Here is a 56,881-nt window from a genome sequence, read left to right as displayed (position 1 = left end):
GAGCAGAATGGCGAGCCCGATCTGAGCGCCCACGCCGCCGGCGGGAATGCCGAGCAGAATGAGGAACTGGCTCATGTACGAGATCGAACCGCCCAGCGAACCGGCGGCGATGCCCCAGCAGCCGATGATCAGGGCCACACCGGCCAGGTAGGCGCCGAACGGGCCGAGGCCCTTCGAGACGTAGGTGTAGAGCGAGCCGGCCGAAGCGTGACGCTTGGCGAATGTGGCGACGCAGTAGCCGACGCAGAGAATGACGATCGTCGCGAGGATGAACGAATACAGCGTGCCGTTGCCGGCGCCGATGTAGATTGCTGCGGCGGTGAACGCGATCACCGCGGTCGGGGCGATGTTGGCGATGGCCTGAGCGGCAAGCTCAGGCCCGGTCATGACGCCGCGGCGCAGACCGGAGTCGGTGGGTGCCGACTCGGACTTTCTCGAAGTGCGAGTGGTTGTAGACATGTGACGAACTCTCCAATGAGTAGGAAGGGATGCGGGCGGGCACGACGATGAGCGCCGCGCGGCACGGGTTACGGGATGAGCAGGGTGCGCAGTGCGCCGCCGAACTCGAGGTCTTCGAACGCTTCAGCCGCCTCGGACAGCGGGCGACGTCCCGACACGAGCGGATCGAGCTTCAACTGGCCGTCCATGTAACGGTCGACGAGTGCGGGGATGTCGATCGACGGACGCACACTGCCATAGTTGGAACCGAGGATGCGCTGGTCGGCTTCGGCGAGCACCAGCGGCTCGAATGACGCCTTGGCTCCGGTCGGCGGCAGGCCGACGATGACGGCCGCCCCGCCGAGGCCGAGCATCTGAATGGCCTGCTCGGTGGTGGACGTGCGGCCGATCGCGTCGAACGCGTAGTCGACGCCGTCGGGGATCAGCTCGAAGAGTGCGGCAACGGCATCAACCTGCGAGGCGTCGATGCTGTCGGTAGCGCCGAACTGGGCGGCGAGCGTTGTCTTGTCGGCGTTCACGTCGATGGCGATGATGCGCTCGGCACCGGCCAGGCGGGCGCCCTGCACGACGTTGAGGCCCACGCCGCCGCAGCCGATCACGACGACGGTCGAACCGGGTTCGACGGCGGCGGTGTTGAGCACGGCACCGACGCCCGTTGCCACGGCGCAGCCGACGAGGGCCACAACGTCGAGCGGCGCGTCATCGCGCACCTTGACGGCGCCGGATGCCGGAACGACGACCTCTTCGGCAAACGACGAGACGCCGAGGTAGTGCTGCACCGTCTCGCCGTTTTGCGACAGGCGGGAGGTGCCGTCGAAGAGCACGCCGTGCGGCGCGACAACGGTCGCGACCTTCTGGCAGCGGGCTTCATGGCCGGAGCGGCAGTAGCGGCACTCGCCGCACGGCGGCACCCAGGAGAGCACGACGTGGTCGCCGACCGCGAGCGAGGTGACGCCGTCGCCGAGTTCGACGACGACGCCGGACCCTTCGTGGCCCATCACCATGGGCGCCGGGGCGTCCCATTCGCCGCGCTTGACGTGCAGGTCGGAGTGGCAGACGCCGGCTGCGGCGATCTTGACGCGCACTTCGCCGGCTTTCGGGGCGGCGAGTTCAACATCGGTGTACTCGAGCGGCTGGCCTGGCGCACGGAAGACAACGGCCTTCATGGAATCCTCCTGGGATCGAAAATCGGGATACGCCGATGGTAAGTGCCCACCGCGCGGCATTCACTGAGAAAAAGTGTGGGTGCGCCCGCGTTCTTCAACATTTCGTACACTAGGGGGATGGCTCGCGATGTTCTGTCCGTTGCCCGGGTGCTCGCCGGCACACTCGTCGGCGACTCGGTCAGCCCTGCAACGCCCGTCGATTCCGTGGTCTCGGCCCAGAACTTCATGGTGATCGCCCACCCGAACTTCGCCAGTCTCGTGGTGGCCACGCCCACCGAACTGCAGGCGCTGCTGCACCCCGCACACCCGCGGGCCGAGATTGTGCGGCGGGCCGTGATCGTGACCGAGGCGCACTCGCCCGAGACCAGCGCGCTCGTGCGCGGTGCCGGAGCGACGGCCATCCTGTGTGCCGGCACGACGGCATCCGCACTGCTGCCCCGCCTTGAGGCTCTGCTGGCCAACGACCAGGCCGCCGAAGACCGGCTGGTCACGAGCGGCACGAAGGTGCTCACCCAAGTCGCCCGTCGAGGCGGCGTGAAGGCCGTGATCGCCGAGCTCGCGCATCGCATCGATGGCTGGGCGGTGTTGCTCGACAGTCAGGGGCAGGCCATCACGACTGCCGGCGCCGGCGCCTTGCACGTGCAGGATGCGACGGCCGTGGCCTTTCGACGGCCGGTGCGGGTGCGGCATCCCGGCTTGCAGGTGCACCCCGTCGGCTCGAACGAAGACCTCACTGCGTATCTCGTGGTGGCATCACATGAGGGGTCGATGAGTCGCAGTCGCGACTTGGCGTCGCAGGCGGCCGCGCTGCTCGACCTCATTCTGCGCACGCACGACCACACCACCACCGAGCGGTTGGGCCGCGAAGTGATGATCACGAGCCTGCTCACCGGCTCACCGGGCGAGGCCGAAGCACTGCTGCGCCGGTGGGGCGTGCACGAGAGCTCGCTCACCGCGTTCATACTCAGCGCACGCACGAAGTCGGTCGATCTGGAACGTCTCGTGGCCCGCTGGCTTGACGAGTTGGGCTGCATGCACGTGATGACAGGGGTGAACGGCGGCGTACTCGGCTTCATCCGTGACGATCGAGTGGACGAGATCGCGGCCCGCGTCGAGAGTTATGCGAGCGATGTGCAGGTGTCTCTACGCTGCGGAATCGGCTCCAGCACCAGCCTTGACGCGCTGGCGCGCAGCGCGTCGGAGGCCCGCCAGGCCCACCAGGTTGCGGTGACTGATGCCCGCTCGATTGCCCGCTACCGCGCCTTGCCGACCGTGCGTTATGTGCTCGACCGGCTCGATCAGGATTCCACCGCGCAGATCGCCGATGTGCTCGACGGATTGCGCGATTCCGCGGGCGAGCACGGCGAGCTCACCCGGACATTGCACACCTACCTCGCCGAGCACGGCTCGTGGGGCGTGACCGCAACCCAGCTTGGCGTGCACCGCCAGACGCTGAACAGTCGCATCCAGCGCATCGAGGCGCTCACGGGCCTGTCGATGTCGGACCCCGACGACCGCACGGCCGCCTGGTTGGCGCTGCGGGCGCTGGAGCGCTGACCGCAGGCCCGCCGGCTCCTCACTCCCGGCTCCCCTCCCCTCCTTCTTTCTCTTCCTCTTCCGCTTCCTCCGCAACAACCGATCGTTGGCCTCAACAGGATGCCTCGAAATGGATCAGCATTGCGTCACGCGCGCATCGCATAACTCCTGCAATTTCGACCGAAAGCCACTCAGAGGGACCGATTTCGACCCGAATATAAGAAATTGCAGGAGTTAGCGACGCGTCGAGACAGTCACGGTGAATTTGGTGTTGCGACCGACCTGGTGGGTGGGGCCGACGAGGCGGTTCAGCGCGGGGCGGTACCCGAGGTGGGTGTTCCAGACGGTCCACAGTTCGCCACCGGGTTTCAGCACGCGCGCCGCATCCTCGAACAGTTTCAGGGCGATTCCGGCGTGCACCGACGAGCCGATGTGAAACGGCGGATTGAGTACGATCAGCTCGGCCGAGGCATCCGGCTGGCGTGCCAACGCGTCGTCGCGCACGACGGTGACGCGCCCTGCCACGCCGTTGGCCACGGCGGTGGCCCGGGCGGATGCGATGGCTGCGGCCGACTGGTCGCTGGCGGTCACGTGCAGGGCCGGGCGGGCACGCGCGAGCGCACTGGCCAGCACACCGGTGCCGCAGCCGAGATCGATGGCCGTCTGCACCTCCGGCTTCATCCGATCGATGAACTCGAGCAGGTAGCGGGTGCCGATGTCGATGGTGGTACCGGCGAATGCAGCGCCGTGCGCGCAGACGGTCAGGCCCAGGTCGGCGTGCACCGCGCGGTGCGGCCATTCTGAGGCGACGGCGTTCCCGCCCACCTGGTCCGCTGTCAGAGGCGTCGACGCGGTCAGTACCCGCGACTTCTGCGCGGCCAGCGACGCCGTGACGTCACCGAAGTGGCGGCGCAGCACCTCGTTCATTGCCGGGGTCATGTGCTTGATGCGCCCGCCCGCAAACACCGTGACGTCGGCGGCCGCGAAGCGGGCGATGGCGGCGGCGATCTCGTCAAGAGCCGACAGGCTGCGCGGCAGCTGCAGCAGCACGACGCGGGCGCTCGTGAGCAACTCCTCGCCCAGATCGAGTGAACGATACCCGCCGGCGAGGCCGACCTCCGCGGCATTCGCGGCAAGCGCGAGTTCGCCAGAGAGGGCATCTTGATGCACTCGGATGCCGCGCGCCCCGGCCAGAGCGGCAGCACCGAGCGTCAAGGCACCGTAATGGTCTTCAATCACCACGACCTCAGCGGGCCCGGCCGCGGCGAGCGCAGTGGCCGCCTCGGCGAGAATCAGCCGGTCGCTCGCGTCGACGGCGAACAGATTCGCGGCCTCGACGTCGGGCCGGCGGCGCAGGCGGTCAAACGAGAATTCTGAAGTCACCCGCTCAACGCTACCGCGCCCAGAGGTCAGATATCCTGGCCGTCTCCCCACATCTGTCGTGGCGGACCATCAGCTTCAGAGGAGCCACGCATGAGCACCACATTGATCGCCACATTCCAGGCCAAGCCCGGCCACCGCGACGAGGTCCGTGCGCTTATCGACGCCTTCGCCGAGGTCGTGCGCGAGGAACCCGGAAACGTGCTGTTCGAGCCGAGCACCCGCGTCGACGACGACCACTCGTTCGTCGTGTACGAGCAGTACCTCGATCAGGCCGCATTCGACGCGCACGTGGCGTCGCCCGCCGGCGGACCGTTCAACGAGGCATTGCTGCCGCACATCGAGGGCGACGGCTCGGTACTCGAGTTTCTGACCCTCACCTCGGCGCCCCTGCACGAAGGCGAGTAGCGCCGGACGCTGCTCACATCGCCACGTCTCCGACGACGTGCACTGCGATGCCCATGCCCGCAAACATCGCGGCCTTCGCGACGAGTGCTTTGTCGGCAATCTCGGTGGTGGGAGCGTAAACGAGTTGAACGTGGTTCGCCTTGTGGCGAGCCATGAATTGGTCACGCGAGATGCCATGCAACACGACGTGCGCGATCGGCCACTCCGGGTTCGTGGCCTCCTTGCGGCGCTTCGTCTCCTCTGCGGGGAGTTCGACGACGGATGCCCGAAAAATGTCAGCCTGCAGGATCCCGTCGGCGATGAAGACGCGCGACAACACGACCTCCCCCGGCTTGGAGACCCCGTTGATTGTCGCGCCGCCGGCCGGGAAGAAGACGTGCCCCTGCCGCCATCCCTCGGCCTTGTCCCATCCGCCAAGGTGCGATCCGGGAACGGAGCCAGAGATCTCGTAGGCCCAGACGAACTGGCCGTTGTAATCCTCACCCCAGCGCACGTCATGCAGAGTGTTGTCGGGGATGAGGCCCATCGCGGTCCACACCCGGTCGGTGACGAGAGCGTCGACAGCGACCCCCTCGTCGGCCTCGTTGAAGTGCGGGAAGGCGCGCCCCTCGTGCAGCACGCGCGCGCCGTTGCGCGAGGTCACCGGCGGGCGTTCGGTCGAGTTCAGCAGTCCTTCGGCGAGATCGGAGGCCGGAACGAGGTCTTTCAAGCCCTGCTGGTACTGGATGCCAGCCGCGTCAAGCCCGAAATCATCGGCGATGCGGAGTGCGGCGATGTACATCTTCAGCTGCCACTGCACCTGATCGCGGGTGAGCTCGGTGGCCGCATCCTCGCCGTAGTTGAAGACCATCCCGCGGTCGGTGAGCCACATGTACGCATCGTCAGCTTCGGCATCCGTCACGGTGAGCATTTCGGCGTAGAGCGCCGACTGCGACAGCCGCTCCTTGTAAATGCCGGTCTTGTTCAGTAATTCGTCGTCGAAGATCGCGTTGTACATTCCCATGCAGCCCTCATCGAACACGCCAATGATGGCCTTGTCAGCGAGCAACTCGGCGGCGAGCGCCTCACCCAGCTCGCGCTCGGGGCTTGCCGGTAGTTCCGGCAATGCGCGCACGTGCGAGTCATCGTGGGTGATCGCACCGGTCTCGGTCCACTCTTTAATGCCCGCTTTGAACCAGTCGTCGCTGAAGTCGACGGACCAGATTGACGCATACGGCTTGTCCATCTTCGTCAGGCCCGCATTGAGCCCGAGCAGGCCGACGAGCCCGGGCCAGTCACCGGCAAAGTTCGCGACCGTGAGGATCGGGCCCTGGTGGGTGCGAAGGCCCGCGAGCACGTGATGCGAGTACTGCCACACGGCCTCGGCCACGATGAGGGGCGCATCAACGGGGATGTTCTTGAACACCTCAAGCCCCATTCGCTGGCTGGAAATGAAGCCGTGGCCCGTGGCCGGATCGACACCATTGGCGCGGATGACCGTCCAACCAAAGCCGTTCAGCACGCCCGTGACACCCGCCTCGAGTTCGACCTGTGTCGGCCAGCCCGCCGTGTTCGCCGACTCTCGCAGGTCGCCGGAGGCGATCAGGTAGGCGGTCTGGGGTGCCTTCGTCGGCCGTACGGCCGCGGTGGGCAGGGTGTACGTGGTCATGGTGTCTCCTGAGTTGGGGTCTGAGCGTGCCGGAACGTGCGAGATTCCCCGGCGAGAATGCGGATGTCGCGGGCGAGGCTCGCCCCGCACAGCTGGAGTTCGTCGATGTCAATCGATCCTCCATCGAGGTGGAGAGTGAGGTCGCCCGCGTCAATCTCGACGCGGCCCCAGCCGGAGCCCGTGGTAAACAAGCTACGAAACGGGCCGCTCACCGCGGGAGCAAACGAGAGCGCCCGAGTTGGCGCATCCCACTGCACGCCAGTCACGCCGAGAAGCAACCCCCACGATGCAAGCGAGCGAGCATAGTGATTTCCACACTCGATCTCATTCCATGGGCTGCGGTGCTCGCCGTCGTATCGCGAGCGCAACGCTCGCTCGATAGTCAGCGCATCATCGACGCGACCGGCAAAGAGAAGGGATGCGGCAAGCTGATGCTCAACGCCGGTCCAGACCTCGTCCGAGTAGACAAACGGGATCGCTGGCCGGCCGCCGGTCGGCCACGAGGCCAGCAGCAGTCCACCCTCATCATTCAGAGCATAGACACGCTGGGTGCTTTCCTGCCGGGACAGGTCAGCGCGGTGGTTGTGCGTGACGATCGAGGCGAGCGCCGAGTCGACGTTGTTCTTCGGGAGCAGGTAGCCGAGGCCGCCGACGAAGGCGTGGAACTGACCGAGGAGCTGGTCGGAGAGCACGCCGTCACCGTACTGGTACCGGTGCTCGTCGGGGTCGTCGATAACCTGTCGGTAATATTCTCCGTTCCAGAGGATCTCGTCCATACCCGCGGCGACGCGATCCGCTCGCCCATTCCAGTCCGCCGCGCGCTCCGTCTCGCCGACATGCGTGGCCATCCGTGCACCCGCTCGAAGTGCGGCAAGGAAGAGGCCGTTCGCGAGCGGCTCAGTGCCATGAAATTCGATGTCGTAGGTATTGTGAAGTTCGCCGTCGAGCAGCCCGTCACCGTCGCGGTCCCACTCGCGGATCGCATAGTCGAGTGAGGCGGATGCCGCGGGCCAGAGTTCCGCGAGGAATCCCTCGTCACCCGAGAAGCGCCATTCACGGTGCAGACGCAGCAGCGTGCCCAGCTGACCATCGACGGCAGGCCCCATGAACCAGCTCGGGCCGCCGAATACTCGGTTGCCACGGAACTTCTGAGCGCCGGTCTCATCGGTCTCCAACAGGAACTCCGCACGTCGGGCACTTCGCTCCAGGCTCGGGAACAGCCACGCCAGCGTCTGAGCGTATGACCAGACATGCGTGCAGGTGCCCTCGCAGGATCCACCGTGGTCGAACGAGCCTTCCCAGGCCGCGAAAACGGGGCCAGCGCCCAGTTCCGGTGTGGGCGACTCGACAACGAATCCCGTCGTCGAACGCACCGCGGCAACGTTCGCGCCGATCGCCTCGGACAACACCGGGTCGATGCTACCTCCGTACAGCGCTTCGACGAATGCGTCCGTGTCTTTCTCGAGCGCCGGAAGGTGCGTGTGCAGGTGCGTCGCAGCTGCCCAGGCATCCGGCCAGAGAGTGGCGTAGTGGTTCTGCACGACGTCGTCGGCGTTCGGGTCGGCCAAGACGATATGACCCTTCCACCCTCGGCGTCGATTGGGAAAGCTCCAGGCGAGGACGAACTCAAAGTCCTGACTTTCCCCGGGTGCCACGGTGTGCACGATACCCAGGGAGCCGGTACGGATCCGCGGCAGCTTCGCCATCATCTCTGCCTCACTCAGCGGCGCGGCGTCAGGATCAGCATCGAGCTCAGCAAAGAGTCCGCGGGGTCGGTCCTCCAAAGTCAACCGTGGCTCCGGGTCGAGCAGTCCGTCGGCGGCAAGATCGTTCCAGAACAGGCGCGCGCCGTCCGGCCAGTAGCTGGTCACCCACTGCGGTTTGGCCGTAGTGGCGGTATCGGTCGTCGTCAGGCTGAGCGTCCCATAGCCGTGATCGTCTGGGGGGAGGTCGATGCCGAAGTCGAGGCCGCGCACAGCTCCCTCCTCCCGCCAGCCCACGGTCTGCATCGCGCGCATTCCCCACGGCCCCTCGCCCCGCCCGGCGGTGTGGGTCACGCTGCCCGCGATCGTGACGACGACCGGAACCACACCGGGGTTAGTGACCCGATACCGCAACACTGCCGCCGGAATGCCCGACGCATCCGGGTCAAGCGGTACGAACGGAGTGAAGCCATGAAGCGTGACTTCGACCGGCAAAGCAGCATCGGCGAAATCAATGTCGACGACCGGGTACTCGCCGTGAAGCATCGCTGAGTCCAGCCGCGGGAGTCCAGCTAACTGGTCAAAGGCGTAGCCGGCATCGGCATCGTGCCGCCCGGTGAGCCTCGCTTCCAGCACGCGCGTCACCGCTGTCCCTCCAGCGGGAGCCGCGTGGATGGCGAAAAAAGAGTAGGGGTTTCGGCGACCCTTGTCAGGCAGGTTCTCGAATTCCCAATCGCGGAGCTCCCCTCGTGCGCCAAGCGACACATTTCCGGTGCCGATCCCGCCCAGCGGGAAGGCCGCTGCGTGGGAAGTGTGGGGGATGCCGCGGGCGCGGCGCTGCTCGCTCATGCGTCGCCCCGGCGTTGGCTCGCGGCTCGCTCGTGGACGCCCACTTTCGACCCAGTCTGGTGCCACGCGTGGCGATCCATATGCGAATCGTCGGCTTCTTGAAGAGCGGCGGGGTTCGGCGCGACGGTCTGGCTCACTGGATTCCAATCGGTTATGACGGGTGCGAGAACTGTGGCAGCGGCGGCGGCGAAGAACCCGACGTCGAAACTCGCCCCGATCATTACGTGGATCCCGCGACCGTTCCGCTCACTGTACGCGAAATCGATTTCATATGGCAAGTAATGAAACCCACGTGCGCGCGTATTCGACGGGAGGCGCTTAGGAGCGAATGGCGGAGGCCGGCTGGATCTCGTTGCGCAGCACCACCGTGCGTGCTGGCTGCGTGTCGCCGCCGATGCGCTCGAGCAGCATCCGTGCCGCCGTGACACCCATGTGCCGCGCCGGCAGGCGCACCACGGTGACTGCGGTGGGCGACAGCGTGGTGAAAGGAAGGGAACCAATGACCGCCACTCCGAACCGTGGGGGCGTCAACCCCTTCTCGGTCAGTACCTGGATCGCGCCGACCCCGATGAGGTTGTTGCCGGCTACGACGGCATCCGGCGGCTCGGGAAGCGCCAACAGCTCTTCCATCGCCTCGCGTCCCCCCTCGACGCGGAAGGTGGCGAAACGGGCCAACTCGGCGGCGTTGAGCGCGGGAAAAACTGCGGCCAGGGCGGAGCGCCACCCAGCCGCGCGCTCGGCTGCGGTATCAATTGATTCGGGTCCCCCGATGTAAGCGATGCGCTTATACCCAGCCCGGATCAGGTCTTTCGTTGCCGACGTTCCGGCGGAGCGGTTCTCCATGACCACACCATCGATGTCGTATGAAACGCCTCGGTCGACGGCAACTACCGGGCGCCCCGTGGACAGAATGCTATCCAGGCTGGTCTGATCGGATGCCGGCGCGATGATCACCCCGGACATGTTCTCAGCGATCGCAATCTGCAGATAGGTCGACTCCTTGTCGACCTGCGAGTCGGAGTTGCACAGCACCACCGAGTATCCGGCTTCGGATGCGACGTCCTCTACCCCGCGTGCCATCTCCGTGAAGTATGGGTTCTCAATGTCCGGGATCACGAGGGCGATAACCTCGGAGCTCTGCCGCCGCAATGACCGCGCCGTACGGTTCGGGGTGAACTTCAGCTGCTTCGCTGCGTCGCGAACAGCCACCACCTTTGCCGCGGAGACGCTCGCGCCGTTGAACACACGCGAGACAGTCGCGGGAGACACTCCGGCGAGCTCTGCGACGTCATAAATCGTGGCCATGTCCACCTTTACTACCTGGTCCGGCCAAGCCGAACGTGAACAACAGTAGCGTGCGCAGAGCAATCTGTGGCGATCAGGACTGAAATCGATTACATTGATCAGACTGTCTCCGCGCGGTGGAATCGCCGCCGGCTGCGCTTACACAAGGATGTGAACAGGAAAATGACTCCCCCACCCTCTGACCTGGCATCGATCTCCGCACTGCGGACCGTGCAAACACGATCGATCTCTCCGGAGAATTTTGATGGCTCCGCGGGAGGTGGCGGCCGAGCAACCGAAGGCACGGGCGCCTCCTGTGCACGCGACCTTGGCCCCGGCTGGAAAATTTCTCCAAGCATGGATATCAAAGCCGGGGAGACCCTCGATCTTGCCTCCATCTCCGGTGCAGGCAAGATCACTCACATTTGGATCACTACCCACACTGACAACTGGCGCACCCTCCTGCTGAGAGCTTATTGGGATGGCGCCACAGAGCCAGCAGTCGAGGTGCCCTACGGGGACTTCTTCTGCAACGGCTGGGGCGTTTTCGCACAGGTCAACTCTCAAGCGATCGCCGCAAACCCGCTGGGTGGCTTTAACTCATATTGGCCGATGCCGTTTCGAGACGGAGCCCGTCTGACGATCGAGAACACCTCTGTCGTAGATGTCCGCGTGTACTACCAAATCACGTACGAAATCGGCGGAGACTACTCCAACGAGGCCTATTTCCATGCCCAATGGCGCCGATCGAACCCGCTCGAAGACCTCGTCCCACACACGATCTTGGAGGGGATCGAGGGGCACGGGCAGTATGTCGGCACCTACATCGCGTGGGGCGTGAACTCGAACGGTTGGTGGGGCGAAGGCGAGATTAAGTTCTACCTCGACGACGACACCGACTTCCCGACGATCTGCGGCACCGGAACCGAGGACTACTTCGGGGGAGCCTGGAACTTCGATATTCCCGGCCAGGGCTACACGGAGTTCTCAACACCCTATCTGGGTATGCCCCAGGTGATCCGCCCCGATGGGCTGTACGACTCACAGCAGCGTTTCGGAATGTATCGCTGGCATTTGCTCGACCCAATCCACTTCACTACTGGCATCCCCAAGGTTGACATCCAGGCGCTCGGCTGGCGCAGCGGGTGGCGATACCTGCCATTGCGCGACGACATCGCCTCGACCGCAATGTTCTATCTCGACCGGCCGACCGCGCGGCGCCCTCAGTCACCGTCGGCCGACGACATGGAGGTACACCTAGGAACCGCCCCGGTGCCCGACATCGGATCCACTCCGCCGCGGGCTCCGCGGGACTGAGAATGTGATGCACGACGACAGCGCCGCGGGGCATGCCTCCGCGGCGCTGTCGCTGTTCCTGTCCCGCCACAGCGGAAGGCTACTTAAGCCCCGCCATCTTGATGTTGCCGATGATCTGACGCTGAAAGATCAAGAAGATAATCACGACGGGCGCCGCTGCCAACACGGATCCGGCCATTAGGAGGCCGAGCTCTGTGCTGCGCTCGGAGCGGAAGGTCGCCAGGTACTGCTGGAGAACAAACCGCTCGGGGCTGGTGATTGTCAGGATGGGCCAGACGTACGAGTTCCAATAGGCCAAAAATGCCGTGATTCCCATCACGATGAACGGCGGTTTGGACAGGGGGACGAACAGCCGCCAGAAGATCGTGAAGCGGTTGCAGCCATCGAGCATCGCCGCCTCCTCCAGAGATAGCGGGATATTCAGGTAGAACTGCCGGATGAAGAAAACCATGCCGGCGCTGGCTGCCCCGGGGATCACCAGGACCGCAAGAGTGTCAAGCATCTGAAGTCTCGTGACGACGATGAAGCTGGTCAACAAGATCGTCATGCCCGGAATGAAGAGCGTCGTGATGACGATCACCCAGAGCGCACCTTTGAACCGGAATTCCAACCGCGCAAAAGCGTAAGCCGCGAGCGAGTTGATCGCGAGGGCGAGCAGGGTGAACAGAATCGCCCCGAGCAGTGTCCACACGAAGGTGCGAACGAAGGCCGGGTCCGCGAGGATCTGCGCGTAGTTCTGCCACAGCCAGACCTCAGGGAAGAACTGAAACGGTGTCGAGATAACTTCGGTCTTCGACTTGAACCCGGCGATGATCATCCAGGCGAGCGGGAACAGGGCCGCGAGCACGAAGACGACACCGACGATCAGCTTGCCCGCGGCATACAGCCACCACGCCGTGTCGTGCTTGGAGTGCTGCGCGGTCGGAAGAGCCTGTGTAGTGGCCATCAGTCGACCAGCCTTTCGGAGTTCACGAATTTGAAGATGGCGGCCGATACCGTGCCCAGCACGACGAAGAGCAGCAGCGCCGCTGCGATCGAATACCCGACATTCATGTCGTTGCGGAAGTGATTGAAGATGAACAGGTTCGGCAGTGTCGTGGAATCCAGCGGGCCACCGCCTGTCATGACCAGCGGCAGCTCGAACTGCTGGATGGCGGCAACGAACCCGGTGATCATCAGGTAGAGCAAGATGTTCTTCATCTGGGGCAACGTGATGTAGAACGTCTTCTGCCACCAGTTGGCTCCCTCCATGGAAGCAGCCTCGTAGAACTCAGTGGGAATGTCGACCATTGCCGCCACCATGATGAGCGATGTGAGTCCCATCCCGAGCCAGATTGCCGGGACCGCGATTGCAATCAGCGACCACGCCGGTTCACCGAGCCAGGCGATCGGCTCGGTCCCGAAGACGCCGAGTGCCGCGTTGAGCAGGCCTCCGGAATAGTCGTAGATCAGCACAAAGATGATCGAGGTGATAACGGCAGAGATGATGGTCGGAATATAGATGCTGACCTTCAAAACGCTTGCAAATCGACGTGCGACGCTGACCACGAGGCTGGCGAAGAAGAAGGCCAGAAGCAGCATCGGAGGCACCGTCAGAAGGACGAATTGGAAGCCACGCCCGAGTGCCCGCCAAAACAGGCGGTCGCTCAGCACATCGGAGAAGTTTTTCCAGCCGACGAACACCGGTTCTTTGTAAAAACTCCAGTCTTGGAAGGACAGGAAGATTGCGTAGATCGCGGGCCAAATGACGAAGGTGCCGAGCAGGATCAATACGGGCAACAAGAACCAGTACGCAACACTGTTATCGCGGAATCGATGGCGATCGCGACGCTGACGCTGCTCTTTTTTGGTCGCGCTTTCACGCAGGGCCTTCGGTTCACTCACTACGTCGATGGTCAACAATGTGTCCCGTTCCTTTCCGGTCTGAACCGAAGGTTCGGGGGCTGGGTGACCAGCCCCCGAACGGTGCGAGTGTTGCTAGTTCTTCGGTGCCTTGGCAGGAAGACCATCGCGATCAATGACAGTCTGGATTGCCTGGTCCGCGGTGCTTATCGCATCGTCGACGGATGATGCGCCCTTCATCACGGATTCCATCGCCGTACCGACCGCGAGCGAGACATCCCACGGGAAGGTGGGCTCAGGAATGGCCGTGGGTGCGATGTCATTGGTGATGACTGACGACCAGGGTGCGTCGGCTGCCGCCTGGTCACCCGCAACTGCATCCTGTACCGACATGCGCACGGGCACCTTGGTGAACTGCGTGTTCACGAAGAATGGCACCAGGTTCGCAGGGTCACCCGCGATGGCCCAGGCGAGGAACTCGCCTGCGGCTTGAGCATTTTTGGACTTCGCGTCGACGACCCACTTGAAGTTGCCCAGCGTGGTGGCGCCGCGACCAGAAGAGTCCGCCGCATTCGGGAACGCGCCGATGCCGGTCTTGGGCAGCAACTCCTTGAAGTCAGACCCGATCTCAGACATCATCCAAGAACCAGAGACCTTGAACGCAACCTTCTCCTGGCCGAAGTCAGTGCCTTCAACGTAGGCGCCCAACGCCTGCTTGGCCATATATCCCTCATCCCACAGCTTCTTATACGAAAGCATGAGGTTCTTGTAGCCGTCATTATTAATGTCCGGTTTGGTCCAAGCGCCGTTGAGGGCCGTGTGGCCGGAGAAGTTGTACTGCTGCCCGTGGGTCGACCATGCGAAAGTGACTGCATCAGAGGCCGGCGAGATGCAGTACTGGCCATCGGCCAATGTGGGCTTGATCTTTGCGCACGCAGCGAGCAACTCGTCCCACGTCTGCGGGCCATTCGTGGAGTCAACACCCGCGCCATCCAGCAGGTCCTTGTTCCAGAACAGCACGGTCTGAGGCTCAAGCAGAAGTGGATAGGCGTAGAACTTGTCTCCGATAGCCGAGACCGCACGCGCGGAATCGATGATCTCGCCCAGTGCGTCGTCGGGGACGATTCCGTTGAGCTCATGGAGTTGGCCAGCGTTGACCGCATCCTGGATCGGACCCGAGTGCGTGTAGACATCAGGGGCCTTTCCGGCGGCCTGCGCGGACTTCATCTTCTGGTCCCAGGCATCCGCAGGAACCTCAGTGCCGACCACTTTGATCTTGTCCTGTGATGCGTTGAACTTCTTGACGATGTCCGCGTACCACTCGTTCTCGGTCGGTGTGAAAGTGCGGTGCCAGAACTGAACTGTGGAGGCACCGCCAGCGGCACCATCACCACCCGCGGATTCTCCGGGCGTGCCGGACCCGCAGGCCGCAAGCATCGTGCCGACGGTCAGTGCGCTCAGAGCGGCGATGACTGTACGACGAATACGTGTCGTGCTCTTTCTCATGGGTTCCTCCTCAGGAACGCGACTCGTCGTCGAGTCGCTGCTGTGTACCCGGCTGATGCCGGAGGACACCGGTCGTGCCTGTGGATCCTCGGTGACCGGGTAAGCGCCAGGTTATGCGAAATCGATTTCATGCGCAAGCATTTCAGCGGACTTCAGGATGCGACACGCTCAAGGTCGGCCGAGAACCAGAACACGTTGTAGGGCCCCCAGAGCGACAACGTGAAGAAGATGGTGCGCCCATCGTCGGAGACGTAACGGGGATTCAGGTAGGGCGAGTACAGCCCTGGGTAGTCATCCCCAGAGACCAACTCGATCGGCTCACCCCACGGCCCCCAGGGCGTGACACCCTCTCGAACATAGGCGCTGCCGGCATCCGAATAGCTCATGATCCAGCGGTCCAAGTAGGTCGACCAGATCACCGAAAGTTCGCCGATCGTGCCTTCGACGACAGCCTCGGCATCGGCGATATTGGTGCTCCACTTCGGGGTCTCACCATCAGTCCCTGCGAAGTAGGAGTAAGACACCTGACGCTCCACGGCCTTTTCAGTGGCAGGCACGCGCATGAGCTGCACACCGCCAAACCGGCCAGACGGGATCGACCAGAAGTAGATGTAGTCGGTGCCGCCCTCGGTGACAGGCAGCGTCGCGACTTGAACGAAATTCGAGTCACCCGGCCACTCCACACCCTCAACCGGCGTCCACGTCTGACCGTCGTCGCGCGACACAATCAACGCAGAACGATTCGCATCCCAGGCACCAGGTTCCCCCCAAAACCGCACCGACATGTACGAGACGTAGAGTGTGTCACCAATCGCAAATCCATAGCTGGGGATCTTCGTGACTTCACCGCCGGCCCCGTTAGCGTCGTGATCGCCTTCGCTGAGCGCAGCGGCAAGCCCGACCTCATCTTCCACCCAGCCGTCAAAGATAATGCCGTCGCTCGGGTCATCGTCTGTCGTCCATGCGGCGACATTCGAGCGCCAGAAACCACCCTGCCCTCCAATGGAGTCGGGGTCTCGCTCGCCGAAGGTATCGCCGAACAGAAAGTAGGTTCGGTCGCCGACGTTGATCATCGAACCCAGATCGGTCCCTGCGACCGCAACGGACGCGGTGTCATTGATCGCGCCCGGGCCTGTTAGCTGTGCGATTTCGGTCAGATTCGACACCCGGTCAAGCACGAACGGCTTATCCGGATTCGAGTCCACGTTCACACTCGACACTCCCGAACAGGCCGAGAGCGCGAGAGCCAAAAGCGCGGATATTCCGACGGAGACACGACGTGCGCGTTGGGAATGTTCATCGGGCATGATCCTCCTTGATCCATGCCCACCTTAGCGAAATCGATTTCAAAATCTAGAGTGAATGCTCTCGGTCTCAGCCAGGTGCCGCTGCCCTCCCCCTGACGAGTGCAGTGACAGATTTCTCCGGCTTCGCTTACTCGTCGCCGTGGTCGAGCGGCCGCCAGATAACCATCTGAGTCGAGCGGCGCATCCGTGTGCCCGCCTTCATCGAGATAACGTCACCGGCCGAGCCCGCCGCGAACACGCGGCGGCCCGGTCGGCTCAGCATTTCGTCGGCCAGCGCAGACTCGAGCTCGCGCAAACGAGACTCGAGCCCGCGCACCCGATCTTCCAACGCCAATATGCGACGGATGCCTTCCAGGCTCACGCCCTCGGCACCGAGTTCCGCGATCTCCCGGAGCTTGGCCACGTCCCGCATCGAATAACGACGCGACTTGCCGGGCGTGCGGCCCGGACTGACCAAGCCCATGCGGTCGTACTGGCGCAGTGTCTGCGGGTGCATGCCCGCAAGTTCTGCGGCGGTTGAGATCACGAAGACCCGGCTGTTCTCGTCCATTGTTATCCGCGCGCCTTCACCAGAAGCTCGTCGCGCGGGTTCTCGTCGGGCAGAGCAGCCTTGAGTGCCTCGAGGGCCGCCTCGGCCTCTTTCGACAGGTGTGACGGCACAGCAACCTGCACCTCGGCGAGCAAGTCACCGGTGCCCTTGGCCGTTTCGACACCACGACCTTTGACCCGCAGGATGCGCCCACTCGGCGTTCCGGGAGCCACCCGCAGCTTCACCGGCGAGCCGCCCAACGTGGGCACCTCGATCGTCGCCCCGAGGGCGGCTTCGACAAACGTGATCGGAACCGTCACCCGCAGGTTGAGTCCGTCGCGCTCAAAAACCGGGTGCTTCCGCACCGAGACGGTGAGCACGATGTCACCGGGCTCACCCCCATCCGGGCTCGGCTGACCCTTGCCGCGCAGCTTGATCTTCTGGCCGTCAGACACGCCGGCCGGGATCTTCACCTTGATCGAGCGGCCGTCCTGCGTTTGCAGGGTGATCTGGTCGCCGTGCACCGCGGTGACGAAGTCGAGGGTCGTCGATGCCGTGACATCGCGGCCACGGGACGGCCCGCCGGCTCCCCGATATCCGCCGGTTGACTGACCGAACCGGCCGCCCGCACCACCCGCACCTCGGCCGAACAGCCCGCCGAGAATGTCGTCGTACCCGCCCTGCTGGAACTGGTAGTTCTGCTGGCCGCCACCGCCGCCGAACATGCCGCCGAAGACATCGTCAAATCCGCCCTGCTGGCCCCCCGTGCCCGGGGCGGTGAAGCGAGCTCCACCGCCCATGGCACGGACTGCGTCATATTCCTTGCGCTGCTCGGGGTCAGAGAGTACCGAGTGGGCCTCGCTGATCTCCTTGAACTTCGCTTCGGATGCCGCATCGCCCTGATTGGAATCGGGATGATGCTGACGCGCCAGCTTGCGATAGGCCTTCTTCAGCTCGGCCGGCGTGACATCTTTCGAGACACCGAGAACCTTGTAGAAGTCCTTGTCGAACCAGTCCTGGCTAGCCATCGCTCGGTACCTGAACCACGACCTTCGCCGCACGCAGCAGTGTCGAACCCAGGTTGTAGCCGGTCTCGACGACGTCAGCGATGGTTTCGCTCTCGACCTCGGCCGTCGGAATCTGGAAGACCGCCTCGTGCATGCTCGGGTCGAACGGCTCACCGACCGCACCGAATGGAACCAGGCCGATGCGCTCGACGGTTGACCGCAGTTTGGCTGCGATCGTCGCGAACGGCGAGTCGGCAACCAGGTCGCCGTGCTTCTCGGCCCGGTCGAGGTCGTCGAGCACCGGCAGCAGTGACACGGCGACCGCGCCGGTGACGCGCTCGCGCTCCACCTCACGGTTCGCCTCGGTGCGCTTGCGATAGTTGGCGTACTCGGCTGTGACGCGCTTGAGGTCGGCGAGGTGCTCATCCGACGGGTCGGATGCCTCAAGGTCAGCCGCATCCAGGATGTCCTGAACGGTCAACTCGTCCTCTTCGATACCCTCGGCGTCAGCGTCGGCCGCGGCTGAGGCGGCGCCGGCAAGCGCCTCCTCAGCTGCGGTGGACGACTCATCGGCCGGATTGGCGCCCGAGTTCTTGTCCTTGGCCATTACTTCTTCTCGTCTTCGTCTTCAACAACCTCGGCGTCAACCACGTCCTCGTCACTCGACGCGTCAGCCGGCTGCTCGCCCTCAGGTGCCGTCGCGGCCTCGGCCTGGCTGGCTGCGTAGATTGCTTCGCCGAGCTTGCCCTGGCTCTCGTTGAGCTTGTCGAATGCGGTCTTCACCGCGTCGTCGTCGTCGCCGACCAGAGCCGACTTGAGAGCGTCGACGTCAGCCTGAACCTCGCTCTTGACCTCGGCGGGCAGCTTGTCGTCGTTTTCCTTGATGAGCTTGTCGATCGAGTAGGCGAGCTGCTCGGCGCTGTTACGAACCTCGGCGGCCTCACGGCGCTTCTTGTCTTCAGCAGCGTGCTCTTCACCCTCACGCACCATGCGCTCGATGTCTTCCTTGCCCAGCGACGAGCCGCCGGTGATCGTCATCGACTGCTCCTTGCCGGTGCCCTTGTCCTTGGCGGACACGTGCACGATGCCGTTGGCATCGATGTCGAAGGTGACCTCGACCTGCGGGATGCCACGCGGAGCCGGCGCGATGCCGGTCAGCTCGAACGTGCCCAGGTTCTTGTTGTCGCGGGTGAACTCGCGCTCGCCCTGGAAGACCTGGATTGCAACGGACGGCTGGTTGTCGTCGGCCGTGGTGAAGGTCTCACTGCGCTTGGTCGGAATGGCCGTGTTGCGCTCGATCAGCTTGGTCATGATGCCGCCCTTGGTCTCGATACCGAGGCTCAGGGGGGTGACGTCGATGAGCAGAACGTCCTTGCGCTCACCCTTCAGCACGCCGGCCTGCAGTGCGGCACCGACGGCGACGACCTCGTCCGGGTTGACGCCCTTGTTGGGCTCCTGGCCGCCGGTCTCCTGCTTCACGAGCTCAGAGACGGCCGGCATCCGGGTGGAACCACCGACGAGCACGACGTGAGCGATGTCGCCCACCTTGACGCCGGCCTCACGGATAACGTCCTGGAACGGCTTCTTCGTGCGGTCGAGCAGGTCGCTGGTCATCTGCTCGAACTGGGCGCGGGTCAGCGTCTCGTCGAGGTTGGCCGGGCCGTTCTCGGTCAGCGAGAGGTAGGGCAGCTGGATGCTCGTCGACATGCTGCTCGAGAGCTCTTTCTTGGCCTGCTCGGCGGCTTCCTTGAGGCGCTGCTTGGCGATCTTGTCCTTCGAGACGTCGACGCCGGTGGTTTCCTTGAACTTCTTGATCAGGTGATCCACGATGCGCTGGTCCCAGTCGTCTCCACCGAGGCGGTTGTCGCCCGAGGTGGCGCGCACCTGGATGGTCGAGAAGTCGTCATCCTTACCCACTTCGAGCAGCGAGACGTCGAAGGTTCCGCCACCGAGGTCGAAGACCAGGATGAGCTCGTCTTCCTTGCCCTTGTCGAGGCCGTAGGCGAGAGCCGCAGCGGTGGGCTCGTTGATGATGCGCAGCACGTTGAGGCCCGCGATCTCACCGGCTTCCTTGGTGGCCTGACGCTCGGCGTCGTTGAAGTAGGCGGGAACCGTGACGACGGCATCCGTCACCGTGTCGCCGAGGTACTGCTCGGCGTCGCGCTTGAGCTTGGCCAGGATGCGCGCCGAGATCTCCTGCGGGGTGTACTTCTTGTCGTCGATGGCGATGTTCCAGTCGGTGCCCATGTGGCGCTTGACGCTGGAAATGGTGCGGTCGACGTTCGTGACGTTCTGGCGCTTGGCGGTTTCACCAACGAGAACTTCGCCGTCTTTGGTGAAGGCGACGACCGACGGGGTCGTGCGCAGGCCTTCTGCGTTTGCGATGACGGTGGGCTCGCCACCTTCGAGGACTGCGACGACCGAGTTCGTGGTTCCGAGGTCAATTCCAACTGCACGTGCCATAAGCGTGGCGCTCCTTTTGTATTTCGGGTGAATCAAATCTGTGGGTTCGCGAGACTTGAGCCTCGATGACTCAAGTGTGACAGGAGCGTGTAAATGATGTCAAGCTGCGAACCTCAAAGTTGAGTGTGAATGGCTCAACTTTGCGCAAGACACCCGCCGGATGCATGCAGAAGCGCCGTCAGCGGCATCCGTTGCGCCTCGGCCAGCACCCCGTTCGGCCCGGCGAAATCGCGTGAGGTCTCGCAGATGACCCTTCCGCAGCCCGCGGAACGGTCACCTGTGCGACCTCACGAACCTGCGGCAGGCACAGAGCCGGCCGATCCGCCGAGAGTCGCCGAGAGTCGCCGTGGGCCCGAACATCGCTCTGGCCTCGATCCACCGGTCGAGTTGAGCGGTGAAAGCCGGGCTCAGCGACCTCACCGACGCGTGGCTAACTGCCGGGGCACTTCGGTGAAACACCTCCGCAGCCAGACGGCCACCGGCAGCATGCCATCATCGAGCAGATGAACGCAGACCTGAAGCACAGCGCGCTAGCTCACCTGCCGTCAGGGGTGTTCATGGCCATCGCGGCCTGGCTCGTGCTGACCACGATCGCGTTCAACCTTTCGCGCGAGTCTCAGCGACCGATCCGGATCAGCAGCATGTAAATTCTGCTTCGACGGATCCCATTACGTTATGCACATTCGATGAATGGAATTGAGGTGCGCTCAGGAAGATGGTGTGAGCAGGCCGCGTGGCGCTGCCGGTGACTTACCCGGCCATGAACCGAAATGTTCAGCAGCTTCCGTATGCCCCGTGAAATAACCGTTCTCGTGCGCGAAAACGCCCCAAAGCTCACCGACGTACTTGCCACGAGTGGTTTCCCAACCGTTCGCTTGCAGTGCCGCAACCGGATCAAACTTCGTGCCCTGCGGGAGGTTCAATGTAACGGTGAGCTTGGGCGGTTCGTTGCGAGTTTCCAACGCCCAAATGACGCGCAAAAAGAACTCCGCCAACTCTGCGGCACCCTTCACTTCATAACCATCCTCAACGGTGACCTCGAGTTGGCAGAAGGCGGTTCCTCCAAGATCAAGGAATCGCGGCGCTGTTTCAGCGCATATGACCTCCGCATTGGAGAGACCATCAATCTCGTTGACCATCGACGCCGCTTCGCTCGGGCTCAGGCCGCTACGCCCACCAGTTCCGCATCCGGTAAGAAAAAGCACTGCAGCAAGCCCACACACCACCCGCCTCATCGCTCAATCACCATACCGAGCTCTCGGGACATGCGCCCACCCTACCAAGAAGCACTGTCGGGCCCACCTCTGTGCAAGCCCTACCCGTCGTGCGAGCCTCAGCCGCCGATCCGGTCTCACGGCGGCTCCCAGTACAGGCGCCTCGCTGATGAGAGTGGTGAGCGACCTCGTCACCGCTGCGGCCCCGCTGCCCCCGATTGCTGACCACCGCGCACTACCCTGAACCCATGACCGACAACTCGAAGCCCGCGAGTGATGGCTCCCCGCGCAATTTCCCGCCGACCCACCTGACTCAGACGGATGGCGCGGCCGCCACGATCGGCGTCGACACCGCGCAGGTCGAGGCCGTTTCGGCGCAGCGCGGCCGCAAGGGTCGCATCCTCGCGTGGAGCATGTGGGATTGGGGCGGAGCCGCCTTCAACGCGGTCGTCACCACTTTCGTCTTCACGGTCTATCTCACGGGAAAATCCTTCGGCGGGGAGGCATTCGTGTCGGCCCAGCTCGGCTGGACTCTGGCGGTCGCCGGCATCGTCGTCGCCCTACTCGCGCCGATCACTGGGCAGCGTTCGGATGTCTCAGGACACCGCAAACTCTGGCTGGCCATCAATACCTACGTCGTCGTCGCGGTCACCGCCTTGATGTTCTTCGTCACCCCCGAACCCGGCTCCCTCTGGCTCGGCCTGCTTCTGCTGGCCGTCGGCACCGTGTTCTTCGAGTTCGCCTCGGTCAACTACAACGCCATGCTTGTCAGCGTCTCGACACCCCGCTCGATCGGAAAGGTGAGCGGTTTCGGCTGGTCAATGGGCTACTTCGGCGGCATCGTGCTGTTGCTCATCGTGTATTTCGGCTTCATTCACCCCGAGGTCGGCTTGTTCGGTGTGACGGATGCCAATGGCCTGTCCGTGCGCGTCGCCATGCTGATCTCGGCGGCCTGGTTCGGGTTGTTCGCGCTGCCGGTTCTGCTGGCGGTCCCGGAATACCACGCACCCGCCAGCGCCAAGCGTGCGAAGGTCAGCTTCGTCGCCTCGTATGCCCGCCTCGGTCGCGACATCGCCGCACTCTGGAAGACAAGCCGGCAGACGGTCTTCTTCCTGATCTCCAGCGCGGTGTTCCGTGACGGTCTCGTCGGTGTCTTCGCGTTCGGCGGCATCCTGGCGGCCGGCACGTTCGGCTTCTCGGCCGGCGAGGTGATCATCTTCGCCATCGTCGCCAACATCGTCGCCGGCGTCGCCACCGTCTCGATCGGCCTGCTCGACGACAAGATCGGCCCCAAGCCGGTGATCGTCGCCTCACTCGTCGGCTTGATCATCTGCGGCACGGCCGTGTTCGTGCTGCACGACGGCGGCCAGATTGTGTTCTGGACCTTTGGCCTGGCCCTCTGCCTTTTTGTGGGTCCGGCCCAGTCGGCCAGCCGCTCATTCCTGGCCCGGGTGATCCCGGCGGGGCGCGAAGGCGAGGTGTTCGGCCTCTACGCGACGACGGGCAAGGCCGCCACGTTCCTGGCGCCCACCGCATTCGCGCTGTTCGTCACGCTCGGCGGCGCGCAATACTGGGGCATCCTGGGCATCGTGCTGATCATCACGATCGGGTTGGGCCTGCTCCTGCCGGTGAAGGCGAAGCAGCAGCCGATCAGCTAGCCGCGCCCGCACGTGGAATCCGCGGGCAGGCACCGGCGCATCCGTCACGCATCAGAAGCGGATGCCGACAAAGGTAGGATCTTTGCATGGCCGTGACCGACGAAGCAATCCTCAAGATCAAAGAGATGATTACGTCGGGAGAACTCGGCCCCGGTGACCGCCTTCCCCCCGAGAAGGAACTCAGCGAACGCCTGGGGCTCTCCCGCAGTTCACTGCGCGAAGCCGTCAAGGCACTCGAGGTCATTCGCGTGCTCGACGTGCGCCGCGGCGACGGCACCTACGTGACGAGTCTTGAGCCCCGACTGCTGCTTGAGGCGATGTCGTTCGTGCTCGACATGCACGACGACGACTCGATTCTGGAGCTCTTCGCCGTGCGCCGCATACTCGAACCGGCCGCCGTCGCCCTCGCCTGCCCGCAGATGGATGCCCCGACAATCGACGACCTGCGCGGCCAGATCCAGTCGGTCAATGGCACGACCAGTGTCGAGGGCCTGGTCACCCACGACCTCGCCTTTCATGGTGCGATCGTGGCCGCGGCGGGGAACGCCTACCTGGCCGGCCTGATCGAATCGCTCTCGAGCGGCACCGTGCGCGCGCGCATTTGGCGCGGCCTCACCCAGGAGCACTCGGTGGAGCGCACCCTGTCTGAACACACCTCCATCGTCGATGCGCTCGAACGCGGCGACGCCGAACTCGCTCAGGCACTCACGCTCGTGCACATCTCGGGCGTCGAGCAGTGGCTGCGGGACGCGGCCTCGGCCTCCTAAGAGCGGATGGCCCGGCGGCGAGTGAGCAGCGAAACCGTTGAAGAGCGCGGCCCCGTCTCACTTCGGCACCGCGAGGGGGAACAGCTATTCCTGCCTGTCCGACAGGCCCCGCTGCACCGCCGCGTCGAACTCGGCCGCCGAGGCGTCGCTCACATCGGTCTGTAGCGCGGCGAGGATCACCGACGGTGCCGCCGTGAAGAACGGCACACCGTTCGCGGCGAGCTCGACGATGTCGTGCGGCGTGCGCAGGCTCGCCGCCAACACGTCGGTGCCGGTGCCGGCAACAAGTGCCTGCATCGCAGTGATCTCGGCTATGCCGTCCCGCCCGGCATCCTTCAGCCTGCCCAGATACGGTGCGATGTAGCGCACACCCAGAGTTGCTGCGGCGAGCGCCTGCCCCTGCGAATAGACCGCGGTCACCAGTACGCGCGTTCCCGCCGCGACGAGCGTCGACGCCGCCGCGAACCCCGCACGCGTGGCCGGAACCTTCACCACGGCGCGCTCACCGAGCGCACGGATGCCCTCTGCGTTCTGCAGCATCTCGTCGGTCGTGCTGCCCCAGGTCTGGAAAAAGATCTCCTCGGCACCCTCCGATTCCCACCGCGCGTAGAGTGCAGGAATGTCGTGAACCGTGCGGTTCGAGCGCTCGAGAATGGTCGGATTGGTGGTGACCCCGTGCACCAGGTGATCCGTCAAAAGTGTGCTGACGTCGTCAACGTTGGCACTGTCGACGTAAAAACGAAGCTCGCGCTGCATGGTGATGGTCTCCTTCGGAAATATGATGGTGCAGCGCCGCGTCGAAGCGAGGCCGAGCCCGAACCCTCGGCCCCGAAAAAAGGCGCCTGTACGGTAATGTACTTAAGGGTAGTGGGGATGTCGACACCGGCATCTCGTGAATAGGCGTGGAACGCCTCGAAAGGTACGAAATGAGCCAGACACAGTCGTCGGCCCCGACAGGCGGCGTCCTGATCGTTGGCAGCATCACCGCCGATCTCACCACATTCTCCACACGTCTTCCCGCGCGCGGTGAGACCATCCTGGGCGAGGACTTCACACTTGTGCTCGGCGGCAAGGGCGCGAACCAGGCCGTCGCGGCCGGTCTCGCGGGCGGCGAGGCCCACATGGTCGCCTGCGTCGGAACCGATCTGTTCTCGAACCTCGTCACCGACGGCTTGCGCAGCGCGGGAGTGAACATTGAGCACGTGCGCTCGGTTCCCGGCCCCACCGGAATCGCGCACATCCGCGTCGATGCGTCCGGTGAGAACGACATCGTGATGGTGCCACTGGCCAACGCCGCACTGAGCGAAGAGCAGATCGACACCGCGTTCGCGGATCGCGCCGCCACCTCACGCGTGCTTCTCACTCAACTCGAAATCCCGTGGGCGCTCACCCAGTACGCCATCCGCAAGGGTCACGAGGCCGGCCTCACCGTCATACTCGACCCGGCCCCCGCCGCCGTTCTCGACGACGCGATCTGGCCCCTGGTCGACATCGTCACCCCCAATGAGACCGAAGCGCGCATTCTCACCGGCGTGCCCGTGACCGACACCGATTCCGCGATCGAAGCCGGCCGCTGGTTCACCGACCGCGGTGCGCGCTATGCGCTCATCACCATGGCAGCAGCCGGCGCGGTGCTGGTCTCGGCCGAGACGACGCTGCACTTCGACTCGTTCGAGGTGGATGCCGTCGACACGACCGCCGCAGGCGATGCCTTCGCCGGGTATCTGGGCTCCTCCATCGCACTCGGCTACGAGCTTCCCGCCGCAATTTCGCGTGCGATCGGCGCGGGCGCCCTCGCCGTGACGAAGCGCGGCGCCTCGCCGAGCCTCCCCCACCGCGACGAGGTTGACGCTTTTCTCGCCGAGCGAAGCGTGAACGCCTGACGCTCCCCGTCATCCATTCACGCTCCCTGCAACTCCAGATTCGCTAGGAAGCTGACACCATGAATGCTCCTCTTCTCGCTGATGAACGCACCACGCTCGGAGCCGTCGACGACATTGACCGTCATTCCCCGCAGCCGATGTACCACCAGCTCAAGCAGCACATCATCGAGCACATCGCCACGCTGGGCCTGAAGCCCGGCGACGTTCTTCCCGGCGAACACCGTCTCTGCGCGCAGTTCGGTGTCTCCCGCACCGTCGTGCGCCAGGCGCTGCTTCAGCTTGAGCATCAGGGCATCATCGACCGGGTCAAGGGCAAGGGAACGTTCGTGGCCCACCCCAAGACCCCCGAGAGCCTGGTGCACACGCTGACCGGTCTCTATGAAGAGGTCACGGCACGCGGCGGACGGGTGCGCAGCGAGGTGCGCACGCAGGCCTTCGTGCCGGCAGATGACGACATCGCCACCGCCCTGCAGCTGCTTCCCGGCGATCCCGTGCTGATGATCGAGCGACTGCGTTTCGTCGATGGAGAGCCGTGGTCCTGGACGACGACCTATCTGCCTGAGCGGGTCGGCGTGCTGGTCGAACACGCCGATCTGCGCGACCAGTCGCTGTACGCACTGCTGGCCACCTACGATGTGCGCGCCGTGCGGGGCGTGCGCTCGGCCGAGGCCTCCTCCGCCGATGCCGAGCAAGGCGCACTCCTGCGCGTTGGAGAAGGAAAGGCCCTGCTCGTTCTGCGCAGCGTCGGGTTCGATGTCGACGACCATCCGATGGAGTACTTCATCGCCTATCACCGCGGCGATCGCAGCCGCTTCGAGTTTCAGCTCACGGCCACACCCAGCGATCTCAGCACCGCGTCGCTGCGCCACACGGGCCTCGACTAGGGCTGAACTCGGCCGAAGCGCAGGCGCAGCGCAGGCGCAGCGCGGTCGAAACTGTACCTGGTCGACAAATTTCACTCCCTCGCACCTGTAATTACATGTAACCTGTAATTACAGGTAGTCTGAATTCGCAGCACCGCAGCCGCAGAACCGTTCGAGGAGACCGTCGTGTCCGAATACTCCGCCCTTCCCGTTCCGCCCATGAGCATCCGCTTCGATCAGGGCGCCGGAACTCTCTCTCCCGAGGGACCGACCCTGACCCGACGCATGTCGGACCTTGAGGGATTGTTCCGCGATTCGGAGGCCTGGGCTGCGGCCGTCGCCGACGGCGACCCGATCGTCTACTCGGTCGTGTCCTCGCCCGTTCCCGAGATTGACCGCGAGTTGCCCCAGTCGATCACCACGATCCAGCCCGGCACCACCGCCGGGGAGCTGTGGATGACCAAGGGCCACCAGCACCCCAACCACCAGGGCGAGATCTACCTCTGCATCTCCGGTCACGGCGGACTCCTGATGTTCGACGGCACCGAGACCCGCTGGGTCGACATGACCCCCGGCACCATCGGCTACATGCCGCCCGGCTGGGCTCACCGCAGCATCAATGTCGGCGACGAGCCCTACTCGTTCCTCGCGGTCTACCCCGGCGGAGCCGGACACGACTACGGGTGGGTGCTCGAGCACGGCATGGGCCAGCGGGTGCTGGCCGGCGCCGACGGGCTCGACTTCGTGAACTACGTCGAGGGCTGATCACTCATGATCATCGCGCACGACCTCGGGACGACGGGCAACAAGGCCTCGCTGCATGAGGATGACGGCCGCCTGGTCACCGCGGTGACCGTCAACTACGGCGCTCACTTCGCCGAGGGCGGCCTCGCCGAGCAGAACCCCGAGGACTGGTGGGATGCCGTCGTCCAGGCGACGAGAACACTCATCGCCCGCTCCGGCGTCACCCCCGTCCAGGTCACGGGGCTGTCCGTGAGCGGCCAGATGATGGGCGCCGTTCTGCTCGACGCGAGCTACAACCCCGTGCGTGCCGCGATGATCTGGGCCGACACCAGAAGCACCGCCCAAACCGCGCAGCTTGAAGCCGTGATCGGTCAGGAGCGCGCCTACGCCCTGACCGGTCATCGCATCAACCCCACCTACTCGCTCGAGAAGATCATGTGGGTGCGTGACAACGAGCCTGACGTGTTCGACCGCGTGCGGCACTTTTGCATCGCCAAGGATTTCGTCCTGCAGCGTCTCACCGGCCGCTTGGCGACCGACCGCTCCGACGCCTCGGCGACCAACGCCTATGACCAGACGAATGGCGTCTGGTCGGCCGAGATGCTGGCCGCTGCCGGCCTCGATGTCGCACTGTTCCCCGAAATCCTCGATGCGACGAGCATCGTGGGCCCCCTCACGGATGCCGCGGCGAGCACGCTCGGCCTGGCCCGCGGAACCCGCGTGGTGATGGGCGGCGGCGACGGCCCGATCGCCGCGGTCGGCGCCGGAATCGTTGCCCCCACCGACGGCGCCTACGTCTGCCTGGGCACCTCCGCCTGGATCTCGTTTGTGAGCGACACGCCGGTGCTCGACCCGCTCATGCGCACCATGACCTTCGACAACGTGGTGCCCGGCAGCTATGTACCGACGGCCACCATGCAGGCCGGCGGCGCTGCCCTGCAGTGGGTGACCGAGCTGCTCAGCCCCGACGCGGCATCCGCAAATCTGCCCCAGCTGGTCGCCGACGCCAACACCGCCCAGGGCTCGGCCAGCGGACTCTACTTTCTGCCCTATCTGCTGGGCGAACGCTCGCCGCATTGGAACCCGGATGCCGCCGGCGCATTCGTCGGCATCGGCCGACACCACGGGCGTGCCGAGATGACGCGTGCGGTGCTCGAGGGCGTCGCGTTCAACCTGCGCACCTGCATCGAGGCGTTCCGTGAGGCCGGCGCCACGATTGACAGCATCGACGCGATCGGCGGCGGCGCGGCCAGCGACACCTGGCTGCAGATCATGGCCGACATCTGGGGCGTTAGTGTGCGTCGGCGCACCATCGTCGAAGAGGCGAACAGCCTCGGGGCCGCGGTCACCGCCGCGGTGGGCCTCGGCCTCGTCGACGGCTTCGACGCGGCCCGCGGGCTGTCCGAGGTGACCGCCGAGTTCACTCCGGATGCCGCCGCGCACGCCGGGTACACCGCTCGGCATGAGCTTTTTCTCGACGCCTACACCAGCCTGGCGCCGTGGTACTCGAAGAGGGCAGGTCACTGATGTCTCAGATTCTCGCAACGAGTCGGTCGTTCGGATCGGGATCGGTCGACCTCGTCGCCCGCCTGGCCGAGAACGGTCACAGCGTCAGCATGGGCCCGTCCGACCACGACCTTGACACGCTGCGTCCGCTTCTCGCCGACGCCGTCGCCTGGGTGGCCGGCACCGGCCCCGTCACCGCCGCGCACCTCGACGCCGCGCCGAACCTGCGCGTCGTGGCTCGCTACGGTGTGGGCTTCGAAGCCGTCGACCTGGCCGCCGCCGAAGCGCGCGGCATCATCGTCACGAACACCCCCGGTGCGAACAGCAGCGCGGTGGCCGACCATGCCGTCGGACTGATGCTCGCGGCACTGCGCGGCATTCCCGAGGGCGACCGCCGCGTGCGTGCCGGCGACTGGTCGGTGCTGCGCGGCCGCGAGCTCGGCTCGCTCACCGTGGGCATCGTCGGTTTCGGCCGCATCGGACAGGGCGTCGCTGCGCGGCTGACCGGCTTCGGCTCCCGTGTCGTCGCCCACGACCCCTGGATGACGACCGAGCAGATCGTGGCCGGCGGCGCCGAGCCCCTGAATTTCACGCAGATGGCCGCCGAGTGCGACATCGTCACCCTGCATGCCCCGGGCGGAACCACACTGGTCACCCCCGACTGGCTCGCCTCCGCCACCCCCAGCCTGGTCATCATCAACACCGCCCGCCCCGACCTGGTCGACGAACAGGCCCTCGCCGCCGCGCTGCGCCAGGGTGCGATCGCCGGATTCGCCGCCGACACCCTCGCCGGCGACACCCGCGGTGACGCCTCGCCGCTCTTGGCCGAGGACCTCGCCGCCCGTGTGATCGTCACGCCGCATTTCGGCGCGCAGACCGTCGAAGCCGTCGACAACATGGGCTCGATCGCGGTCACCAACCTGCTCGCCGTGCTGAACGGCGACACCCCTCCCCATCCCGTCCGAACGAAAGCCTGATCGATGACCGACCTCACCACTCTTTCGAACACCCGTGTGCTCGCCGTCGTGCGCGCCCCGTCGGCCGACAGCGCCATTCTCGCGGCCGGCGCCCTCATCGCCGGCGGCGTGACCGGCCTCGAGATCACCTATTCCACGCCTGACGCGCCCGCCGTCATCCGGGAGCTTGCCGCTCGCTACGGCGAGAGCATTTACCTCGGCGCCGGCACCGTCACCACGGCCGAGCAGGCCGAGCAGGCCCACGCGGCCGGCGCGACGTTCCTGGTGAGCCCGGGCACGCGACCCGACCTGACCCGCGCCATGAAGGCGACCGGCCTGACCGTGATGACCGGTGCGCTCACTCCGAGCGAGGTCATGGCGGCGCTCGACTACGGCACGGATGTCGTCAAGATCTTCCCCGCCTCCCTTGGCGGCCCGGCCTTCCTGAAGGCGCTGCGCGGCCCGTTCCCCGAGCTGGCTCTGATGCCGACCGGCGGAGTCACCCCCGAGAACATCGACGAGTGGTTCGCCGCCGGAGCGATCGCGGTCGGTGCGGGCGGAGACCTCGTCTCGGGCGCCGACCTCGCGGCCGGCCGGTACGACGAGGTGGAGCGCAAGGCGCGCCTGTTCTCGGGTCTGGCGGTCGCAGCATGAGCGGGCACATGGGCTTTGTCGGCGTGAGCACGGCGCAGTCCTCGATCATGGCGATCTTCCCGGTCTGGGCCGAGATCCTCGACCTGCCCACCCGCACTCTGCGCGGCCACGACCTGCCGCTCGACGCGACACCCGAGCAGTATCGGGCGCTGGTCGAGGCCATCCGTGACGATCCCGAGCACCGCGGCGCCCTTGTCACCACACACAAGATGGGTCTCTACGAAGCCAGCCACGACCTGTTCGGCGAGCTCGACCGCTTCAGCACGCTCTGCGGCGAGGTGTCGAGCATCTCGAAGCGCGACGGCGCCCTGCACGGCCACGCCAAGGATCCGCTCACCGTCGGCCTGGCCGCTGAAGAGTTTCTGCCCGCCGACCACTTCGCGACCACCGGCGCCCACGCCGTGTGCCTGGGCGCGGGCGGCGCCGGCACCGCGCTCACCTGGTACCTGGCCGAGCGAGCGGATGCCCCCTCCCGCATCATCGTGACCGACACCAGCCAGGCGCGCCTCGACCACCTACGCGCGGTGCACGACCGCCGCGGCACCCCGGCCGGCCTGATCGACTACGTGCTCGCGTCCTCCCCCGACGTGACCCGCGACATCCTGGCCGCCGCACCCGCCGGCAGTTTCGTGGTCAACGCGAGCGGGCTCGGCAAGGACCGCCCCGGTTCACCCGTGCCCGACGGCGCCCGATTTCCGCGCGAGGCAATTGTCTGGGAGTTCAATTACCGCGGCTCGCTTGAGTTCTTGGCCCAGGCGAGCGAGCAGGCCGAGGCATCCGCTCTCACCGTCGTCGACGGCTGGCGCTACTTCATTCACGGCTGGAGCCAGGTGATCGCCGAGGTCTTCGACCTCACGCTCGACGACGCCACGGTGACACGCCTGGCCGATGCGGCGTTGGCTGCGCGATGACCTTCGTGCGCACGGTGTCGGGCGATCTGGCGCCCGCCGAGCTCGGCCGCGTCAACTATCACGAGCACCTCTTTCAGGTGAGCCCGCTGCTGGTCGGCGACGAACTGAACGACGAGGCCGCCTCGGGCGTGGAAGCCGCCCTGCTGTGCGGCAGCGGCTTCGACGCCATGATCGACGCGACCCCGATCGGTGTGGGCCGCGACCCCGAGAGTCTGGCGCGCATCAGCCGCGCGACGGGCCTTCGCATCGTCGCGACCACCGGAGCGCATCGCGAGGCGCACTATGGGCCAGACCACTGGCTGCGGCAGACGACGGTCGATGAGCGCGCCGCACTGTTCACCGACGACCTGCTGCTCGGTATGCCGCAGCGTGACGATGGTGCCCGACGGTCCGTCGCCCGTGCCGGCGCGGCACCCGCCGGATCGACGGATGCCAACACGGCATCCGCTTCGAGCGACATTCGTACCGCGCTCGCACGAGCTGTGGACGGGCGGGCGACGGACGCCGCGGGCCACCCCGTGCGGGCCGGCCTGCTGAAGGCGGGCATTGGCTACTGGTCGATCACGCCGTTCGAGCGCGTGACGCTCGAGGCCGTCGCGCAGGCGCACGTCGCGACGGGCGCCCCGGTCATGGTGCACCTGGAGTTCTGCACGGCCGCCCACGAACTGCTCGACCTGCTCGGATCGCTCGGCGTTCCCGCCGATCGCATCGTGCTCGCGCACGCCGACCGCGACCCGAACCCCGCCCTGCACCTCGAGCTCGCCGCTCGCGGCGCCTGGCTCGGCTACGACGGCATGGCCCGGCCGCGCACCCGCAGCGATGCCGAGCTGCTCACGCTCACCGAAGCCGTCATTGTCGGTGGCTCGGCCGACAGGATTCTGCTCGGCGGCGACGTCGCGCGGGCATCCCGCTACATCGGTTATGGCGGCATGCCGGGCCTCGCCTACCTGGGCGAGCGCTACCTGCCGCAGCTGAGAGCCCGCATCGGCGCGGATGTCGTCGATGCGTTGGTCACGCAGAACCCGCAGCGCTTCCTCACCTGGGCGCCCGCCTAACCCACGTACGCCGAGTTCGCAGCACCCGTCGCACCCGTCGCGCCCACCCAAACCAACTCCGTTGGTTGAGGTGCGAAGCGAGCCCTGCGAGCGCAGCCTCGAAACCCCGCGAGCCAACCTCAAGCCCCGCGCCCCCGCCCACGCGCCCGTGGCCGGCCGACGCGGCTCACGCCCCGTATCCGCCGACTTTCCGCCTTGCGGTCGAGTTCACCCCGCGCACCACGGAAACTCGACCGAAAGTCGCGAACTCGGCGAGCGGGCATCCGCCGACGCATCCGACGCATCCGACGCAGACGGCAACGGAGACTGCAACGCAGAAGGCAACGGAGACTGCAACGCAGAAGGGCCGCCCGCGCAGATGCGCGGACGGCCCTTCGTCACACGTGCACGCTACTTGTAGAGAACCTGGGCAATCTTCGGGTCGTCCATGTTGGTCTTGTCGTACCAGAAGAAGCCAGTGTCGGTCGTCTTCTCCAGCGTCTTGCCGTTGATGGCGTCGACTGCGGCCTGAACAAGCGCCTCGCCGATGCCGATCGGGTTCTGCGTGATCGCGCCGGCCATCAGGTCGTTGCTGATCGCATCGATCTGCGCCTGGCCGGAGTCAAAGCCCACCGCGGTGATCTGGCCGGGCTTCAAGCCCAGCTCGGACAGCGCATTGACCATGCCAACGGCCGAACCCTCGTTGGTTCCGTAAAGTCCCACGAGGTTCGGGTGTGCCGCGATCATGGCCTTGGTGATATCGGCCGACTTGAGGTGGTCGCCATCGCCGTACTGGATGTCGACGATCGTGATGCCGGGGTACTCGGCCTTCATCTGGTTCACGAAACCGTCGCGACGCTCAATGCCGGTCGAGTTGATCTGGGTGTGGCCGACGATGCCGACCTCCCCCTTCTTGCCGATGAGCTCGGCCATGTTGTCGGCGGCGAGTGCGCCGGCGGCGAGGCTGTCGGTCTTGGCCGTGTTCAGTGCGTAGTCGCTGTCGCAGCCCGCGTCGAACTGCACGATCGGAATACCGGCGGCCTTCGCGGCGTCATAGAGCGGAACACACGCCTTGGGGTCGAGCGGCGCGAAACCGATCGCGGCAGGCTTCTTGTCGATCGCGGCCTGCAGCATCTGCAGCTGCGTGTCGATCTCAGTCTCGGATGCCGGACCCTCGAACGTGATGTCCACGTTGAGTTCCTTGGCTTTGCTCTCGGCGCCCTGCTTGACGGCCTGCCAGAACTCGTGCTGGAAGCCCTTGGAGATCAAGGCGATGTACGGCCGGTCTGAAGTGCCGGCGGCCGGAGCGTCTGATGCCTCGCTTGCACAGCCGGTGAAGACCAGCGCGGCTGCTACAGCCCCCGCCGCGATGATGGCCCGTTTGGAAAACCCCATGTCACACTCCAATGTGTAGTAACGGCAACTGTGCCGTTGTCACACGCTACCGGGCGCTCGACGCGATAGGCCATGTAGTAACAGGTTTGTGACCATAATGCGCAAACGAGCGGATTTGCCCCCGTCCCAGCAAGAACTGCGCAGCCGCCTACAGATCGCCCCACAGCGCCTCAGGAATCGGCGCATCCATCCAGGCGCGGTTCTGGCGCAACTGCTCGGCGCGCCCCGCACCCACCGCGACGGTAAGCACCGACGGGTCGCGCAGACTGAACTGCAGGGCAGCAGCGGGCAACTCCACGCCATGCGAGCGACACACGTCGGCCAACCGGCGTGCGTGAGCGAGCACCGACGGCGTCACCGCACCATATTCATAGTGTGCGTCGTCGCGGGGTGTCGGCGACGCCAGAATCCCCGAGTTGAACACGCCAACGTTGACCACGCCGACGCCGCGCTCTCGGCACTCCGGAAGCAACTCATCGGCGGCCTCCCGGTTCAGCAGCGTGTAGCGGTTCGACAGCATGATGAGGTCGATATCGGCCGTTCGCACAATGCTGCGCAGAATGTCAACGTCACTCGTGCCCACACCCACGCGGCCGACGAGCCCCTCCTCACGCAGATCGATGAGCGCCTGCACCGCTCCGGGAATCTCGGCATGAACCCCGAACTGCTCCGGATCGTGCAGGTAGAGAATATCGACGGAGTCGAGGCCGAGACGGTCGAGAGAGTCCTCGAGAGAGCGACGGATCCCCTCCGCTGAGTAATCCCATCGCCGCCGGGTCGCGGCCGGCACGTCGAACCAGGTGTCGTCCTTCAGGTGGGCGCGCTCGGGCGTGGGCTCGAGCAGGCGCCCCACTTTGGTGCTGATCTGAAACTCGTCGCGCGGCTTCCCCCGCAGAAACTCGCCGACGCGGCGCTCGGACAGTCCCAGCCCGTAGTGCGGGGCCGTGTCGAAATAACGGATGCCGAGCTCCCACGCGGTCGCCAGCGTCTCGGCGGCCGTCTCGTCGTCGACGGCCTGAAAGAGATTCCCCAGCGCAGCAGCACCGTAGGAGAGTCGACCGAACGGGTCGGTGTCGTGCGCATTGGAGAAGCTCACGTCTGCGCGTGCCATCGATGGTTCCTTTCGCCGAGATGGGAGAAGCCCCTCCCCCAGTATCTGGGAGAGGGGCTTCAGTCATGCATTACTTACTTGTAGAGAACCGCCGCAATCTTGGCGTCTTCCATGTTGGTCTTGTCGTACCAGTAGTAACCGGTGTCGATGACCTTCTCCGGGGTCTTGCCGTTGATGGCGTCGAATGCAGCCTGAACGGTTGCCTCGCCGATGCCGATCGGGTTCTGCGTGATCGCGCCGGCCATGGTGCCGTTGTTGATCGCGTCGATCTGTGCCTGGCCCGAGTCGAAGCCGACGATGGTGACAGCGCCAGCCTTCAGGCCCAGCTCGCCGACAGCGTTGACGACGCCGATGGCGGAGCCTTCGTTGGTGCCGTAGATGCCCTTGAGGTTCGGGTGTGCAGCGAGCATTGCCTTGGCAATGTCAGCCGACTTGAGGTGGTCGCCATCGCCGTACTGGATGTCGACGATCTTGATGTCGGGGTATGACGCCTTCATCTGGTCGACGAAGCCGTCGCGACGTTCAACACCGGTGGAGTTGATCTGGCTGTGACCGACGATTGCGACCTCACCCTTGCCACCGATGAGCTCAGCCATCTTGTCGGCAGCGAGTGCGCCGGCGCCCAGGCTGTCGGTCTTTGCGATGCTCAGCGGGTAGTCGCTGTTGCACCCGGCGTCGAACTGAACGACCGGGATGCTGGCTGCCTTGGCGGCATCCATCAGCGGAATGCAGGCCTCGGGGTCGAGGGCTGCGTAGCCGATGGCGTCGGGCTTCTTGTCGATCGCGGCCTGCAGCATCTGCAGCTGGCTGTCGATCTCAGTCTCGGAGGCGGGGCCTTCGAACGTGACCTTGACGCCGAGCTCCTTGGCCTTGTTCTCGGCGCCCGTCTTCACGGCCTGCCAGAACTGGTGCTGGAATCCCTTCGAGACGAGTGCGATGTACACCTCGTCGCTACCTCCGTCGCCGCCTGCGTCGGTGCTGGCGTTGGCCGAGCAGCCCGCGAGAGCGAGTGCCACCGCAGCTGCAGCGGCGAGGAACGTGACCTTCTTGCTAGTTTTCATCGAATAACTCCGTTGTTTGGTCGGTGGCCAGCCCCATGGCTGACTCGGTGCTGCTATTGATCTCAAGAGGCGACGATGGCCACGAGGTACGGGTAGACACAGGATCGTTGTCTGGGCTGTACCTCTGCGGCGATAACCGATTGGTGCATCGGTTCAGCACGGACGGTCCTGCCTCTTACGAGACCGCCCCTGCCGGGTTCATGGGATGGGCTAGGTTGCCGAGCGCCCCTGGCGCAGCGAGTCAGTGAAGACCGCGACGAGGATGACGGCGCCGACGACGACGTTTTGCCATTCGGTCTGGATCGACATGATGCGCAGGCCGTTGATCAGCACGCTCATGATCAGGGCACCAATGACGGTTCCCATGATCGAGCCGCGTCCACCGAGCAGCGACGTGCCACCGATGATGACGGCGGCGATCGCCTGCAGCTCGTACCCGACACCCAGCTGCGGCTGAGCCGAGTCGAGGCGCGCGGCGATGACGACACCGGCGACACCGGTGAAGAGACCGGCGACCGTGTAGATGATGATCTTCCACTTGCGGGTGTCAACACCCGACAGGCGCGTGGCCTCTTCGTTGCTGCCAATGGCGAAGGTGTAGCGACCCAGGATCGTCTTGCTCAGCAGCAGGTAGGCGACGATGGCGAGCAGGAAGAGAATCAGAACGGCGTTCGGCAGGCCCGGAATCAGCGTTCCGAGTGCGATCTGCTTGAATCCCTCGACGCCGCTGAAGTAGATCGGGCGCACGCCGGAGATCACCAGGGCGAGGCCTTGGGCGATCATCATCATGGCCAGCGTCGCAATGAACGGCGGCAGTTTCAGCACGGCGATGTTGAAGCCGTTGATGAAGCCCATCAGGGCTCCCGTCGCGATTCCACCGATCACGCCGACGATCAACGGCAGCTGCAGGTTCACGAGGAAGATGCCGGTCATCACGGCGGCCAGCGTCATACCGGTACCGATCGACAGGTCAATGCCGCCGGTGATGATGACGAACGTCGTTCCGAGCGCCAGAATGCCGATCACGGCCGTCGAGAGCAGGATGCCGGAGATGTTGCTCCAGGTGAAGAAGTTGTTGCTGGCGAACGAGAAGAAGACAAGCAGCACGACGAGCGTGCCAAAGGCCAACGACTGCTGCAGCTGTGCGCGCAGAAAGCTCTGGGCGCCCAACTTCTGATTGGAGCTGTTCTCCGCCTGGGGCGTCTTCTCAATAACAGGGGTTGCATTCATGCTGTCGTTACTCTTTCTCGTCGCCCATGCGGGTTGCAAAGTCCATGATCTTCGCCTGCGTCGCGTCTACGTTGTCGAGAACGCCGGTGATCCGACCGCTTGCCATGACGACAATGCGGTGGGACAGCCGCAGAACCTCAGGCAGCTCGGAGGAGATCATGATGATCGACTTCCCCTCGGCCACGAGCTCGTTCAACAGCTGGTAGATCTCTTCCTTGGCTCCCACATCGATGCCGCGGGTCGGCTCGTCAAAAATGAGGATGTCGCAGTCGCGTGCCAGCCACTTGGCAATCACAACTTTCTGCTGGTTTCCACCAGACAGGTTCTTCGTCGTCTGCGTGATCGACGGAGTCTTGATGCGCAGCGAACTGACGTAGTCGCGCGAAATCTGCTTGCCCTTGCCCGTGTGAACGAAGCCGAGGGCATCCGTGTAATCACGCAGTGAGGCCAACAGAATGTTGGTGTTGACGTCTTGCTCGAGCAAGAGGCCGTAGGCCTTGCGGTCTTCCGAGAGGTAGCCGATGCCGTTCTTCACTGCGTCGGAGGGCTGCTTGATCGAGACGGCTGTGCCGTTGATCTCCATCGTGCCGATCTCGGACGGGTCTGCGCCGATGATGGCGCGGGCGACCTCGGTGCGGCCGGCACCCATCAGCCCGGCGAAGCCGAGGATCTCGCCCCGACGCAGCTCGAAGCCCACGTCTTTCAGCAGGTGACGGGTGTTCAGGCCGGCGACCTTCAGCACGACGGGCTCGTTCGAGTGGTCGCGGGGGGCCGGGCGGGCGCCCTCTTCGATGTGGCGGCCGACCATCATCTCGATGATCGTCGGGATGTCGATTTGGCTGGTCTCGAGCGAACCGATGTACTGCCCATCGCGCAGCACCGTGACCCGGTCGGTGATCCGACGCAGCTCGTCCATGCGGTGCGAGATGTAAATGATGCCGGTGCCGTTTTTCTTGAGCCCCTCGATGAGGGTGAACAGGGTTTCGGTTTCGGATTCGGTCAGAGCCGAGGTCGGCTCGTCCATGATGAGCACCTTGGCGTCGAATGAGAGCGCCTTGGCGATTTCGACCATCTGCTGTTTCGCGACGGTGAGGGTTTCAACGAGATCGCGCGGGTTCAGCGCGATGCCGAGGCGGCCGAGCAGCTCGTCGGCCTTGCGGTTGAGCGCACGCTCACGCAGGAAGATTCCGCCGCGGGGTTCACGGCCGATGTAGATGTTCTGCGCGATCGTGAGGTGCGGCATCAGGTGCATCTCCTGGTGGATGATGCTGATGCCGAGCGCCTGCGCGGTCTTCGGGCTGTCGATGTCGACTTCCTGGCCCTCGAAGACGATGGTGCCCGAATCCTTGGTGTAGATACCGGAAAGGATTTTCATGAGGCTGGACTTGCCGGCGCCGTTTTCACCGACGAGTGCGAGGACCTCTCCCCGGTTCAGTTCGAACTCGACATCCTTCAGCGCTTGCACGCCGGGGAAGCTCTTACTAATACCACTGACCTTGAGCAGTTGGGTATTCACACTTTCACCTACTTCGACGGAGGAAACGTACATCCAATTCCTGTCTGACGATCATGCCACAGGAACGGCTAAAGATCCGACCAATGCGAGTAACGAATCGGCCTCTCTCTAAGTTGTATCCTAATGTATCTAATTCTGGTGAATCCACCTAGTGTTGATTTGTCCCACCCCGCGTGGCGAGCAGTCACAGACGATGACAAGGAATGAGGCCCCCGTGCAGATTGGCGCACACGCCCTGGTTTTTACAGGGACTTTCGATGAAAAAGGCCTGACCCTGGCCATCGAAAAGACGAAGCAGGCCGGCTTCGATCTGATCGAGATTCCGCTGATGGATCCGACCAATTTCGACCGGAACCTTGCCGCGCGGCTCGTGAAAGAGAATGACCTCGCGGTGTCGGCCTCGCTCGGTTTGAGCGATTCAACCGACCTCACGAGCCCAGACCCGGCCATTGTCGCCGCTGGCGAGGCCCTGCTGAACGAGTGTCTCGACATCGTCAGCACGATGGGCGGCCGGAATCTGTGCGGGGTGTTGTACAGCGCGATGAAGAAGTACATGCAGCCGCAGACGGCCAGTGGACGCGCCTCGAGCGCCGCGGCCCTGGGCCGGCTCGCTTCCCGCGCAGACGGCCTCGGCATCCACCTTTCGCTCGAAGTCGTCAACCGCTATGAGACGAACCTGATGAACACGGGCCGCGCTGCCCTGGAGTTTTTGGGCGAGGTCGACCATGCCAACGTCTCGGTGCACCTCGACACGTACCACATGAATATCGAGGAGTCGGATCTCTTCACCCCCGTGCTGGACGTGAACGACCGCCTGGGCTATGTACACATCGGCGAGAGCCACCGCGGCTACCTCGGCAGCGGAACCGTCGACTTCGACGGGTTCTTTCGCGGCCTGGCTCGGATCAACTATGACGGCCCCGTCGTGTTCGAGTCGTTCTCGTCGTCGGTCGTCAGCGCCGAGCTGAGCAACACGCTCGGCATCTGGCGCAACCTCTGGCAGGACTCGGACGACCTGGCCGCACATGCCAACCGCTTCATTCGCGACCAGCTGCATGCGGTGGAAACGATCTCCCTGCACTAGCGGGTCGGGTCGCTGTTGGTTGAGCGGCGCCCGTCGGTCGAGCGACACCCGCCGGTCGAGCACCAACCGTCGGTCGAGTAAAAATCCGCCGGTCGAGTAAAAACCGCCGGTCGAGTAAAAACCGTTCATCGAGCAAAAACCGTTGATCGAGCCCGTCGAGATCCCCCAACCCCGACCCGAAACCGGCACGCGAGGGTCTCGACACGCTCGACCAACGGGGTCGAGCAAAAACCGTTGATCGAGCCCGTCGAGATCCCCCAACCACGACCCGAAACCAGCGCACGAGGGTCTCGACACGCTCGACCAACGGGGGAACGAGGGTCTCGACACGCTCGACCAACGGGGGAACGAGGGTCTCGACACGCTCGACCAACGGGGTCGAGCAAAAACCGTTGATCGAGCCCGTCGAGATCCCCCAACCACGACCCGAAACCAGCGCACGAGGGTCTCGACACGCTCGACCAACGGGGGAACGAGGGTCTCGACACGCTCGACCAACGGGGGAACGAGGGTCTCGACACGCTCGACCAACGGGGTCGAGCAAAAACCGTTGATCGAGCCCGTCGAGATCCCCCAACCACGACCCGAAACCGGCGCACGAGGGTCTCGACACGCTCGACCAACGGGGGAACGAGGGTCTCGACAAGCTCGACCAACGGGGGAACGAGGGTCTCGACACGCTCGACCAACGGGGGATGCACGAGGGTCTCGACACGCTCGACCAACGGGGGATGCACGAGGGTCCCGACAGGGCCGGCCAGCGGGGGGATGCACGAGGGTCCCGACAGGGCCGGCCAACCGGGTGCTCCCCGGGGGCGCCTAGCCGAGCGTGAGCGCGTAGGTGCGAGCCGCCGTGTCGTGCGTGATCGCGCGCCGTTCGGCATCCGTCAGCCCGGCCAGGCCGTCGAGCTGCGCCGCCCAGACCTGCTGATAGTCGCCCCCCAGCAGCGAAACCGGCCAGTCGCTGCCCATCATGATGCGGTCGGCACCGAAGGCGGCCAGCACGTGGTCGAGGTAACGCTGCCAGGAGGCCGCCGTCCAGACGCGCCCCGCCAACGACGTCGTGACGCCCGAATACTTCACGATGACATTCGGATGCGCCGCCACGGCCGCCATCTGGTCGGCCCACGGCTCCCATGCCTCATCGGCAATGCCCGGGTTGGCCAGGTGGTCGAGCACGATCGTGAGCTGCGGATGCCGCATGGCGAGCGCCGCAACGTTGTCAAGATGCTGGGGCGTGGTGCACACCACGTCGAGGGTGAGCCTGTGGCGCACGAGCAGCTCGAGCGTCTCGGTGACCGCCGGCTGCATGATCCACAGCTCGTCGGCGTAGTCGTGGGTGAGGTTGCGCACGCCCGCGAACACCGGGGAGTGCCGAAACAGTTCAAGCGCCGCCTCGGCCTCGGCCGGGCGGTCGAGCGGAACCCAGCCGACGACCCCGGCGATCTCGGGGTGCTTCGCCGCGACGCTCAGCATGTAGAAGGTGTCTTCATAGCTGTCGGCGGCCTGCACCAACACGGCCCCGTCGACTCCGGCCGCCTGCAACTCGGGCCGAGCCCGCTCCGGACCGAACTCGTCGTCCAGCACAGTGCCAGCGGGAATCCAGCTATAGGCACGCTCCGCTGGTTTCCAGAGGTGCAGGTGGGAATCGATCATGCCGGAATCAGTCCCTTCTCGGTGAGGCGGTCCCAGAGCTCCTCGGGAATCGTCGTCGCCATCCGTTCAACATTCTGCTCGATCTGCGCCGGCCGATTCGCCCCGACGATCACGGTGCTCACGCTGTCTTCGCGCAGCGTGTACTGCAGCGCCGCCTCGGGCAACGTCACCCCGAACTCACGGCACACGGCAGCGATCGCCTGAACTTTCGCGAGCACCGCGGCGGGAACCGCGCCGTACTCGTACCGGGCATTCGCGCCCGGATTCTCGGTGGCGAGCAGGCCCGAGTTGAAGATCGACGCGTTGACGATGCCGACGCCGTTCGTGCGGCAGGCCGGGATCACGTCGAGAAGGGCCGGCTGTTCGGCCAGCGTGAAGCGACCCGCCACCATGAGCAGGTCGATCGCGCCGCTGTTGGCCGCGGCCAGGAGCCCGTCGGTGCTCATCGAACCCACGCCGATGGCCGAGACAAGGCCTTGTTCGCGCAGATCGACCATCGCGGGCAGCCCTGTCGCGAGACCGCCGGCCAGGTCGTACCGCTCGGGATCGTGCAAGAACACGATGTCCACCCGGTCGAGTCCCAGGCGTTCGAGCGATTCGTCCAGGCTGGCCCGGATGCCGTCAGCCGACGCGTCCCACACCCGCTTCTGGTCCGCGGGCACGACGAAGCTGTTCTCGTCGTCGAGCGTGCCGACGCCGGCCGGGTTCGGCCGCAACAGGCGGCCGACCTTGGTTGAGACCAGGAACTCATCGCGCGGTTTGGTCGCCAGGAACGCGCCCAGCCGTCGCTCGGAGAGCCCGAGGCCATAGTGCGGAGCGGTGTCGAAATAGCGCACGCCGGCGTCCCACGCGGCCTGCAGCAGGTCGTGCGCCGCCGCATCCGTCATTGCAGTGTAGAGATTTCCGACGTTGGCGGCGCCCAGGCCGATGCGCCCGAATGCCAGATCAGGCATCGACGGTGCGGGCCTGTGCTTGGTAGGCAAACTCTGCGCGACTCGCGGCGTACATTTCTGTGCCGGCGCCGGGTGCCGTGGGTGCCTGGTAGGCACCGTTACGCATGACGACCGGGGTGACGAAGTGCTCGTGCAGGTGGTCGACAAACTCGATGACGCGGCCCTCGGTCGTGCCGGAGATCGCCACGAAGTCGAACATTGAAAGGTGCTGCACGGCCTCGCAGAGCCCCACACCGCCGGCGTGCGGGCAGACCGGCACCCCGAACTTGGCGGCCATCAGCATGATGGCGATGTTCTCATTGACGCCGCCCACGCGGGTTGCGTCGATCTGCAGCACCTGCAGCGCGTCGGCCTGCAGGAACTGCTTGAACATGATGCGGTTGGCCATGTGCTCGCCGGTCGCCACCGGAATCGGGTGCACGCCGCGGGCGATCGCCGCGTGGGCCAGAATGTCGTCGGGGCTCGTGGGCTCTTCGATCCAGGCCACATCAAACTCGGCCAGGTGGCTCATCCACTCGATCGCCTCTGCGACGCCCCAGCGCTGGTTGGCGTCGGTGCCGATGCGAATGTCAGGTCCGACCGCCTCACGGGCCAAACGCATGCGACGGATGTCGTCCTCGAGGTTGCCGCCCACCTTGAGCTTGATCATGTCGAAGCCGTCGGCCACGGCTTCCTTGGCCAGGCGCACGAGCTTCTCGTCGCTGTAGCCGAGCCAGCCGGGCGTGGTGGTGTAGGCCGGGTAGCCGGAGGCGAGCAGTTCGGCCTCACGCTCGGCCTTGCCGGGCGCGGCCTGACGCAGGATGTCGAGGGCGTCTTCGGGGGTCATCGCGTCGGTGAGATAGCGGAAGTCGACGAGTTCGACGATCTGCTCCGGCGTCATCCTGCCGAGCAGCTGCCAGAGTGGCAGGCTGGCACGCTTGGCCTTCAAGTCCCAGAGCGCGTTGACGACGGCACCGATGGCCATGTGCATGACGCCCTTTTCCGGGCCGAGCCAGCGCAGCTGAGAATCCCAGACGAACTCACGCCAGGTGGCGCCCATGTTTTCGAGCAGGTCTTCGACGTTGCGGCCGACGACGTGTGCGGCAAGGGCCTCAATCCCCGCGACCTGCACGTCGTTGCCACGCCCAATCGTGAAGACGAACCCGTGACCCTCGTGGCCGTCGGCATCGTCGGTGACGACACGCACGTAGGCGACCGAATAGTCGGGGTCGAGGTTCATGGCATCCGAGCCGTCAAGCGACGTGGATGTGGGAAAACGAACGTCGCTGGTTTCCAGCGCAATGACAGTACTCACAGAAATCTCCTTGGTTGGGCACCCCGAGCCTAAACATCCGATGTATAGAATGTCAATTGTGACGGCTCGGCCTCTTCCTTCGGATTCGGGGGTCGAACCCGCCACGATTGTTCAGATGTTCCGCCTTTTCGCTTGCGCGAATTGACGAAGAATCCCTCAGAAGAGAGTTGACGCATGAAGTTCGCCCGCCTCGGAGCCATTGGCCAGGAGACCCCCACGGTTCTGGTTGACGACACGCACTACGACGTTTCGTCGATCACCGCCGACATCGACGGCCGCTTTCTCTCTTCGAATGGCCCCGCCGCCGTCGCGGCCGCCCTCGAAGCCGGTTCGCTGCCGGTACTCGAGAACGCGGATGCCCTGCGCATCGGCGCCCCGATCGCCCGCCCGAGTGCCGTGATCTGCATCGGCATGAATTACGCGGCACACGCCGCCGAGTCGGGATCGCTGCCGCCCGAGATCCCGATCATCTTCTTGAAGACCCCGAACACCGTGGTCGGCCCGAACGACACCGTCGAGATTCCCCGGGGCAGCGAGAAGACCGACTGGGAGGTCGAGCTCGGAATCGTGATCGGAAAGCGGGCCTCGTACCTGGACTCGCCGGACGAGAGCATGGACCACATCGCCGGCTTCGTCACCGCAAACGACATCTCGGAGCGCGACTTCCAGATGGCCGTCTCGGGCGGCCAGTGGTCGAAGGGCAAGTGCGCCCCCGGTTTCAACCCGACCGGCCCGTGGCTCGTCACGCCCGATGAGGTCGACCACCAGAACCTGCAGTTGAAGAGTTGGGTCAACGGCGAGATCCGTCAGGATTCAAACACCGCAGACCAGATTTTCAACGTTAAGCACGTCATCTGGCACCTCAGCCATTACCTCGCGCTTGAGCCCGGCGACCTCGTGCTCACCGGAACCCCCGAGGGCGTCGCGCTGTCGGGTCGCTTCCCGTACCTCGCAGCCGGCGACGTCTGCGAAATCGAGATCGAGGGCCTCGGTCGACAGCGCCAGAACTTCATCGCACACGAGAAGAGCAGCAAATGAGCCAGGAATTCGACAACCTCGTCGCCGTCGTCACCGGTGGAGCCTCTGGAATCGGCGCGGCCATCGCCGCCCGGCTGCATGAGGGCGGCGCGACAGTAGCCGTTCTCGATCTGCGGCCCGAGGGCGCGGATGCCGCACACTTCGCCGTGCAGGCCAACGTGGCGGACACCGCGTCGGTCGAGGCGGCTATTGCCGCCGTGGTCGAGAAGTTCGGTCGCATCGACATCGTGATCAACAACGCCGGTATCGGTGCCATCGGGTCGATTGCCGACAACGACGACGACGAGTGGGCGCGCGTGTTCAACATCAACGTCACCGGCATCGCCCGCGTGACCCGCGCCGCGCTGCCCTACCTGCGCGAATCCCCGTCGGCTGCCGTGGTGAACACGTCGTCCATCGCCGCGACCGCCGGCCTGCCCCAGCGTGCGCTGTACACCGCGTCGAAGGGCGCCGTCTTGTCGCTCACCCGCGCGATGGCCGCCGATCACCTGCGCGAGGGCATCCGGGTGAATTGCGTGAACCCGGGCACCGCCGACACCCCGTGGGTGACCGGGCTGCTCGCCAAGGCCGACGACCCCATCGCCGAGCGTGCCGCGCTGAACGCGCGTCAGCCGCACGGCCGCCTGGTTGCCGCCAGCGAGGTCGCGGATGCCGTGGCCTACCTCGCCAGCCCCCGCTCGGGCTCGACCACGGGCGCGTCGATCGCGGTCGACGGCGGCATGCAGAACCTGCGTCTGCGCCCGGAGTAGCGGTCTCCGCCGGTCGAGCGCGTCGAGACCCCGCGAGACGGTCCACTTCCGCTGGTCGAGCGTGTCGAGACCCCGCGAGACGACCCGCTTCCGCCGGTCGAGCGTGTCGAGACCCCGCGAGACGACCCACTTCCGCCGGTCGAGCGTGTCGAGACCCCGCGAGACGGCCCCGAGACATGGTCACGAGATCTCGACAGGCTCGATCAACGGAGGGCGCTCGATCAACGGTGGGCTGACAACCCCGCCGTTCGAGCGTGTCGAGACCCCGCGAGACGGTCCACTTCCGCTGGTCGAGCTTGTCGAGACCCCGCGAGACGACCCGCTTCCGCCGGTCGAGCTTGTCGAGACCCCGCGAGACGGCCCACTTCCGCCGGTCGAGCGTGTCGAGACCCCGCGAGACGACCCACTTCCGCCGGTCGAGCGTGTCGAGACCCCGCGAGACGGCCCCGAGACATGGTCACGAGATCTCGACAGGCTCGATCAACGGAGGGCGCTCGATCAACGGTGGGCTGACAACCCCGCCGTTCGAGCGTGTCGAGACCCCGCGAGACGGCCCACTTCCGCCGGTCGAGCGCGTCGAGACCCCGCGAGACGACCCACTTCCGCCGGTCGAGCTTGTCGAGACCCCGCGAGACGACCCACTTCCGCCGGTCGAGCGCGTCGAGACCCCGCGAGACGACCCACTTCCGCCGGTCGAGCGCGTCGAGACCCCGCGAGACGACCCACTTCCGCCGGTCGAGCGTGTCGAGACCCCGCGAGACGGTCCACTTCCGCCGGTCGAGCTTGTCCAGACCCCGCGAGACGACCCCGAGACATGGTCACGAGATCTCGACAGGCTCGATCAACGGAGGGTGCTCGATCAACGGAGGGCGCCCGACCAACGGTGGGCGCCCGACCAACGGAGGGCGCCCGACCAACGGAGGGCGCCCGACCAACGAAGGCCCGCCTACGGGGTCAGGCGCACCGTTGTTGCGTCGGCGGTGTCGCGCGGGGAACCCGCGTTGACCGTCATCACCCGGGCCGCCGGGTCGAGCGTAACCGTTGCGAGAGTCGCCCAGCGGTCGCCGAGCACGGCACCGGCTTCGGGCACACAGCAGAGTTGGGCAAGATCGCCCGGCGCCGATAGAAGGTACGGCACGATCTGCGCGGCCACACTCGGCAGCGGCTCCCGCGCGACCCGCTCGACGAGTACGCCGTGGCGCAGCTGCGAGTCGGGGTCATAGAGTCCGGGCTTCTCCCCCTGGCCGAGCCCCGCGTCGAGGAAGTGGTTGGTGTGCAGAAGCACTCCGTCGACCGGCTCCAGCACGACGGCCCCGCGCGGGCTGAGTTCAACGATGACCGCTGCGGTCGGGCTGAGCACGGTGATCGCACTGGATGTGCTCACCGGCGCGCTGGTCAAAATCTCCACGGCCTCCTCAATCGTGCCGGCCTCCGCCAAAACGCGCGCGCTCACCAGGTGCACGGGCACCCCGCCGACCCGGTCGTCCTGGTGACCGAGAATGTTGAGCATGATGCCGATGCCGGCGTCATTCATGCCGATCTTGCTCAGGATGCCGTGCTCGGTGAGCCCCACGAATGCGTGTGCATTTCCCGCGACCTGCTGCAGATGCCAGTGCCCGGAGAGCTCCTCGTGCCAGTCCCAGGTCTGGGCGCCGACCGGTGCGGCGGTCGCATTGACGATCGTCGAGCACTCACCGGGCTTGGCCCCCGATCCCTGCGAGAGGATCTCGGTGCGCGCGTTCAGCGCGGCGATGAGCCAGACTTCCTGCTCGGCTCCGTCTGCGGTGCCGCGAATCTCCGCCACCAGCTCGGGGCTCCACGCCTCGGCCGCGTCGATCGACAGTTCGGCCCACTCCCGCACCTGGGCCCGGGTGATACCGGCGGTAGCGAAGAGGGTGAGGTAGATCTCGATACCCGCGGCGAGGGATTCGCGAAGCGCCGCGCCGCGCTGGCGGCCGCGTTCATAGGGGTCGACGGCGTTGACGTCGACAATCCGGGGTGCAGACGGGGTCATGAAACGATCTCCTCTCGCAGCGCGCGAATCACGCCGCGTTGTGGCTTCCAGCCGGGACGCGGTGCGCATTCCAGCAGCAGCCGGGTATACGGATGCTGCGGATTGCCCAGAACCTGCTCCACCGGCCCCCGCTCGACAATGGCCCCGCGCCGCATCACCACCACCTGATCGGCGACCATCTGCACAACCGACAGGTCGTGTGTGATGAAGAGGTAGGTGAGCCCCTTCGTCTCACGGAGGTCGTCGAGCAAACGCAGAATCTGCGCCTGAACGGTGACGTCGAGGGCTGCGACCGATTCGTCAAGAACGATCACTGCCGGGTCGGCGGCGAGCGCCCGCGCGATGGCCACACGCTGCCGTTGCCCGCCGGACAGCTCGCTTGGAAGTGCCGAACGGTGCTGGGGAAGAAGTCCGACAGTCTCGAATAGCTCGGCACACCGGGCATCCCGCTCACGTCGGCCAAGGCGGGTGTGGGCCTGCAACACCTCGTCAATCGCGGTGCGCACCGGAAGCCGGCGGTTCAGCGAACTCTGCGGGTCTTGGAACACCATCTGGATGCTGCGCGCCCGCCGCTTCAACTCGGCCCGATTCGCGCGTGGGGCGACAACGCGCCCGCCCACCGTGACGACACCGGCATCCGCCGTCTCCAACCCGACGATGATGCGCGCCAGCGTTGTCTTGCCCGAGCCGGACTCGCCGACGACGGCCAGGCACGAGCCCGGCGCGACGGTGAGCGAGACGGCATCGAGGGCGGTCACGGTTTGCTTGGGCCGCCCGGCGTGGAAGGTCTTCGAGAGGTTGTCGACGACAATCATGGGCTCTGTCATGCTCGTTCTCCTCCGCCGGCCGGCCAGCTCAGCCCCGCCGGGCGTGAGTCCATCAACAATTTCGTGTACGGATGCTGCGGATCATCCCGCAGCTGCGCCGGCACCCCGGTCTCCACGATGACGCCGTCCTTCATCACGTTGATCCGATCGCAGACCGCGGCAGCCAGGTCGAGGTCGTGGGTGACGAAAAGCATCGTCATTCCCAGGTCGCGCCGACAGTCGTCGAGGATCGCCATCACCTCGGCCTGCGTGGTCACGTCAAGCGCGGTGGTCGGCTCATCGGCGAGCATGAGCTTGGGCTTTCCCGCAATCGCACCGGCGATGACGACGCGCTGAAGCATGCCGCCGGAGAGCTGGTGTGGGTAGGAGCGGAGCACCCGGTCGACGGCGTCGATCCCGACCTGTTCCAGCAACTCGCCGGCCCGCCGACGTGCGTCGCGCACGGGAAGGCCCTGCGCGTCATGCATTCCCTCGATCAGGTACCGTTCGATCGGCAGCACCGGGTTCAGCACGGCGTGCGGGTTCTGAGCGATCATCGAGACGTCGTTGGCTCGCATCCGACGCAGGGGTTCGGCGCGCAGCGCATGCACATCGATTCCGTCCAGCAAGATCTGGCCGGTTGTGCGGGAGTTCGACGGCTCGGTGCGCAGAATCGAACGCAGCGTCATTGACTTTCCACTGCCGGATTCGCCGACGAGGCCGACCGCTTCGCCCTTCTCGACGTCGAACGAGACGCCGTGCAAGATCTCGACTGCGGTCCGTCGTCCGGTGATGGAAACCGTCAGGTCACGAATCGTCAGCATCAGGCTTTCCTTCCTGCCGCGGCGCGCCCACCCAGGCGTTCACCGATGTACCCCAGAGATGCCACGGTGAGCACGATGCACAGACCCGACAGCATGCTCTCGGCCGGGTAGCCCTGCAGCAGCGACTGTTGTCCGCTCGACACCATCAGACCCCAATCGGCGGCCGGAGGCTGCACGCCGAGGCCGAGGAAGGAGAGGGCCGCCAGTTCGATCATCGCGAAGCCGAAGTTGATCGTGGCACCGGTCACGACCAGGGGGGCGACGTTGGGCAGAAGATGCCGGGCCGTGATCGTGACGCCGGAGATTCCTTGGAGCTGGGGCGAACGAATGTAGGGAAGATTGCGTTCGCGCATGGCCGTGCTGCGGATGACCCGTGCCGTGTATGGAATGTACGCAACGGCGAGGGCGAGGGCGGCGGTCGTCAGGCTCGGACCGAACACCGCGATCGCCAGCATGGCCAGCAGCAGGTTGGGGAAGGCGAACAGCAGATCCAGCACGCGGCTGATGAAGGAATCGACGTATCCGCCCCACCACACGCTGAGCAGGGCCAGCGTCGTGCCGAACACCGCAGTGATGACGACGACGATCAACGGACCGATCAGACTCGATCGGGCCCCCCAGAGCAGCCGCGAGAAGATGTCCCGGCCGGCCTGATCGGTGCCGAACAGGTGTGTGGTGCTGAACCCTTGATAACGCTGGGTGACCGATCCGATGGTCGGGTCGTACGGAGCGATCACGGGCGCGAAGACGGCCCCCAGGACCACAATCGCAACGATCACGACGGCGATGGTGCCGATGGGCCCCATCCGTTCATAGAACTTGTTCATTACTCTCGCCCTGCTCTCACGCGCGGGTCGATGGATGCGTACAGCAGATCCACCAGAAGATTGATGATTCCGAATGCGGCCACCAGGATGATGGCGACGGCTTGCACAACGGCGAAGTCCTTCTTCTGCACCGCGCCGACCAGGAGGGTGCCGATGCCGTCCAGGGTGAAGGCGTATTCGACGACGAAGGAGCCGGCGATCAAACCGGCGATGTGCACGCCGACGATGGTGCTCACCGGAAGCATTGAATTGCGGATGATGTGGCGCCGCAGCACGAGCGACCGAGGCACACCCCGAGCGATCGCCATGATCGAATGCTCCGAGTCGCTTTCCTCACGAATCGCGGTGCGCGTGATGCGGGCCACGACCGCAGCCGACGGCAGGGCCAAAGCCAGGGCCGGCAGCGTGAGGTGCCACATCCGATCGAAGAATCCTGTGCCCGATCCGAAGACGGGAAACCAGCCGAGCCCCACGCTGAAGACGCTCATCAGGATGAGCGCGGCGAAGAAGGTCGGAATGGCGAAGCCGAGGTTCGAGGCGAGCAACACCACTTTGTCGACGACTCCGTCGCGGGTGCCGGCGAGGATTCCGAGGCCGATCCCCAGCACGACGATGATGATCGCTGCCATCGCAACCAGGGCCAGCGTGGTCGGAAGCCGGTTGGCGAGCAGGTCGCCCACGTCTTGACGGTTCGCCAGCGATTGGCCGAAGTCACCCTGCAGAACGTTGGTGAGCCAATTCCAGTAGCGCACGAGGAACGGGTCGTCCAGCGAGTACTGCTTGCGAATGGCGGCCAGCACCTCGGGGCTCACGGTGCGCCCCTGCACCAAGAACTTCTCGGGACTACCGGGGGCGGCATACATGGCGGCGAAGACCAGAAAGCTCGAAACGACGAGCACACCGATCAACGCAAGTAGTCTGCGCACGACGAACATTACGGGGATCACAACTCCTCTGCGGGGTGGAACGGGAACGGATCGCCGACGACGAGGTCGACGATCCGTTCGAGGGTGTCTTCGCTACTTGCCGGAGGCTCCGAGGTCGGCCGCCCACGGGTAGTAGAGGTAGACGAAGGATGCCGGTACACCGGTCACACGGTTGCCGAGGAACAGGCGCACCGACGGGTCGACGATCGGAATCCACGGGAGGTCGGCCATGGCCTTGTCCTGAATCTCGTTCACGAGCGCGGCACGATCGTTCTCATCGCTGGCCGCTGCTGCCTTGTCGAGCAGCGCATCGATGTCGGGCTGGCTGAACTCGTTGTAGTTCTGCGATCCGCCCGTTCCGACGATGGTGCGCAGGAAGGCCAGCGGGTCCGGAACATCCATGTAGTTATTGGTCACGAAGGCATCGTGACCGGCGCGTGCCTCGGCATCCGAGAAGAATGCCCCGAACTGTGCGCTCGGGATTCCCTCGGGTTCGACGGTCAGGCCGATGGCCTTCGCGCCGTTGGAGATCTCGGAAATGATGTCGGCGTAGTAGGTGCGCTCCGACGGGTAGACGATCTTGATCGTCTGGCTGATGTCGACCTTCGCCTTCTTCAGCTCGGCCTTGGCCCCTTCGATGTCGAGCGTGGTCGGGGCGAGCTTCTCGCGGCCCTTTTCGAACACGCTGTTGCCGTAGGCCCAACCCTCGTTCGGGATCAGCGATCGGGAGGCCTGTGCGGTTCCCTCGAAGACCGTGGCCGCGATGGCTTCCCGGTCGGTGGCCATCATGAGGGCGTTGCGCACGGCCGGGTCGGCGAAAGCGCCCTGTCCGGTGCCGATGATGGCAACGAGCTGCAGGGAACGGCCCAGGTAGAGCGAACCCTGGGTGGAGTCCTGCAGGCTGCTCAGCGCGCCGAGCGGAACGTCATACGATCCGTCGATCGCGCCGGTGGTCAATGCACTCGCGATGGCCGCAGAGTCCACGATGAAGTTGATGTCGACCTGCGCGGTCTTCGCCTTCTTCTCGGCGTTCCAGTAGTTGTCGTTGCGCATGAGCGAGATCGACTGCCCCTGGTTCCACGCCCCAACTGAGTAGGGCCCGGTGCACATGACCTGGCCGGTGGGGTTGCCATAGTCGGCCCCGGTCGCCTCGCGGTGCGCCTTCTCAACGATGGTTCCGATCGGGGTGACCATGTAGGAGTTGAAGGTGGAGTCGGGCTGCTTGAGCTTGACGGTGACTTCCCAGTCACCGGTCTTTTCGATCGACGCGATGTTGTCAACCACGCCACCGGCCCAGTAGCTGCCCTCATTGGCATCCAGCTGGCGGCCGAGGCTGTACGCCACGTCGTCGGCGGTCATCGGCTGACCATCCCAGAACTTCACGCCCTCGCGCACGGTGTAGACGTAGGTCGATGCATCCGGGCTCTCGACGCTCTCGGCCAGGTTCGGCTTGATGCTGTAGTCGGGTTGGAGCTGCATCAATCCTTCGCACAGGTTGGCGACGACGGTGTTCTCCGGGTAGTTGAACGCCTTGATCGGGTCGAGCGACGCCGGCTCACCGAACGGAAGGTTCCAGGTGGCACGGTCAAGCTCACCCGTTGCGGCGGGGGTGGTGACGAGCAGGTCGTCGGTGCTGAGGGTCGGCGCGGTGGTGGCGTTTCCGCCTGCGGCACAACCGGTAAGTGCCAGGGCCAGAGCCCCGGTCACTGCTACTAACTTCTTCTTCATTGAATTGCCCCTCACGATCTTGTTGAACTCGGACACGTTCGAGCGTGGTAGCGACGATAGCCGACCAAAACGTTTTGGGAGAGTTTTTAGCAAAACGATTTGTTAAACGTTATCTCAGCGATAGTGTGCTCAGATGAGCACAGCGAGCGGACGGCGCAAAGTAACGATCCACGACGTCGCGCGTCAGGCCGGTGTGTCCATCACCACCGTGTCCCACTCGCTGAACGGCAAGGGTGTCGTTGCCGAAGAGACCCGTGCCCGTGTTCATGAGGTGGCCACCAAGCTCGGCTACAGCGCGGATGCCATCGCGCGCGGGCTCCGCAGCAGCCGACTCGGGGTGCTCGGCCTGGTCATCCGCCCGCTCGACTCACTGGATTCGTATCAGCCGATCGGCGTCGACTACTTCATGCGCTTTGCGGGGGCGGCGGCCGTCGAAGCTCTCGACCGGGGCTTCGGCCTCATGCTGGTGCGTGATCCGACGACCCACAGTGTGCCGGCCATCGCCCTGGCCGTGGACGGCTTCATCATCTCGGATCCCATTGCCAACGACCCGGTCATCGATCTTCTCAACCGACACGGCATTCCCCTGGTGGCCGTCGGGCGCGACATCGATCGGCCGGAATTCACCGACTGGCTCGGCGAGGACACATCGCAGGACACCCGCACGGTGATCGAGCATCTCAGCGCGCACGGGGCGCGAAGCATCGCCCTCGTGCGCGGCACCGACGCCAACTCCTGGAACGCCGACAGCGAATCCGCCTACCGGCACTGGGCCGCGGAGTGCGGTCAACCCGCAGCGGTGTACCTCGAAGACGAACGCTCCGGGGAGGACGGTGGCCGGGCCGTGGCCGAGCTGATGCTCGCCTCCCCGACCGGGGTTCCCGACGCCATCTACTGTCTGACGGGCCGCCACGCGGCCGGGTTGCAGAAACGCCTGGTTGAGCAGGGGCACCGGGTTCCAATTGACGTGATGATCGTGGCGGGCGCAGATTCGGAGCAGACCCGGAATGCCACGCCGCCCATCACCTCCATCGACCTGACGCCGGAATCCACGGCCAAGGCGGCCGTCACCCAACTGCTCCAGCTGCTCAGCGACACCCCCACAGCCGAGCACGTGCGACCGTCGATCACGAACATCCTGCGGATCAGGGAGTCGACCGCGCGCGTGTGAGACAGTCGGCCCCGTGACGTCGCACGAATGACCCTTCCGCAGTGCCGGGAAGGGTCATCTGCGCGACGTCACCGCCAGAACTACGAGATGCGCACACCCTCGTTGCGCTCGCACAGCAGCCAGGTCGAACCGTCGTCGCTCGAGACCCAGCCCTCCCAGGCGTATCGCTCGGCGCTGATCTCGGTGAAGTTCCAGCGGATGGCCTTGCCATCGGTGCGGGTGCCGTCCTGGCGCATGCCGCGACGGTACGGGGTGGCGACCAGGTGGCAGTACTCGCCGGTCGTCGGGGCGAAGAAGCTCACGCGCCAGGCGCCGGCGAGTTGGTCGTAGACGCGGAGCGCGGTGGCGACCGTCTCGAACCCCGACGGATGCGTGTCGCTGGCGACCACCTCGACGTCTTGCACGGCGCGCCCGTCGAGAACGAACGCGACGATCCAGGTGAAGTGTCGCTCCGACCATACGCCGCTTTCTTCGTCGAGAATCGTGCCGGTCACATCCCAGCTGCCGACGAACTGACCGAATCTCGCCATGCGCCCCGGATACTCGCTGGTCGGGCCCGCAGCGATCAGCGCTTCGGCAAAAGGGGACTCCGCAGCTGTAGTCATGGCCCGATTTTACCGCGGGCCCGTTACGGGCGCATGTCGAGCGTGCTTCGCCCCGGAAACATCGATTTGCGGCCCTTCACGAGGGGCCCCCCGCGTCGTAGGCTGACGCCATGAGTTTCCCCACCGTCGACGGCTTTCGAACCATGGAACTCGGCACGCCAGGCGCGCTGCGCGCCCAACTCAACGAGTTCGTGCTGCACGGCAGCAAGCGCGCGACGGCGGGCCTGCTCGCCGAATACGTTGAGGAATCCGAACCGTGGGAAACGATCGGCGAACGTCTCGCGCTTGTCGATGATGATCTCAATCGGCTCGGACTCATCGAGATCACTCGCGTCGAACCGACGACGTTCGGTGCGGTCACCTGGGAGTTCGCGCAGGCAGAGGGCGAGGGTGTGACCGACCTCGCTGACTGGCGCGAGCAGCACCGTGCTCATTGGCGAAACGCAGACGGCCGGGCGATCACCGACGATACCGGCGTGCTCTGCCTCTATTTCGTGCTGCTGCCGGATTCCGGGCACTAGGCCCGAGCTCGACCCGACCTCAGCCACGCTGCCGCGGCAGGCGTCGACAGGGTTTCGACGACCTACTCGCCGGACTCCTCGGCCGTGCGGGCGGCATCCGACACGTCGGTGCGGTGAAAGTTCAGGTGCGAGCGCGAGGCCGTCGGGCCGCGCTGGCCCTGGTAGCGGGAGCTGTATTCCTGCGACCCGTAGGGCTTCTCGGCTGGCGACGACAGACGGAAGAAGCACATCTGGCCGATCTTCATGCCGGGCCACAGCTTGATCGGCAGAGTGGCGACGTTGCTCAGCTCGAGCGTGACGTGACCAGAGAAGCCGGGGTCGATGAACCCGGCGGTCGAGTGGGTTAGCAGGCCGAGGCGGCCGAGTGAGCTCTTGCCTTCGAGGCGGGCCGCGATGTCGTCGGGCAGGGTGACCTGCTCGTAGGTGGAGCCGAGCACGAACTCGCCGGGGTGCAGAATGAACGGCTCGTCGGGCTCGGCCTCGATCAGGCGGGTCAGCTCGGGCTGGTCCGCGGACGGATCAATGAAGGGGTACTTGTGGTTGTCGAACAGCCGAAAGAAACGGTCGAGGCGCACGTCGATGCTCGACGGCTGGATCATTTCTGATTGATACGGCTCCAGGCCGATTCGATTCGCCTGGAGTTCTGCCTTGATGTCACGGTCCGAGAGAAGCACGGTGCCAGCTTATCGGCGCGGACTTGATATGCTGGCACGGTTCCGGATGCCGCCATCGTGGCCCGGTCGCGCGGATGTAGTTCAATGGTAGAACTTCAGCTTCCCAAGCTGATAGCGCGGGTTCGATTCCCGTCATCCGCTCCACTGTCAGTTCTCAAGCTACTTGAGACTCCTCTCACGAACTTGAGACCAGTTAGGGGCGAAAGTGAACACCATCGCCTCAGAGCTCACAGGAACGGCCTCCTAGCTTGGCCCGCTCCGTACGCGCCAAGCCGCGTGAACTCTCCGAGCACTGGCCCGATTCGGTGTCGTCCAGCGCGGCCGGAGAGGTCGCCCGCCAGTTTGCGCTCAACCTTCGGTCGGCGATGAATGGGCGGAGTCTGCGAGCCGTAGCAAAAGACTGCGAACTAGCCCACGTGACCATTGCGCACGTCCTCGATGGCAACGCCTGGCCCGACCTCGAGACAATTGCGAAGCTTGAAGGCGGTCTTCGAACTCGACTTTGGCCGGTCGACTAACGCCAATTGAGAATGATAGACCGCAGGCCTCTCAACGAGCTCCTACTCGACTGCAGGACCCCTCCGAGGTGGGCACCGGCCTCATCAGCGACCGTTGCGGAGGGAGCTCCGCAGTTCGATACGCCGTAATCCGTCTCCCGCGGCACGGAGCATCAGTCAAAACGAAAGCCGAAAAGTCCGCCATCTTCGTAGGTGTCGGTCAGCCTAGGCTGAATTACGTACTCGTCGAATGGCGTTCCAACGCCTTCCACTTTTGCGAGTTCATCGGAGTTCATCGTAATGATGTACTGCATCTCCTCCTCGCTGCAGACCGCTGTCGCGAGTACAAGTGCGCGCGAGATTTGACGTTCGTCGACGCCATCAAATAGGTGGCTGTCATGAACCAGGAAGTCAGGGCCACGGCCATTCCGGTGCGCAATTACGGCGAGCGTTAAGTCAAAGCAGAAAATGACCATCTGGCCAATCCCCTTGCTTCTCTCTCCGCCGATATGAGGAACGATTTGAAGGCTCGTGTCCAATGCAGTGAACTCGATGTAGGCGTCCCTGTCCGGGCTATACAACGCTGCAGCGAACCGCTGGAAAAGCC

Annotated in this window: 52 protein-coding genes and 1 tRNA gene (2 of these 53 only partly in view); 20 read left to right on the top strand and 33 right to left on the bottom strand. The window is 65.0% G+C overall.

What is annotated here, in order from left to right:
• Positions 1 to 459: the beginning of an APC family permease gene (locus tag HNR05_RS14680; RefSeq protein ID WP_246318417.1), read on the bottom strand. It extends 987 nt beyond the left edge of the window; 459 of the gene's 1,446 nt are visible here — the first part of the coding sequence; the start codon lies at positions 457 to 459; its stop codon lies off the left edge, out of view.
• 68 nt (positions 460 to 527) lie between these two features.
• On the bottom strand, positions 528 to 1,625 hold the full coding sequence (locus HNR05_RS14675; RefSeq protein ID WP_179579821.1) for an alcohol dehydrogenase catalytic domain-containing protein: 1,098 nt from the start codon (positions 1,623 to 1,625) through the stop codon (positions 528 to 530).
• Between the two features lie 117 nt (positions 1,626 to 1,742).
• Between HNR05_RS14675 and HNR05_RS14670 the strand changes: the two genes are divergently transcribed.
• Positions 1,743 to 3,182, top strand: coding sequence for a PucR family transcriptional regulator (locus HNR05_RS14670; protein ID WP_179579820.1), 1,440 nt, complete (start codon positions 1,743 to 1,745; stop codon positions 3,180 to 3,182).
• Positions 3,183 to 3,395: 213 nt separating this feature from the next.
• Here the strand turns inward: HNR05_RS14670 and HNR05_RS14665 are convergent, their stop codons facing one another.
• Entirely contained in the window at positions 3,396 to 4,544 is a 1,149-nt protein-coding gene (locus HNR05_RS14665) for a methyltransferase (protein WP_179579819.1), read from the bottom strand.
• A gap of 90 nt (positions 4,545 to 4,634) precedes the next feature.
• Between HNR05_RS14665 and HNR05_RS14660 the strand changes: the two genes are divergently transcribed.
• On the top strand, positions 4,635 to 4,949 hold the full coding sequence (locus HNR05_RS14660) for a putative quinol monooxygenase (protein WP_179579818.1): 315 nt from the start codon (positions 4,635 to 4,637) through the stop codon (positions 4,947 to 4,949).
• A 13-nt stretch (positions 4,950 to 4,962) separates the two neighbouring features.
• Here the strand turns inward: HNR05_RS14660 and HNR05_RS14655 are convergent, their stop codons facing one another.
• The 3 genes from HNR05_RS14655 to HNR05_RS14645 form a co-directional block, all read right to left on the bottom strand.
• Positions 4,963 to 6,597: a fucose isomerase gene (locus HNR05_RS14655; RefSeq protein ID WP_179579817.1), complete on the bottom strand. Its 1,635-nt coding sequence runs from the start codon at positions 6,595 to 6,597 to the stop codon at positions 4,963 to 4,965.
• The gene (locus HNR05_RS14650; protein WP_179579816.1) at positions 6,594 to 9,149 is read right to left on the bottom strand and encodes a GH116 family glycosyl hydrolase; all 2,556 of its coding nucleotides are present in this window, start codon (positions 9,147 to 9,149) and stop codon (positions 6,594 to 6,596) included. Before HNR05_RS14650 ends, HNR05_RS14655 begins: the two co-directional genes overlap by 4 nt.
• Before the next feature lie 318 nt (positions 9,150 to 9,467).
• Complete coding sequence (locus HNR05_RS14645) at positions 9,468 to 10,454, bottom strand: LacI family DNA-binding transcriptional regulator (RefSeq protein ID WP_179579815.1); 987 nt, start codon at positions 10,452 to 10,454, stop codon at positions 9,468 to 9,470.
• A gap of 336 nt (positions 10,455 to 10,790) precedes the next feature.
• Here HNR05_RS14645 and HNR05_RS14640 point away from each other — a divergent pair, with 336 nt between their 5' ends.
• Positions 10,791 to 11,750: a glycoside hydrolase family 172 protein gene (locus HNR05_RS14640; protein ID WP_246318416.1), complete on the top strand. Its 960-nt coding sequence runs from the start codon at positions 10,791 to 10,793 to the stop codon at positions 11,748 to 11,750.
• Between the two features lie 79 nt (positions 11,751 to 11,829).
• On the opposite strand, the gene HNR05_RS14635 is transcribed toward HNR05_RS14640, so the two are convergent.
• The 8 genes from HNR05_RS14635 to dnaK form a co-directional block, all read right to left on the bottom strand.
• Positions 11,830 to 12,696, bottom strand: a complete 867-nt coding sequence (locus HNR05_RS14635; RefSeq protein ID WP_179579813.1) for a carbohydrate ABC transporter permease — start codon at positions 12,694 to 12,696, stop codon at positions 11,830 to 11,832.
• Positions 12,696 to 13,634 carry a carbohydrate ABC transporter permease gene (locus HNR05_RS14630; protein ID WP_343062613.1) on the bottom strand — a complete coding sequence of 313 codons (939 nt, stop codon included), beginning with the start codon at positions 13,632 to 13,634 and terminating at the stop codon, positions 12,696 to 12,698. Before HNR05_RS14630 ends, HNR05_RS14635 begins: the two co-directional genes overlap by 1 nt.
• A gap of 93 nt (positions 13,635 to 13,727) precedes the next feature.
• Positions 13,728 to 15,098: an ABC transporter substrate-binding protein gene (locus HNR05_RS14625; RefSeq protein ID WP_179579812.1), complete on the bottom strand. Its 1,371-nt coding sequence runs from the start codon at positions 15,096 to 15,098 to the stop codon at positions 13,728 to 13,730.
• A gap of 152 nt (positions 15,099 to 15,250) precedes the next feature.
• Entirely contained in the window at positions 15,251 to 16,405 is a 1,155-nt protein-coding gene (locus HNR05_RS14620) for a glycoside hydrolase family 183 protein (RefSeq protein WP_179579811.1), read from the bottom strand.
• Positions 16,406 to 16,532: 127 nt separating this feature from the next.
• Positions 16,533 to 16,955: a heat shock protein transcriptional repressor HspR gene (locus tag HNR05_RS14615; protein WP_179579810.1), complete on the bottom strand. Its 423-nt coding sequence runs from the start codon at positions 16,953 to 16,955 to the stop codon at positions 16,533 to 16,535.
• 2 nt (positions 16,956 to 16,957) lie between these two features.
• Positions 16,958 to 17,962, bottom strand: coding sequence for a DnaJ C-terminal domain-containing protein (locus HNR05_RS14610; protein WP_179579809.1), 1,005 nt, complete (start codon positions 17,960 to 17,962; stop codon positions 16,958 to 16,960).
• Positions 17,955 to 18,548: a nucleotide exchange factor GrpE gene (locus HNR05_RS14605; protein ID WP_179579808.1), complete on the bottom strand. Its 594-nt coding sequence runs from the start codon at positions 18,546 to 18,548 to the stop codon at positions 17,955 to 17,957. Before HNR05_RS14605 ends, HNR05_RS14610 begins: the two co-directional genes overlap by 8 nt.
• Positions 18,548 to 20,404, bottom strand: coding sequence for a molecular chaperone DnaK (gene dnaK, locus HNR05_RS14600; RefSeq protein WP_179579807.1), 1,857 nt, complete (start codon positions 20,402 to 20,404; stop codon positions 18,548 to 18,550). The genes HNR05_RS14605 and dnaK overlap by 1 nt, the downstream gene beginning before the upstream one ends.
• A gap of 503 nt (positions 20,405 to 20,907) precedes the next feature.
• On the opposite strand from dnaK, the gene HNR05_RS14595 reads away from it, so the two are divergent.
• Positions 20,908 to 21,051 (top strand): hypothetical protein, encoded by a 144-nt coding sequence (locus tag HNR05_RS14595; protein WP_425485088.1) that lies wholly within the window; start codon positions 20,908 to 20,910, stop codon positions 21,049 to 21,051.
• 60 nt (positions 21,052 to 21,111) lie between these two features.
• On the opposite strand, the gene HNR05_RS14590 is transcribed toward HNR05_RS14595, so the two are convergent.
• Entirely contained in the window at positions 21,112 to 21,543 is a 432-nt protein-coding gene (locus HNR05_RS14590) for a hypothetical protein (RefSeq protein ID WP_179579806.1), read from the bottom strand.
• A gap of 323 nt (positions 21,544 to 21,866) precedes the next feature.
• On the opposite strand from HNR05_RS14590, the gene HNR05_RS14585 reads away from it, so the two are divergent.
• Both HNR05_RS14585 and HNR05_RS14580 read left to right on the top strand, forming a co-directional pair.
• Positions 21,867 to 23,276 (top strand): MFS transporter, encoded by a 1,410-nt coding sequence (locus tag HNR05_RS14585; protein ID WP_179579805.1) that lies wholly within the window; start codon positions 21,867 to 21,869, stop codon positions 23,274 to 23,276.
• Between the two features lie 86 nt (positions 23,277 to 23,362).
• The gene (locus HNR05_RS14580) at positions 23,363 to 24,043 is read left to right on the top strand and encodes a FadR/GntR family transcriptional regulator (protein ID WP_179579804.1); all 681 of its coding nucleotides are present in this window, start codon (positions 23,363 to 23,365) and stop codon (positions 24,041 to 24,043) included.
• Positions 24,044 to 24,127: 84 nt separating this feature from the next.
• On the opposite strand, the gene HNR05_RS14575 is transcribed toward HNR05_RS14580, so the two are convergent.
• Positions 24,128 to 24,799 (bottom strand): transaldolase family protein, encoded by a 672-nt coding sequence (locus HNR05_RS14575; protein WP_179579803.1) that lies wholly within the window; start codon positions 24,797 to 24,799, stop codon positions 24,128 to 24,130.
• Between the two features lie 170 nt (positions 24,800 to 24,969).
• On the opposite strand from HNR05_RS14575, the gene HNR05_RS14570 reads away from it, so the two are divergent.
• The 8 genes from HNR05_RS14570 (at position 24,970) to HNR05_RS14535 (ending at position 32,615) form a co-directional block, all read left to right on the top strand.
• Positions 24,970 to 25,926: a ribokinase gene (locus tag HNR05_RS14570; RefSeq protein ID WP_179579802.1), complete on the top strand. Its 957-nt coding sequence runs from the start codon at positions 24,970 to 24,972 to the stop codon at positions 25,924 to 25,926.
• A 59-nt stretch (positions 25,927 to 25,985) separates the two neighbouring features.
• Positions 25,986 to 26,810, top strand: a complete 825-nt coding sequence (locus HNR05_RS14565; RefSeq protein ID WP_179579801.1) for a GntR family transcriptional regulator — start codon at positions 25,986 to 25,988, stop codon at positions 26,808 to 26,810.
• 165 nt (positions 26,811 to 26,975) lie between these two features.
• A complete protein-coding gene (locus tag HNR05_RS14560) occupies positions 26,976 to 27,554 on the top strand; it encodes a glucose-6-phosphate isomerase family protein (RefSeq protein WP_179579800.1) in 579 nt (192 codons plus the stop codon).
• Positions 27,555 to 27,560: 6 nt separating this feature from the next.
• Positions 27,561 to 29,060, top strand: coding sequence for a xylulokinase (xylB, locus tag HNR05_RS14555; RefSeq protein ID WP_179579799.1), 1,500 nt, complete (start codon positions 27,561 to 27,563; stop codon positions 29,058 to 29,060).
• Positions 29,060 to 30,016 carry an NAD(P)-dependent oxidoreductase gene (locus tag HNR05_RS14550; protein WP_179579798.1) on the top strand — a complete coding sequence of 319 codons (957 nt, stop codon included), beginning with the start codon at positions 29,060 to 29,062 and terminating at the stop codon, positions 30,014 to 30,016. Before xylB ends, HNR05_RS14550 begins: the two co-directional genes overlap by 1 nt.
• A gap of 3 nt (positions 30,017 to 30,019) precedes the next feature.
• Positions 30,020 to 30,649, top strand: coding sequence for a bifunctional 4-hydroxy-2-oxoglutarate aldolase/2-dehydro-3-deoxy-phosphogluconate aldolase (locus tag HNR05_RS14545; protein WP_179579797.1), 630 nt, complete (start codon positions 30,020 to 30,022; stop codon positions 30,647 to 30,649).
• A complete protein-coding gene (locus HNR05_RS14540) occupies positions 30,646 to 31,560 on the top strand; it encodes a shikimate dehydrogenase family protein (protein ID WP_179579796.1) in 915 nt (304 codons plus the stop codon). Before HNR05_RS14545 ends, HNR05_RS14540 begins: the two co-directional genes overlap by 4 nt.
• Complete coding sequence (locus tag HNR05_RS14535) at positions 31,557 to 32,615, top strand: phosphotriesterase family protein (protein WP_179579795.1); 1,059 nt, start codon at positions 31,557 to 31,559, stop codon at positions 32,613 to 32,615. Before HNR05_RS14540 ends, HNR05_RS14535 begins: the two co-directional genes overlap by 4 nt.
• A 390-nt stretch (positions 32,616 to 33,005) precedes the next feature.
• Here HNR05_RS14535 and HNR05_RS14530 read toward each other — a convergent pair whose 3' ends face one another.
• The 5 genes from HNR05_RS14530 to HNR05_RS14510 form a co-directional block, all read right to left on the bottom strand.
• Positions 33,006 to 33,989, bottom strand: coding sequence for an ABC transporter substrate-binding protein (locus tag HNR05_RS14530; protein WP_179579794.1), 984 nt, complete (start codon positions 33,987 to 33,989; stop codon positions 33,006 to 33,008).
• A gap of 148 nt (positions 33,990 to 34,137) precedes the next feature.
• Positions 34,138 to 35,100 carry an aldo/keto reductase gene (locus HNR05_RS14525; RefSeq protein ID WP_179579793.1) on the bottom strand — a complete coding sequence of 321 codons (963 nt, stop codon included), beginning with the start codon at positions 35,098 to 35,100 and terminating at the stop codon, positions 34,138 to 34,140.
• A 74-nt stretch (positions 35,101 to 35,174) separates the two neighbouring features.
• Entirely contained in the window at positions 35,175 to 36,161 is a 987-nt protein-coding gene (locus HNR05_RS14520) for an ABC transporter substrate-binding protein (RefSeq protein WP_179579792.1), read from the bottom strand.
• 210 nt (positions 36,162 to 36,371) lie between these two features.
• A complete protein-coding gene (locus HNR05_RS14515; RefSeq protein WP_179579791.1) occupies positions 36,372 to 37,391 on the bottom strand; it encodes an ABC transporter permease in 1,020 nt (339 codons plus the stop codon).
• Positions 37,392 to 37,398: 7 nt separating this feature from the next.
• Positions 37,399 to 38,907: an ATP-binding cassette domain-containing protein gene (locus HNR05_RS14510; protein WP_179579790.1), complete on the bottom strand. Its 1,509-nt coding sequence runs from the start codon at positions 38,905 to 38,907 to the stop codon at positions 37,399 to 37,401.
• 193 nt (positions 38,908 to 39,100) lie between these two features.
• On the opposite strand from HNR05_RS14510, the gene HNR05_RS14505 reads away from it, so the two are divergent.
• Entirely contained in the window at positions 39,101 to 39,991 is an 891-nt protein-coding gene (locus tag HNR05_RS14505; protein WP_179579789.1) for a sugar phosphate isomerase/epimerase family protein, read from the top strand.
• Between the two features lie 819 nt (positions 39,992 to 40,810).
• Here HNR05_RS14505 and HNR05_RS14500 read toward each other — a convergent pair.
• From HNR05_RS14500 to HNR05_RS14490, 3 genes are read right to left on the bottom strand one after another with little or no spacing between them, the layout of a single operon-like run.
• Positions 40,811 to 41,647 carry an amidohydrolase family protein gene (locus HNR05_RS14500; RefSeq protein ID WP_179579788.1) on the bottom strand — a complete coding sequence of 279 codons (837 nt, stop codon included), beginning with the start codon at positions 41,645 to 41,647 and terminating at the stop codon, positions 40,811 to 40,813.
• Positions 41,644 to 42,600: an aldo/keto reductase gene (locus HNR05_RS14495; protein WP_179579787.1), complete on the bottom strand. Its 957-nt coding sequence runs from the start codon at positions 42,598 to 42,600 to the stop codon at positions 41,644 to 41,646. Before HNR05_RS14495 ends, HNR05_RS14500 begins: the two co-directional genes overlap by 4 nt.
• Positions 42,593 to 43,894 carry an enolase C-terminal domain-like protein gene (locus HNR05_RS14490; protein ID WP_179579786.1) on the bottom strand — a complete coding sequence of 434 codons (1,302 nt, stop codon included), beginning with the start codon at positions 43,892 to 43,894 and terminating at the stop codon, positions 42,593 to 42,595. The genes HNR05_RS14495 and HNR05_RS14490 overlap by 8 nt, the downstream gene beginning before the upstream one ends.
• Positions 43,895 to 44,068: 174 nt before the next feature.
• Between HNR05_RS14490 and HNR05_RS14485 the strand changes: the two genes are divergently transcribed.
• Complete coding sequence (locus HNR05_RS14485) at positions 44,069 to 44,932, top strand: fumarylacetoacetate hydrolase family protein (protein ID WP_179579785.1); 864 nt, start codon at positions 44,069 to 44,071, stop codon at positions 44,930 to 44,932.
• Entirely contained in the window at positions 44,929 to 45,681 is a 753-nt protein-coding gene (locus HNR05_RS14480; protein WP_179579784.1) for an SDR family NAD(P)-dependent oxidoreductase, read from the top strand. The genes HNR05_RS14485 and HNR05_RS14480 overlap by 4 nt, the downstream gene beginning before the upstream one ends.
• Before the next feature lie 946 nt (positions 45,682 to 46,627).
• Here HNR05_RS14480 and HNR05_RS14475 read toward each other — a convergent pair.
• The 6 genes from HNR05_RS14475 to HNR05_RS14450 all read right to left on the bottom strand — a co-directional run bounded on the left by HNR05_RS14475 (position 46,628) and on the right by HNR05_RS14450 (position 52,806).
• Complete coding sequence (locus HNR05_RS14475) at positions 46,628 to 47,695, bottom strand: C45 family autoproteolytic acyltransferase/hydrolase (protein WP_179579783.1); 1,068 nt, start codon at positions 47,693 to 47,695, stop codon at positions 46,628 to 46,630.
• Positions 47,692 to 48,522, bottom strand: coding sequence for an ABC transporter ATP-binding protein (locus HNR05_RS14470; protein WP_179579782.1), 831 nt, complete (start codon positions 48,520 to 48,522; stop codon positions 47,692 to 47,694). The genes HNR05_RS14475 and HNR05_RS14470 overlap by 4 nt, the downstream gene beginning before the upstream one ends.
• Complete coding sequence (locus tag HNR05_RS14465) at positions 48,519 to 49,325, bottom strand: ABC transporter ATP-binding protein (protein ID WP_179579781.1); 807 nt, start codon at positions 49,323 to 49,325, stop codon at positions 48,519 to 48,521. Before HNR05_RS14465 ends, HNR05_RS14470 begins: the two co-directional genes overlap by 4 nt.
• Positions 49,325 to 50,152, bottom strand: coding sequence for an ABC transporter permease (locus tag HNR05_RS14460; protein ID WP_179579780.1), 828 nt, complete (start codon positions 50,150 to 50,152; stop codon positions 49,325 to 49,327). The genes HNR05_RS14465 and HNR05_RS14460 overlap by 1 nt, the downstream gene beginning before the upstream one ends.
• A complete protein-coding gene (locus HNR05_RS14455) occupies positions 50,152 to 51,099 on the bottom strand; it encodes an ABC transporter permease (protein WP_343062611.1) in 948 nt (315 codons plus the stop codon). The genes HNR05_RS14460 and HNR05_RS14455 overlap by 1 nt, the downstream gene beginning before the upstream one ends.
• Before the next feature lie 72 nt (positions 51,100 to 51,171).
• A complete protein-coding gene (locus tag HNR05_RS14450) occupies positions 51,172 to 52,806 on the bottom strand; it encodes an ABC transporter substrate-binding protein (RefSeq protein WP_179579779.1) in 1,635 nt (544 codons plus the stop codon).
• 133 nt (positions 52,807 to 52,939) lie between these two features.
• Here HNR05_RS14450 and HNR05_RS14445 point away from each other — a divergent pair, with 133 nt between their 5' ends.
• Positions 52,940 to 53,977, top strand: coding sequence for a LacI family DNA-binding transcriptional regulator (locus tag HNR05_RS14445; RefSeq protein ID WP_179579778.1), 1,038 nt, complete (start codon positions 52,940 to 52,942; stop codon positions 53,975 to 53,977).
• A gap of 80 nt (positions 53,978 to 54,057) precedes the next feature.
• Here HNR05_RS14445 and HNR05_RS14440 read toward each other — a convergent pair whose 3' ends face one another.
• Positions 54,058 to 54,582, bottom strand: coding sequence for a hypothetical protein (locus tag HNR05_RS14440; protein WP_179579777.1), 525 nt, complete (start codon positions 54,580 to 54,582; stop codon positions 54,058 to 54,060).
• A gap of 110 nt (positions 54,583 to 54,692) precedes the next feature.
• Between HNR05_RS14440 and HNR05_RS14435 the strand changes: the two genes are divergently transcribed.
• Positions 54,693 to 55,103: an ASCH domain-containing protein gene (locus HNR05_RS14435; RefSeq protein WP_179579776.1), complete on the top strand. Its 411-nt coding sequence runs from the start codon at positions 54,693 to 54,695 to the stop codon at positions 55,101 to 55,103.
• A gap of 62 nt (positions 55,104 to 55,165) precedes the next feature.
• Here HNR05_RS14435 and dcd read toward each other — a convergent pair whose 3' ends face one another.
• Positions 55,166 to 55,777, bottom strand: coding sequence for a dCTP deaminase (dcd, locus tag HNR05_RS14430; protein WP_179579775.1), 612 nt, complete (start codon positions 55,775 to 55,777; stop codon positions 55,166 to 55,168).
• A gap of 70 nt (positions 55,778 to 55,847) precedes the next feature.
• Here dcd and HNR05_RS14425 point away from each other — a divergent pair.
• Positions 55,848 to 55,921: transfer RNA gene (locus tag HNR05_RS14425), tRNA-Gly, on the top strand.
• Between the two features lie 526 nt (positions 55,922 to 56,447).
• Here HNR05_RS14425 and HNR05_RS14420 read toward each other — a convergent pair.
• Positions 56,448 to 56,881, bottom strand: the 3' portion of a protein-coding gene (locus HNR05_RS14420; RefSeq protein ID WP_179579774.1) for an ABC-three component system protein. The gene runs 1,306 nt beyond the window's last position; the window shows 434 of its 1,740 coding nt (coding positions 1,307-1,740); the start codon falls outside the window, past its right edge — the gene reads right to left on this strand; it ends in the stop codon at positions 56,448 to 56,450.

Origin of the sequence: Leifsonia psychrotolerans (assembly GCF_013410665.1) — a bacterium.
In the GTDB taxonomy this organism is placed as follows: domain Bacteria; phylum Actinomycetota; class Actinomycetes; order Actinomycetales; family Microbacteriaceae; genus Cryobacterium; species Cryobacterium psychrotolerans_A.
This window is presented reverse-complemented; position numbering and strand designations above follow the sequence as displayed.

Bases quoted from the DNA above. Each gene is read 5' to 3' on its own strand.
- HNR05_RS14675 (WP_179579821.1), bottom strand. From the start codon at position 1,625: ATGAAGGCCGTTGTCTTCCGTGCGCCAGGCCAGCCGCTCGAGTACACC.
- HNR05_RS14670 (WP_179579820.1), top strand. From the start codon at position 1,743: ATGGCTCGCGATGTTCTGTCCGTTGCCCGGGTGCTCGCCGGCACACTC.
- HNR05_RS14660 (WP_179579818.1), top strand. From the start codon at position 4,635: ATGAGCACCACATTGATCGCCACATTCCAGGCCAAGCCCGGCCACCGC.
- HNR05_RS14655 (WP_179579817.1), bottom strand. From the start codon at position 6,597: ATGACCACGTACACCCTGCCCACCGCGGCCGTACGGCCGACGAAGGCA.
- HNR05_RS14650 (WP_179579816.1), bottom strand. From the start codon at position 9,149: ATGAGCGAGCAGCGCCGCGCCCGCGGCATCCCCCACACTTCCCACGCA.
- HNR05_RS14645 (WP_179579815.1), bottom strand. From the start codon at position 10,454: ATGGCCACGATTTATGACGTCGCAGAGCTCGCCGGAGTGTCTCCCGCG.
- HNR05_RS14640 (WP_246318416.1), top strand. From the start codon at position 10,791: ATGGATATCAAAGCCGGGGAGACCCTCGATCTTGCCTCCATCTCCGGT.
- HNR05_RS14635 (WP_179579813.1), bottom strand. From the start codon at position 12,696: ATGGCCACTACACAGGCTCTTCCGACCGCGCAGCACTCCAAGCACGAC.
- HNR05_RS14625 (WP_179579812.1), bottom strand. From the start codon at position 15,098: ATGAGAAAGAGCACGACACGTATTCGTCGTACAGTCATCGCCGCTCTG.
- HNR05_RS14620 (WP_179579811.1), bottom strand. From the start codon at position 16,405: ATGCCCGATGAACATTCCCAACGCGCACGTCGTGTCTCCGTCGGAATA.
- HNR05_RS14615 (WP_179579810.1), bottom strand. From the start codon at position 16,955: ATGGACGAGAACAGCCGGGTCTTCGTGATCTCAACCGCCGCAGAACTT.
- HNR05_RS14610 (WP_179579809.1), bottom strand. From the start codon at position 17,962: ATGGCTAGCCAGGACTGGTTCGACAAGGACTTCTACAAGGTTCTCGGT.
- HNR05_RS14605 (WP_179579808.1), bottom strand. From the start codon at position 18,548: ATGGCCAAGGACAAGAACTCGGGCGCCAATCCGGCCGATGAGTCGTCC.
- dnaK (WP_179579807.1), bottom strand. From the start codon at position 20,404: ATGGCACGTGCAGTTGGAATTGACCTCGGAACCACGAACTCGGTCGTC.
- HNR05_RS14595 (WP_425485088.1), top strand. From the start codon at position 20,908: ATGAACGCAGACCTGAAGCACAGCGCGCTAGCTCACCTGCCGTCAGGG.
- HNR05_RS14590 (WP_179579806.1), bottom strand. From the start codon at position 21,543: ATGGTCAACGAGATTGATGGTCTCTCCAATGCGGAGGTCATATGCGCT.
- HNR05_RS14585 (WP_179579805.1), top strand. From the start codon at position 21,867: ATGACCGACAACTCGAAGCCCGCGAGTGATGGCTCCCCGCGCAATTTC.
- HNR05_RS14580 (WP_179579804.1), top strand. From the start codon at position 23,363: ATGGCCGTGACCGACGAAGCAATCCTCAAGATCAAAGAGATGATTACG.
- HNR05_RS14575 (WP_179579803.1), bottom strand. From the start codon at position 24,799: ATGCAGCGCGAGCTTCGTTTTTACGTCGACAGTGCCAACGTTGACGAC.
- HNR05_RS14570 (WP_179579802.1), top strand. From the start codon at position 24,970: ATGAGCCAGACACAGTCGTCGGCCCCGACAGGCGGCGTCCTGATCGTT.
- HNR05_RS14565 (WP_179579801.1), top strand. From the start codon at position 25,986: ATGAATGCTCCTCTTCTCGCTGATGAACGCACCACGCTCGGAGCCGTC.
- xylB (WP_179579799.1), top strand. From the start codon at position 27,561: ATGATCATCGCGCACGACCTCGGGACGACGGGCAACAAGGCCTCGCTG.
- HNR05_RS14550 (WP_179579798.1), top strand. From the start codon at position 29,060: ATGTCTCAGATTCTCGCAACGAGTCGGTCGTTCGGATCGGGATCGGTC.
- HNR05_RS14545 (WP_179579797.1), top strand. From the start codon at position 30,020: ATGACCGACCTCACCACTCTTTCGAACACCCGTGTGCTCGCCGTCGTG.
- HNR05_RS14540 (WP_179579796.1), top strand. From the start codon at position 30,646: ATGAGCGGGCACATGGGCTTTGTCGGCGTGAGCACGGCGCAGTCCTCG.
- HNR05_RS14535 (WP_179579795.1), top strand. From the start codon at position 31,557: ATGACCTTCGTGCGCACGGTGTCGGGCGATCTGGCGCCCGCCGAGCTC.
- HNR05_RS14530 (WP_179579794.1), bottom strand. From the start codon at position 33,989: ATGGGGTTTTCCAAACGGGCCATCATCGCGGCGGGGGCTGTAGCAGCC.
- HNR05_RS14525 (WP_179579793.1), bottom strand. From the start codon at position 35,100: ATGGCACGCGCAGACGTGAGCTTCTCCAATGCGCACGACACCGACCCG.
- HNR05_RS14520 (WP_179579792.1), bottom strand. From the start codon at position 36,161: ATGAAAACTAGCAAGAAGGTCACGTTCCTCGCCGCTGCAGCTGCGGTG.
- HNR05_RS14515 (WP_179579791.1), bottom strand. From the start codon at position 37,391: ATGAATGCAACCCCTGTTATTGAGAAGACGCCCCAGGCGGAGAACAGC.
- HNR05_RS14505 (WP_179579789.1), top strand. From the start codon at position 39,101: ATGACAAGGAATGAGGCCCCCGTGCAGATTGGCGCACACGCCCTGGTT.
- HNR05_RS14500 (WP_179579788.1), bottom strand. From the start codon at position 41,647: ATGATCGATTCCCACCTGCACCTCTGGAAACCAGCGGAGCGTGCCTAT.
- HNR05_RS14495 (WP_179579787.1), bottom strand. From the start codon at position 42,600: ATGCCTGATCTGGCATTCGGGCGCATCGGCCTGGGCGCCGCCAACGTC.
- HNR05_RS14485 (WP_179579785.1), top strand. From the start codon at position 44,069: ATGAAGTTCGCCCGCCTCGGAGCCATTGGCCAGGAGACCCCCACGGTT.
- HNR05_RS14480 (WP_179579784.1), top strand. From the start codon at position 44,929: ATGAGCCAGGAATTCGACAACCTCGTCGCCGTCGTCACCGGTGGAGCC.
- HNR05_RS14475 (WP_179579783.1), bottom strand. From the start codon at position 47,695: ATGACCCCGTCTGCACCCCGGATTGTCGACGTCAACGCCGTCGACCCC.
- HNR05_RS14470 (WP_179579782.1), bottom strand. From the start codon at position 48,522: ATGACAGAGCCCATGATTGTCGTCGACAACCTCTCGAAGACCTTCCAC.
- HNR05_RS14465 (WP_179579781.1), bottom strand. From the start codon at position 49,325: ATGCTGACGATTCGTGACCTGACGGTTTCCATCACCGGACGACGGACC.
- HNR05_RS14460 (WP_179579780.1), bottom strand. From the start codon at position 50,152: ATGAACAAGTTCTATGAACGGATGGGGCCCATCGGCACCATCGCCGTC.
- HNR05_RS14450 (WP_179579779.1), bottom strand. From the start codon at position 52,806: ATGAAGAAGAAGTTAGTAGCAGTGACCGGGGCTCTGGCCCTGGCACTT.
- HNR05_RS14445 (WP_179579778.1), top strand. From the start codon at position 52,940: ATGAGCACAGCGAGCGGACGGCGCAAAGTAACGATCCACGACGTCGCG.
- HNR05_RS14440 (WP_179579777.1), bottom strand. From the start codon at position 54,582: ATGACTACAGCTGCGGAGTCCCCTTTTGCCGAAGCGCTGATCGCTGCG.
- HNR05_RS14435 (WP_179579776.1), top strand. From the start codon at position 54,693: ATGAGTTTCCCCACCGTCGACGGCTTTCGAACCATGGAACTCGGCACG.